The sequence below is a fragment of the Peptoniphilus stercorisuis genome (assembly GCF_017874395.1).
GTDB classification, from domain to species: Bacteria; Bacillota; Clostridia; order Tissierellales; family Peptoniphilaceae; genus Anaerosphaera; species Anaerosphaera stercorisuis.
In genome coordinates, this window is the sequence record NZ_JAGGLJ010000002.1 from 57,672 (window position 1) to 115,342 (window position 57,671).

Annotated in this window: 56 protein-coding genes, 2 tRNA genes, 1 pseudogene and 1 riboswitch (2 of these 60 cut by a window edge); of the genes and pseudogenes, 49 read left to right on the forward strand and 10 right to left on the reverse strand. The window is 27.0% G+C overall.

What is annotated here, in order from left to right; genetic code table 11:
* The 5 genes in view from J2Z71_RS01175 to J2Z71_RS01195 are tightly spaced (at most 21 nt apart) and all read left to right on the forward strand, a layout consistent with a single transcriptional unit that may run on beyond the window.
* Positions 1-360: the 3' portion of a MarR family winged helix-turn-helix transcriptional regulator gene (locus J2Z71_RS01175; protein ID WP_210060023.1), read on the forward strand. Its footprint begins 111 nt before the window's first position; 360 of the gene's 471 nt are visible here — the last part of the coding sequence; its start codon lies beyond the left edge, outside the window; it ends in the stop codon at positions 358-360.
* A complete protein-coding gene (locus J2Z71_RS01180) occupies positions 347-820 on the forward strand; it encodes a glutathione peroxidase (protein ID WP_210060024.1) in 474 nt (157 codons plus the stop codon). Before J2Z71_RS01175 ends, J2Z71_RS01180 begins: the two co-directional genes overlap by 14 nt.
* Positions 821-835: 15 nt before the next feature.
* Positions 836-1,231 carry a flavodoxin family protein gene (locus J2Z71_RS01185; protein ID WP_210060025.1) on the forward strand — a complete coding sequence of 132 codons (396 nt, stop codon included), beginning with the start codon at positions 836-838 and terminating at the stop codon, positions 1,229-1,231.
* A gap of 10 nt (positions 1,232-1,241) precedes the next feature.
* Entirely contained in the window at positions 1,242-2,393 is a 1,152-nt protein-coding gene (locus J2Z71_RS01190; RefSeq protein WP_210060026.1) for a cation diffusion facilitator family transporter, read from the forward strand.
* A gap of 21 nt (positions 2,394-2,414) precedes the next feature.
* On the forward strand, positions 2,415-2,585 hold the full coding sequence (locus J2Z71_RS01195; RefSeq protein ID WP_210060027.1) for a hypothetical protein: 171 nt from the start codon (positions 2,415-2,417) through the stop codon (positions 2,583-2,585).
* Positions 2,586-2,799: 214 nt separating this feature from the next.
* Here J2Z71_RS01195 and J2Z71_RS01200 read toward each other — a convergent pair whose 3' ends face one another.
* A complete protein-coding gene (locus J2Z71_RS01200; protein WP_210060028.1) occupies positions 2,800-3,720 on the reverse strand; it encodes a carbon-nitrogen hydrolase family protein in 921 nt (306 codons plus the stop codon).
* Between the two features lie 115 nt (positions 3,721-3,835).
* Here J2Z71_RS01200 and J2Z71_RS01205 point away from each other — a divergent pair, with 115 nt between their 5' ends.
* The 4 genes from J2Z71_RS01205 to J2Z71_RS01220 all read left to right on the forward strand — a co-directional run bounded on the left by J2Z71_RS01205 (position 3,836) and on the right by J2Z71_RS01220 (position 6,788).
* Positions 3,836-5,068, forward strand: coding sequence for an RtcB family protein (locus J2Z71_RS01205; protein WP_210060029.1), 1,233 nt, complete (start codon positions 3,836-3,838; stop codon positions 5,066-5,068).
* Positions 5,069-5,130: 62 nt separating this feature from the next.
* The gene (locus tag J2Z71_RS01210; RefSeq protein WP_210060030.1) at positions 5,131-5,475 is read left to right on the forward strand and encodes a DUF3784 domain-containing protein; all 345 of its coding nucleotides are present in this window, start codon (positions 5,131-5,133) and stop codon (positions 5,473-5,475) included.
* A 175-nt stretch (positions 5,476-5,650) separates the two neighbouring features.
* Positions 5,651-6,244: a hypothetical protein gene (locus J2Z71_RS01215; protein ID WP_210060031.1), complete on the forward strand. Its 594-nt coding sequence runs from the start codon at positions 5,651-5,653 to the stop codon at positions 6,242-6,244.
* A 223-nt stretch (positions 6,245-6,467) separates the two neighbouring features.
* Positions 6,468-6,788 (forward strand): hypothetical protein, encoded by a 321-nt coding sequence (locus J2Z71_RS01220; protein WP_210060032.1) that lies wholly within the window; start codon positions 6,468-6,470, stop codon positions 6,786-6,788.
* Between the two features lie 131 nt (positions 6,789-6,919).
* Here J2Z71_RS01220 and J2Z71_RS01225 read toward each other — a convergent pair.
* Positions 6,920-7,006: transfer RNA gene (locus J2Z71_RS01225), tRNA-Leu, on the reverse strand.
* Positions 7,007-7,148: 142 nt separating this feature from the next.
* Between J2Z71_RS01225 and J2Z71_RS01230 the strand changes: the two genes are divergently transcribed.
* The 10 genes from J2Z71_RS01230 to J2Z71_RS01275 all read left to right on the forward strand — a co-directional run bounded on the left by J2Z71_RS01230 (position 7,149) and on the right by J2Z71_RS01275 (position 17,946).
* The gene (locus tag J2Z71_RS01230) at positions 7,149-7,547 is read left to right on the forward strand and encodes a hypothetical protein (RefSeq protein WP_210060033.1); all 399 of its coding nucleotides are present in this window, start codon (positions 7,149-7,151) and stop codon (positions 7,545-7,547) included.
* A gap of 125 nt (positions 7,548-7,672) precedes the next feature.
* Positions 7,673-8,359: a FadR/GntR family transcriptional regulator gene (locus J2Z71_RS01235; RefSeq protein ID WP_210060034.1), complete on the forward strand. Its 687-nt coding sequence runs from the start codon at positions 7,673-7,675 to the stop codon at positions 8,357-8,359.
* A 564-nt stretch (positions 8,360-8,923) separates the two neighbouring features.
* Positions 8,924-10,339 (forward strand): FAD-binding oxidoreductase, encoded by a 1,416-nt coding sequence (locus J2Z71_RS01240; protein ID WP_210060035.1) that lies wholly within the window; start codon positions 8,924-8,926, stop codon positions 10,337-10,339.
* A 62-nt stretch (positions 10,340-10,401) separates the two neighbouring features.
* Complete coding sequence (locus J2Z71_RS01245; RefSeq protein WP_210060036.1) at positions 10,402-11,535, forward strand: acyl-CoA dehydrogenase family protein; 1,134 nt, start codon at positions 10,402-10,404, stop codon at positions 11,533-11,535.
* A 25-nt stretch (positions 11,536-11,560) separates the two neighbouring features.
* Entirely contained in the window at positions 11,561-12,337 is a 777-nt protein-coding gene (locus J2Z71_RS01250; protein WP_210060037.1) for an electron transfer flavoprotein subunit beta/FixA family protein, read from the forward strand.
* Between the two features lie 12 nt (positions 12,338-12,349).
* Entirely contained in the window at positions 12,350-13,342 is a 993-nt protein-coding gene (locus J2Z71_RS01255; protein WP_210060038.1) for an electron transfer flavoprotein subunit alpha/FixB family protein, read from the forward strand.
* 237 nt (positions 13,343-13,579) lie between these two features.
* Positions 13,580-16,237, forward strand: a complete 2,658-nt coding sequence (polA, locus tag J2Z71_RS01260) for a DNA polymerase I (protein WP_210060039.1) — start codon at positions 13,580-13,582, stop codon at positions 16,235-16,237.
* Complete coding sequence (gene coaE / locus J2Z71_RS01265; RefSeq protein ID WP_210060040.1) at positions 16,224-16,829, forward strand: dephospho-CoA kinase; 606 nt, start codon at positions 16,224-16,226, stop codon at positions 16,827-16,829. Before polA ends, coaE begins: the two co-directional genes overlap by 14 nt.
* Before the next feature lie 7 nt (positions 16,830-16,836).
* Complete coding sequence (locus J2Z71_RS01270) at positions 16,837-17,340, forward strand: DUF4825 domain-containing protein (RefSeq protein WP_210060041.1); 504 nt, start codon at positions 16,837-16,839, stop codon at positions 17,338-17,340.
* 96 nt (positions 17,341-17,436) lie between these two features.
* Positions 17,437-17,946: a DUF4825 domain-containing protein gene (locus J2Z71_RS01275; protein WP_210060042.1), complete on the forward strand. Its 510-nt coding sequence runs from the start codon at positions 17,437-17,439 to the stop codon at positions 17,944-17,946.
* Positions 17,947-18,086: 140 nt separating this feature from the next.
* On the opposite strand, the gene J2Z71_RS01280 is transcribed toward J2Z71_RS01275, so the two are convergent.
* Positions 18,087-18,172, reverse strand: a tRNA-Leu gene (locus J2Z71_RS01280).
* 292 nt (positions 18,173-18,464) lie between these two features.
* Between J2Z71_RS01280 and rsxC the strand changes: the two genes are divergently transcribed.
* From rsxC to J2Z71_RS01350, 14 genes are all read left to right on the forward strand, one after another.
* Positions 18,465-19,796, forward strand: a complete 1,332-nt coding sequence (rsxC, locus tag J2Z71_RS01285) for an electron transport complex subunit RsxC (protein WP_210060043.1) — start codon at positions 18,465-18,467, stop codon at positions 19,794-19,796.
* Positions 19,797-19,807: 11 nt separating this feature from the next.
* On the forward strand, positions 19,808-20,809 hold the full coding sequence (locus J2Z71_RS01290) for an RnfABCDGE type electron transport complex subunit D (protein WP_210060044.1): 1,002 nt from the start codon (positions 19,808-19,810) through the stop codon (positions 20,807-20,809).
* Positions 20,810-21,397 carry an RnfABCDGE type electron transport complex subunit G gene (locus J2Z71_RS01295; RefSeq protein ID WP_210060045.1) on the forward strand — a complete coding sequence of 196 codons (588 nt, stop codon included), beginning with the start codon at positions 20,810-20,812 and terminating at the stop codon, positions 21,395-21,397.
* Between the two features lie 11 nt (positions 21,398-21,408).
* Positions 21,409-22,005, forward strand: coding sequence for an electron transport complex subunit RsxE (gene rsxE / locus J2Z71_RS01300; protein ID WP_210060046.1), 597 nt, complete (start codon positions 21,409-21,411; stop codon positions 22,003-22,005).
* Between the two features lies 1 nt (position 22,006).
* On the forward strand, positions 22,007-22,585 hold the full coding sequence (gene rsxA / locus J2Z71_RS01305) for an electron transport complex subunit RsxA (RefSeq protein WP_210060047.1): 579 nt from the start codon (positions 22,007-22,009) through the stop codon (positions 22,583-22,585).
* 10 nt (positions 22,586-22,595) lie between these two features.
* Positions 22,596-23,504, forward strand: coding sequence for an RnfABCDGE type electron transport complex subunit B (locus J2Z71_RS01310; protein ID WP_210060048.1), 909 nt, complete (start codon positions 22,596-22,598; stop codon positions 23,502-23,504).
* A gap of 82 nt (positions 23,505-23,586) precedes the next feature.
* Positions 23,587-23,967, forward strand: a complete 381-nt coding sequence (locus tag J2Z71_RS01315) for a NusG domain II-containing protein (RefSeq protein WP_210060049.1) — start codon at positions 23,587-23,589, stop codon at positions 23,965-23,967.
* Positions 23,964-24,479, forward strand: coding sequence for a Gx transporter family protein (locus J2Z71_RS01320; protein WP_210060050.1), 516 nt, complete (start codon positions 23,964-23,966; stop codon positions 24,477-24,479). The genes J2Z71_RS01315 and J2Z71_RS01320 overlap by 4 nt, the downstream gene beginning before the upstream one ends.
* The gene (locus tag J2Z71_RS01325; protein ID WP_210060051.1) at positions 24,476-25,069 is read left to right on the forward strand and encodes a nucleoside triphosphate pyrophosphatase; all 594 of its coding nucleotides are present in this window, start codon (positions 24,476-24,478) and stop codon (positions 25,067-25,069) included. Before J2Z71_RS01320 ends, J2Z71_RS01325 begins: the two co-directional genes overlap by 4 nt.
* On the forward strand, positions 25,056-25,787 hold the full coding sequence (gene radC, locus J2Z71_RS01330) for a RadC family protein (protein ID WP_210060052.1): 732 nt from the start codon (positions 25,056-25,058) through the stop codon (positions 25,785-25,787). The genes J2Z71_RS01325 and radC overlap by 14 nt, the downstream gene beginning before the upstream one ends.
* Positions 25,788-25,810: 23 nt before the next feature.
* Positions 25,811-26,545, forward strand: coding sequence for a nucleotide-binding protein (locus tag J2Z71_RS01335; RefSeq protein WP_210060053.1), 735 nt, complete (start codon positions 25,811-25,813; stop codon positions 26,543-26,545).
* 1 nt (position 26,546) lies between these two features.
* The gene (locus J2Z71_RS01340) at positions 26,547-27,608 is read left to right on the forward strand and encodes a ribonuclease E/G (RefSeq protein ID WP_210060054.1); all 1,062 of its coding nucleotides are present in this window, start codon (positions 26,547-26,549) and stop codon (positions 27,606-27,608) included.
* Positions 27,609-27,800: 192 nt separating this feature from the next.
* Positions 27,801-29,120 carry a sodium-dependent transporter gene (locus J2Z71_RS01345; RefSeq protein WP_210060055.1) on the forward strand — a complete coding sequence of 440 codons (1,320 nt, stop codon included), beginning with the start codon at positions 27,801-27,803 and terminating at the stop codon, positions 29,118-29,120.
* Positions 29,121-29,230: 110 nt separating this feature from the next.
* The gene (locus J2Z71_RS01350) at positions 29,231-30,610 is read left to right on the forward strand and encodes an aminopeptidase (RefSeq protein ID WP_210060056.1); all 1,380 of its coding nucleotides are present in this window, start codon (positions 29,231-29,233) and stop codon (positions 30,608-30,610) included.
* A gap of 25 nt (positions 30,611-30,635) precedes the next feature.
* On the opposite strand, the gene nrdG is transcribed toward J2Z71_RS01350, so the two are convergent.
* From nrdG to J2Z71_RS01370, 4 genes are all read right to left on the reverse strand, one after another.
* Positions 30,636-31,148 (reverse strand): anaerobic ribonucleoside-triphosphate reductase activating protein, encoded by a 513-nt coding sequence (nrdG, locus tag J2Z71_RS01355; protein WP_210060057.1) that lies wholly within the window; start codon positions 31,146-31,148, stop codon positions 30,636-30,638.
* On the reverse strand, positions 31,148-33,271 hold the full coding sequence (gene nrdD / locus J2Z71_RS01360) for an anaerobic ribonucleoside-triphosphate reductase (protein ID WP_210060058.1): 2,124 nt from the start codon (positions 33,269-33,271) through the stop codon (positions 31,148-31,150). The genes nrdG and nrdD overlap by 1 nt, the downstream gene beginning before the upstream one ends.
* 291 nt (positions 33,272-33,562) lie before the next feature.
* On the reverse strand, positions 33,563-34,255 hold the full coding sequence (locus tag J2Z71_RS01365; protein WP_210060059.1) for an aspartate/glutamate racemase family protein: 693 nt from the start codon (positions 34,253-34,255) through the stop codon (positions 33,563-33,565).
* 10 nt (positions 34,256-34,265) lie between these two features.
* The gene (locus J2Z71_RS01370) at positions 34,266-35,540 is read right to left on the reverse strand and encodes a dicarboxylate/amino acid:cation symporter (RefSeq protein WP_210060060.1); all 1,275 of its coding nucleotides are present in this window, start codon (positions 35,538-35,540) and stop codon (positions 34,266-34,268) included.
* A 228-nt stretch (positions 35,541-35,768) separates the two neighbouring features.
* Here J2Z71_RS01370 and J2Z71_RS01375 point away from each other — a divergent pair, with 228 nt between their 5' ends.
* Together J2Z71_RS01375 and J2Z71_RS01380 are read left to right on the forward strand one after the other, a co-directional pair.
* Positions 35,769-36,611 carry a DsbA family protein gene (locus tag J2Z71_RS01375; protein ID WP_210060061.1) on the forward strand — a complete coding sequence of 281 codons (843 nt, stop codon included), beginning with the start codon at positions 35,769-35,771 and terminating at the stop codon, positions 36,609-36,611.
* 89 nt (positions 36,612-36,700) lie between these two features.
* Positions 36,701-37,567, forward strand: a complete 867-nt coding sequence (locus J2Z71_RS01380) for a hypothetical protein (RefSeq protein WP_210060062.1) — start codon at positions 36,701-36,703, stop codon at positions 37,565-37,567.
* A gap of 63 nt (positions 37,568-37,630) precedes the next feature.
* On the opposite strand, the gene J2Z71_RS01385 is transcribed toward J2Z71_RS01380, so the two are convergent.
* Complete coding sequence (locus tag J2Z71_RS01385; RefSeq protein WP_210060063.1) at positions 37,631-39,934, reverse strand: bifunctional dihydroorotate dehydrogenase B NAD binding subunit/NADPH-dependent glutamate synthase; 2,304 nt, start codon at positions 39,932-39,934, stop codon at positions 37,631-37,633.
* A 218-nt stretch (positions 39,935-40,152) separates the two neighbouring features.
* Between J2Z71_RS01385 and J2Z71_RS01390 the strand changes: the two genes are divergently transcribed.
* Positions 40,153-40,542: a hypothetical protein gene (locus J2Z71_RS01390; RefSeq protein WP_210060064.1), complete on the forward strand. Its 390-nt coding sequence runs from the start codon at positions 40,153-40,155 to the stop codon at positions 40,540-40,542.
* A gap of 29 nt (positions 40,543-40,571) precedes the next feature.
* Here the strand turns inward: J2Z71_RS01390 and J2Z71_RS01395 are convergent, their stop codons facing one another.
* Entirely contained in the window at positions 40,572-41,003 is a 432-nt protein-coding gene (locus J2Z71_RS01395) for a GNAT family N-acetyltransferase (protein WP_210060065.1), read from the reverse strand.
* Positions 41,004-41,283: 280 nt separating this feature from the next.
* On the opposite strand from J2Z71_RS01395, the gene proB reads away from it, so the two are divergent.
* From proB to J2Z71_RS01435, 8 genes are all read left to right on the forward strand, one after another.
* On the forward strand, positions 41,284-42,078 hold the full coding sequence (proB, locus tag J2Z71_RS01400) for a glutamate 5-kinase (RefSeq protein ID WP_210060066.1): 795 nt from the start codon (positions 41,284-41,286) through the stop codon (positions 42,076-42,078).
* Positions 42,047-43,309: a glutamate-5-semialdehyde dehydrogenase gene (locus J2Z71_RS01405; protein ID WP_210060067.1), complete on the forward strand. Its 1,263-nt coding sequence runs from the start codon at positions 42,047-42,049 to the stop codon at positions 43,307-43,309. Before proB ends, J2Z71_RS01405 begins: the two co-directional genes overlap by 32 nt.
* A 1-nt stretch (position 43,310) precedes the next feature.
* On the forward strand, positions 43,311-44,768 hold the full coding sequence (gene thrC / locus J2Z71_RS01410) for a threonine synthase (protein ID WP_210060068.1): 1,458 nt from the start codon (positions 43,311-43,313) through the stop codon (positions 44,766-44,768).
* Between the two features lies 1 nt (position 44,769).
* Positions 44,770-45,612 carry a homoserine kinase gene (gene thrB, locus J2Z71_RS01415; protein ID WP_210060069.1) on the forward strand — a complete coding sequence of 281 codons (843 nt, stop codon included), beginning with the start codon at positions 44,770-44,772 and terminating at the stop codon, positions 45,610-45,612.
* 63 nt (positions 45,613-45,675) lie between these two features.
* Complete coding sequence (locus J2Z71_RS01420; RefSeq protein WP_210060070.1) at positions 45,676-47,133, forward strand: DEAD/DEAH box helicase; 1,458 nt, start codon at positions 45,676-45,678, stop codon at positions 47,131-47,133.
* 67 nt (positions 47,134-47,200) lie between these two features.
* Positions 47,201-47,307: riboswitch (TPP riboswitch) on the forward strand.
* 43 nt (positions 47,308-47,350) lie between these two features.
* Positions 47,351-48,175, forward strand: a complete 825-nt coding sequence (gene thiM, locus J2Z71_RS01425) for a hydroxyethylthiazole kinase (RefSeq protein WP_210060071.1) — start codon at positions 47,351-47,353, stop codon at positions 48,173-48,175.
* Positions 48,162-48,803: a thiamine phosphate synthase gene (thiE, locus tag J2Z71_RS01430; RefSeq protein ID WP_210060072.1), complete on the forward strand. Its 642-nt coding sequence runs from the start codon at positions 48,162-48,164 to the stop codon at positions 48,801-48,803. Before thiM ends, thiE begins: the two co-directional genes overlap by 14 nt.
* Positions 48,784-49,437 (forward strand): HAD family hydrolase, encoded by a 654-nt coding sequence (locus tag J2Z71_RS01435; protein WP_210060073.1) that lies wholly within the window; start codon positions 48,784-48,786, stop codon positions 49,435-49,437. The genes thiE and J2Z71_RS01435 overlap by 20 nt, the downstream gene beginning before the upstream one ends.
* Before the next feature lie 26 nt (positions 49,438-49,463).
* Here the strand turns inward: J2Z71_RS01435 and J2Z71_RS01440 are convergent, their stop codons facing one another.
* Positions 49,464-50,591, reverse strand: a complete 1,128-nt coding sequence (locus J2Z71_RS01440; protein ID WP_210060074.1) for a hypothetical protein — start codon at positions 50,589-50,591, stop codon at positions 49,464-49,466.
* Between the two features lie 114 nt (positions 50,592-50,705).
* On the opposite strand from J2Z71_RS01440, the gene J2Z71_RS01445 reads away from it, so the two are divergent.
* The 5 genes and pseudogenes from J2Z71_RS01445 to J2Z71_RS09075 all read left to right on the forward strand — a co-directional run.
* On the forward strand, positions 50,706-53,054 hold the full coding sequence (locus tag J2Z71_RS01445) for an AraC family transcriptional regulator (protein WP_210060075.1): 2,349 nt from the start codon (positions 50,706-50,708) through the stop codon (positions 53,052-53,054).
* Positions 53,055-53,584: 530 nt separating this feature from the next.
* Positions 53,585-55,828, forward strand: a complete 2,244-nt coding sequence (locus J2Z71_RS01450; protein ID WP_210060076.1) for an AraC family transcriptional regulator — start codon at positions 53,585-53,587, stop codon at positions 55,826-55,828.
* Positions 55,829-56,236: 408 nt separating this feature from the next.
* Positions 56,237-56,500: a hypothetical protein gene (locus J2Z71_RS01455; RefSeq protein ID WP_210060077.1), complete on the forward strand. Its 264-nt coding sequence runs from the start codon at positions 56,237-56,239 to the stop codon at positions 56,498-56,500.
* Positions 56,501-56,622: 122 nt separating this feature from the next.
* Positions 56,623-57,540 carry a hypothetical protein gene (locus tag J2Z71_RS01460; protein ID WP_210060078.1) on the forward strand — a complete coding sequence of 306 codons (918 nt, stop codon included), beginning with the start codon at positions 56,623-56,625 and terminating at the stop codon, positions 57,538-57,540.
* 14 nt (positions 57,541-57,554) lie between these two features.
* A pseudogene (locus J2Z71_RS09075) lies at positions 57,555-57,671 on the forward strand (prealbumin-like fold domain-containing protein); its annotated part runs 57 nt beyond the window's last position; the annotation flags it as partial.

Sequence of the window (57,671 nt, forward strand, 5' to 3'; positions counted from 1 at the left end):
ACATATACACAATATCTTACTTTGCTTGTATTATGGGAACATGTTGAAATTAGTGTAAAAAAATTAGGAGAATATTTATATCTAGATTCTGGCACTCTTACTCCTTTATTAAAAAGAATGGAAAATCAAAGACTTTTAGAAAGAACAAGAAGTAAAAAAGATGAAAGAATTGTCCTGGTAAAACTTACTAAAAAAGGGATAGATTTAAAAGAAAAAGCTATACATATACCTAATATAGCCGTTGATAATTTAAACTTATCAAAAGAACAATTAAGTGTTTTGTATAATTTGTTGTATAAAATACTAGATGGTTTTTCTGATGGAAATCTTAAAAATAGGAGGAAAAATGTCAATATATAAATTTAATGTAAAAAATAGTACTGGTGAAAAAGTGTCTTTAAGTCAATATAAGGGTAAAGTATTATTAATAGTAAATACTGCAAGTAAATGTGGATTTGCTCCTCAACTTAAAGATTTAGAAGATCTTTATGATAATTATAAGGATAGGGGATTTGTAGTTTTAGCTTTTCCAAGTAATCAATTTGGAGCTCAAGAACCAGGTAATATGAAAGATATATTAAAAGATTATAGAGATGATTTTGGAGTGGAATTTCCTATAATGCAAAAAATCGATGTAAAAGGGCCACATGAAGATTCATTATTTGTATATTTAAAAGAAGAACAACAGGGACTTTTTGGAGAAGAAATAAAATGGAATTTTACAAAATTTTTAGTAGATAGAGAAGGAAATCCAATAAAAAGATATTCATCAAATACAAATCCTAAAAAAATAAAAAAAGATATAGAGGCTATTTTATAGTAAAAGGAGAATAATATGAACATAGCATTAAGATACTATTCAAGGTCTGGTAATACTAAAAAAGTTGCTGATATAATTTCAGAAGAAATAGCAATAAGACCATATACTATTGAAACACCTATTGATGAAAATATAGATAAATTATTTATAGGTGGTGCAATTTATGCAGGTAATTTTTCAAAAAAATTAAGAAATTATATTGATACAATTCCTAGTGATTTAGTGAAGAAAGTTTATATATTCTCAACAAGTGGATTTAATAAAAATTCAAATTATAAAATGAAAGAAGAATTTATGAAAAAAGGAATTGAAGTATCGGAGATAGATTTTTTTTGCAAGGGAAGAAAAGTAAATGAGAAAGAAGAAATTAATCAAATGAAAGAATTTGCAAAAAAGGCAATGGAAGAATAAGAGAAAAACTATGAATATAGATGAAAGACTGAAAATTAAAATTGAAAAAAAGTTAAAAAAGGGAAGTAGAATTTCTTGGATTATTGTTGCAGCAATTGTAGGAATTTTAGTAAATACTCTTCTTGCAATAGTTAAAGTTTTAATAGGATTATTTTCAAATTCTATAGCTATAACATCTGATGCTATAAATAATTTATCAGATGCTCTTTCATCAATAGTTACAATAGTAGGAATAATTTTTGCAAGCAAATCGGCTAATAAAAAACATCCCTATGGATATGGAAGAATAGAATATATTTCAAGTTTAATAATTTCTGTACTTCTTGTAATTGTTGGATGGGAGTTTTTTAAGACTTCAATTGATTTTATAAAGAATCCTAAAGAAATAAAATTTAATATATTCTCACTAATTGTTTTGTTATTTGCAATTGTTGGGAAAATATTTCTTGGAAGTTATAATAAAAAAATTGGAAAGAAAACAAACTCACCAGCACTAATGGCATCTTCTAAAGATTCTTATTCAGATGTTTTGATTTCTACAATGACAGTAATATCTACTTTAATATATATGATTTTTGATGTTTTAATAGATGGTTATGTTGGTATTTTTATATCATTATTTATTATTTTTTCAGGAATTAGTCTTATTGATGATACATTAAATTCAATAATTGGAAAAGAACCAGAGGAAAAAGTTGTAAATGAAATATATAAATTTGTAAAAAAATCTGAAAAAGTAGAAGGAGCTTATGATTTAATATTAAACAATTATGGTCCAGAAAGGTATATAGGCTCTATAAATGTTGCTTTCTTAGATACTATGAGTTTAAGTGAAGCTTCTTTAGAAATATTGAAACTTCAAAATAGTGTATTTAAAAAATTTGGAATTTATTTAGTATTTGGAATTTATTCAAAAAATACGCAAAATGAAAATGTATCAAGAGATGAGAAAAAAATAAGAGAAATTATCTCTAAGTATAATGGAATTGAAAGTATGCATGCTTTTTATATATTATATGAAGAAAAATTAATAAGAATTGATATTGTAGTTGATTTTAATGTTAAAAATGTTAATGAATTGGTTAAAAATATAAGAAGAGATATCTCAAAAATTTACATTGATTATGAGATTATTTTAAATATTGATCATAATTATGTATAGTTTTAGTTGGAGGTAGTAAATATGTATGATTTAGGAGAAAAATCAAGATATATCACTAGCATAAATCAAATTACAAAAAGAAAAAATGGGGAAGTTGTGAAAAAAGTTAAAACTGAAATAGTGCAAAAGACAAAGGGAAGTATTATGGCTATTTCAAAAAAAGAGTCTGCAATAATTAAATTTGAAAAATAAAAATAGTCCTCATATGAGGACTATTTTTTTAGATGCTTTATGTGCGTGTTAATTCTTTATTATTATTAGCATCTATTTCAAAATTCGAACAAGGATAAGAATATACGACACATAATTATGAATAATCCCCGTGACTTTATTAACGAAAACATTATACTATAATTATTTTCTAAAGTCTATTGTATTGTACAAAATAAAATTCTTTATTTAATTATTATTCATTAATTTTAAGTTCTAAAACATCAGGTCTTGCATAATGCCCACAAACATCAAACTCCATACGGCTCATAGGAACTTTGTCCATATTAAGATCTGCATATAAAATAGCCTCTTTATCCCATACAGGTTCTACTTCATAATGTCCATAAGGATCAACTATGGAACTTCCACCTCTGCAAACAATATCATCTAATTTATTGATATCTTCTATATCATAAAGATTATCAGGATACATATCTTTAGTGAAGAATAAATTACTATTTATAAAATAACAATGTCCTTCAATTGCAATATGTTTTATAGTAGATTGCCATTCTTCGTTATCATTTGTATTTGGAGCAAGATAGATTGTAATTCCTTTTTCATAAAGTGCAACTCTTGCAAGTGGCATATAACTTTCCCAACATATTAAACTTCCAGTATTGCCCCAAGGAGTATTTACAACTGGGAAGTAGTGTTTATTTGCATCTCCCCAAACAACTCTTTCAGAACCAGTAGGTTTTAATTTTCTATGTACAGATATAAGTTCACCATCAGGTGAGAAGATTAAATTTGAATTATATAATGTAGCAGTATCTATATCTCTTTCTGAAACACCAATACTAATATAACAATTAGCTTCTTTTGCAGCTTTTGCTAATTCTTCAGTTTCTTTGCCAGGAACGATTATAGAATTGTCATAGTACATTTTCCAGTTTTTTCTTCCATTTTCTCCACGACTTCCAACAGTAAAACCAAAAGTCATACCATAGGGATATCCTGGTATAAATAATTCTGGAAAAACAATAAAATCTACTTTTTTTTCAGATGCTTCTTTAACAAGTTTAATTGCTTTTTGAACACAAGCGTCTTTATTAAACATAATTGGCGCAGCTTGAACAACTGCCATTTTACATGTATTTTTTAAATCTTTCATAATGCCTCCTAAATTATTTAATTTAACTAAATTATACTATAAATAATATATTAATGAAATGAAGAGAGATTATATAGATAAAAATTTGGTATTAATAAAAAAAGGATGTGATAAATTGTTAATATTAGAAGGAAAATATAATAGTGCTAAGGTATTTACAAAAAATATAGACGAAAATGCCAAAAATCAAATAATAGAACTTTTAGATCAAAGATTTGTAGAAGATGCAAAAATTAGAATAATGCCAGATGTTCATGCAGGAAAAGGTTCAGTAATTGGATTTACTGCAAATTTAGGAGATAAAATTATTCCAAATATTGTAGGTGTAGATATTGGATGTGGGATTTTATGTGTAAAACTTGACAATTTAAAAATAACAAGAGATTTGTTAAAGGAACTTGATGATTTAATAAAATATGAAAAACTAATTCCATCAGGATTTAATATTAGAAAATCTCCTTTATATACTGAAGAAGAATTAAATCTTGATAAATTATATTGTAAAGATAAATTAAAAAATTTAAATAGAATATTAAACTCAGTATCTACATTAGGTGGTGGAAATCACTTTATAGAAATAGCAAAAGATTCAAATAATGATAAATATCTATTAATACACAGTGGAAGTAGAAATTTAGGAAAGCAAATTGCAGATTATTATCAAAAAGTTGCAATAAAAAATACTAGAGCAAAATATAATAGAAATCATTTAGAAGAACAAATTGAAAAGTTAAATCAAAAGGAACAGACTAAGGAAGTAAAATCAAAAATCAAAAGATATAAAAGAAAGATAAATGACAAAAAAATCCCAAGAGATTTATCTTATATTTCAGATATAGAAAGTAAAAAATACTTAAATGATATGAAAATAGCTCAGGAATATGCATCTTTAAATAGATATAATATGGCTAAAAAAATAGTAAAAGTATTATATAAAAAGGATATAATAGATGAATTAGAATATTTTGAAACAATTCATAATTATATAAATTTTGAAGATAATATAATTAGAAAAGGTGCAATATCTGCAAAAAAAGATGAGAAAGTAATAATCCCAATAAATATGCAGTATGGAAGTATTCTTGCAAAGGGTAAGGGGAATTCAGACTGGAATAATTCTGCACCTCATGGAGCAGGAAGAATAATGAGTAGAAATCAAGCTAGAAGAGAACTAAGCCTTGAGGAAATGAAAGATGCAATGGAGGGAATATTTTCTACATCAGTATCATCAAGAACATTAGATGAAAGTCCAGAAGCATATAGATCTGCAGAAGAAATAAAAAAACACTCAAAGGAAACAATAGAAATAATAGATATATTAAAACCAATTTATAATTTTAAATCCTAAGACAGTTGATTTTAGTTAAGATTAATTATAAAATTAACTTATTACAATTTTGGAGGATTAAAATGAATAATGGAGTATTTATAACTTTAGCAATTGCTGCAATTTTAATGTTTTTTGTAATAATATTTACAATACTAAAGGGAAAAGCAGCAAAATTAATAGGTAAATTTAATAATTTGCCAAGAGAAGAAAAAGAATTATATGATACAGATTTATTGTGTAAAGATACAAGAAATAGACTTCTTATATATATTGTGATAATGCTTGTTGGAGCAGTATTATCCTATTTTATATCTGGGAAAATGGCATATATTGCATTAATTGCCTTTATAGCATATTTATCAACAGATTTAAAAATAAATCCAAGAAAGTCTTTTGAAAAATATAAAATAAAAAAGAATAATTAAAAATAAATACTTTGATAAAAAATAGACGTAGATATTACATCTATTTTTGTTTAGTATGCTAACTATATGTGTATAATATTAATATAAAACAATGTATTTATCACAAATAAATAGTTAGTACGCTAAATAATTATGGCTTTTCTTAGAAATTTAAAGTATAATAGGAGATGGAAATATGAAAAAGAAATTATTGTTAGTCCTAGTTGTATTTTCTGCAGTTGCACTAAGTCCCTCTTACTTAAATTTTCAACAAGAGGAAGTATTTGCAAAAGAAGAATTTAAATTAGAAGAAGAATTTAAAGAAAATGAAGCTGTTGCCATAGGTTCCTTGGACAAAAAAATTGATAATTTAAATATTAATTTAAAAGATAATGAAAATTATGAATCTCTAAGAAACCTAAAAGATGAAAATGTTTATGTAGCATTATTAAATATTGAATCTTGGGATAAAAATAATAATATGAATGGAAATATTGTTATAAAATCAAGTGATAAATCCATTAAGAAATTAGAATATGAAATTGTAGTAGAAGATAGGTTTGGAAATGTTATTAGCACTTATAGTGATAAAATAACAAGACTAAATACAAATTCATTAAATCATAAATTTACTTTAAATACTGGAAAATTATCTGGTAAAGAGGTAGTAGTAAAAATTAAAAGTGCAAAAATAACAAATGATAAAGATAAAGTAGTAGAATTATTTCAAGTAAAGCCCGTAACTCTAGTAAGAGACGAGATAAATTTAAATAGCAAATATAACAACTAATAAGAAGGTATGGAGAAATCCATACTTTTTTATTGAAAACTTTTACAATATAGTTTATAATATTAATTGAGTAAAGCGATGCAACGCTTTAAATACTTAACTAATAGGAAAGCATATATATGCTATAAATTAATACATTATTAATTCCTATAGATCTCCTAAACGAAAAAGTACTTTTGTACTTTTTCGTTTTTTATTTATAATATATATAGGAGGGATTAAGTTGAAAAATATAGTTATAGAAAATAGTGAAAAATATTTAAAAGAATCCTTTAAAAATATAAGAATAAGTAATATAGAAAGAATTACGCTAGATGAAACTCAAGAAAAAGATGATTATTATATTATAAAATATGCAGGAGATGATAATATTTTAAAAGAATCTTTTATAAATATTGAAGAAGTATTAATAGGTGATTCTTTTATAAAATTTAAAAATAATATAGTTGAAGAGGAAATAAGAGAAATAATAGATATATTAAATGTTAAAATAGATGATTTTAATATTTATGCAAAGGACAGAAAACCAATTTCATTTTTTTAAATAAAAAAGACTAATAATCTATTATTTATTAGTCTTTTTATTTAATTGTGCAAATATATCGAACTAAATTAAATATTGATATTTTCATTAAAAAAAGACTATCTTCCTATATAGAAAGATAGTCTTTAATATGGTGCCGAAGGCGGGACTTGAACCCGCACGGTGTTGCCACCGCCAGATTTTGAGTCTGGTACGTCTGCCAGTTCCATCACTTCGGCTAATATTAATAATTTATCACTTTTAGAGCTATAAATCAAGAATTTTTTAGTTTAATTATATTAATTAATAGATTTACAAAATAAGAATATTAATATAATATATTATTAGGTATTGTAAACTAATTATATTATGGAGATAAAATTGAATAAAAAGTTAAAGAGATTTTTAAATATAATTTTAAATTTAATACTATTAATATTAGCTGCTTTTTTAATATATTTTATATATCTTCAGTTAAATAGTATTAAGTTAAATGAATATAAAAATTATGAATTTATTATAATAGATGGAGTGAGATTTTTTAGTAAATCTTTTGTATTTTTAGAATTAATTAAAAACACTATAAAATCAATTAATTATGAAAAAAATTATAATTATTTAGAAAATGTTTTAATGTCAGCTATGATTCTTTGTATATTAAATATAGTATTCAAATCAAATTTAAGTATTATAAAGTATGCTTATATTAAAAGCAGTGTGTTTTATTTTATGGTGAGTGTAGTTTTATTTATACTTTTAAGAAAAAGAAATAATGAATAGTAGTTTAAGGTATTTTTATTTTAATGATTTTAATGCTTATTAAATTCTATGTTATTTATATAGTTAATATATAAAGAGTAGTATATAATATATTCAGTGTAATATAGAAAAGAGAGGTAATAGTAATGGATAAAATCTATGAAAAATCTTATGAAAAATTAATAGATTATGTAAAGACTAAAATATTACAAAAAGAATATAGTGTAGGAGATAAACTTCCTTCAGAAAGAGAACTTGCTAAAATTTTAGAGATCAGTAGAAATTCTGTTCGTGAGGGAATAAGAATTCTTGAAAGAATGGGAGTAATATCTTGTCAACATGGATCTGGAAATTTTGTAACAGGACAATTTGATAAAACGCTAACAGAAGTATTGTCAATGATGTATGTTCTAAAGGGAATGAACATGGAGGAGATAACAGATTTTAGATTTGGTCTAGAATATGGAGCTGTAAATTTAGCTGTAAAAAATGTAAATGATGATCAAAAGGAAAGACTGATGATGCATTTGAAAAATATTGAAAATGCAGAAACTGAAGAAATCAGAGCTTTTAATGATAAGGAAATGCACTATTTATTAGCCGAAGCTAGTGAGAATATATACATTATTTCAACATTTAACGCATTAAATCAAATAATGGAAACTTATGTGCCTCAAATGAGAGAGAAAATTTTCATTGGAATGGAAACTGAGATTGAACTTGCAAAGGCGCATAGAAACTTAGTTGAGGGAGTAGTAGAAGGTAATTTAGAAAAAGCTTTAGAAGGTTTATTTAATCATTTTAAATACATAAGACTATATTTAGAAAAATAATAAAAAAATTTTTTTGGGATAAAATAGATTTTTTAAATAGAAAAACTTTTGCAAGATAGTGTTTATCATATTTTCATAGATAAACACTACTTTCTTATTTTATAGTGATATATTATGACAACGATTGACAAGTGTAAAAAGCTAGAGTATAATTGATTTTAGTAATAGGGTGTTAGAAAAAAACCTGATTTTATTCTAACTAAAGGTAGGACCAAATTTAAAAAATTTAAAATAATAGTTCGACTTCGAATTATTTTATGTTATACTTTAAAAACAGGTACTACCACTAAGATTAATTTTATCAATATAGAATTTTAAATGATAATTAAAATAGAATTAATAAAAAATTTTATTTTATAGTAATAAATGAAAAGTTAAATTCTTCAAGGTTTTATTTCATTATTACTAAAATGTATTTTCTAATTTCATTAAATTATATTTTATTGAAAAGAATATATACTTAATTATCTATAATGATTTCTATTAATTAAATTTAATTAATAATTTTTAACAAAATTAATAAATGTGAATGTAGGATTATATTTATATTTTAGGAGGAAAGAAATGAAAGAATACAATAAGGTAAGTCCTGAACTTATTGAAAAATTTAAAAGTATTGTTCCAGGTAAAGTTTATGCTGGAGAAGAAATAAATACTGACTATACTCATGACGAAATGCCTATTTATGGTAAGGGAATGCCAGATGTAGTTATAGAAGCTACTAATACAGAAGATATTTCTGAAATAGTTAAACTTTGCTATGATGAAAATATTCCTGTAATCCCTAGAGGAGCTGGTACTGGTCTTGCTGGAGCAGCAGTAGCTATTGAAGGTGGAGTTATGATCGATATGACTAAGATGAATAAAATCTTAGGATATGATGAGAAAAACTTCGTTGTTCATGTAGAACCAGGTGTTTTACTAAACGATTTAGCTGAAGACGCTCTTTCAAGAGGATTAATGTATCCACCAGATCCAGGTGAAAGATATGCTACAATTGGTGGTAATATTGCTACTAATGCAGGTGGTATGAGAGCTGTTAAATACGGTACTACAAGAGATTATGTTCGTTCTCTAAAAATGGTACTACCAACAGGAGAAATCACTGAATTTGGAGCAACAGTATCAAAAACATCAAGTGGATATTCACTACTTAATTTAATCGTTGGTTCAGAAGGAACTTTAGGAATTATTACAGAAGCTACTTTAAAAGTAATTACAGCTCCTAAAGAAACTATTTCACTAATTATTCCTTATGAAAACCTTGATGAATGTATTGCAACTGTTCCACAATTCTTTATGAATCACTTACAACCGCAAGCTCTTGAATTTATGGAAAGAGAAATTGTTCTTGCATCTGAAAGATATATTGGAAAAAGTGTATTCCCACAAGAATTAGAAGGAATTACTATTGGAGCTTATCTTCTTGTTACTTTTGATGGAGATTCTATGGAAGAACTTGAAGAAATAATTGAAAGAGCAGCTGAAGTTGTTCTTGAAGCTGGAGCTATTGATGTTCTTATAGCAGATACTCCAAACAAGAAGAAAGAAGCTTGGGCAGCTAGAGGAGCATTCCTTGAAGCTATTGAAGCTGAAACTGAACTTCTTGATGAGTGTGATGTTGTAGTTCCAATTAGTGAAATTGCATCATATCTTGTATATGTAAATGAAGTTGCTGAAAGATTTGACTTTGCAGTTAAGAGTTTCGGACATGCTGGAGATGGAAATCTTCATATTTACACTTGCAGTAATGATATGGAAATGGATGAATTCAAAAAACAAGTTGCTGAATTCTTTGAAGACATATATGAAAAAGCTATTCAACTTGGTGGACAAATTTCTGGAGAACATGGAATTGGACATGGTAAGATGGGATTCCTAAAGAAATACTCTGGAGAAACTAATATGAGACTTATGAAGGGTATCAAAGAAGTATTTGATCCTAAGATGATTCTTAACCCTCATAAAATTGTAGATTAATAATATTTGTAAATATATAAATAAAATAAAATAAAATTGGTATAAAATTTAAGGAGGATATTATGGCTTATATAATTTCTGAAGAAGCAAAAGATTTAGTACAAGACGTTAAAAACTTCTGTGACAACGAAGTTAAGGAACAATGTAAAGAATACGATAGAAGTGGTGAATGGCCAAAAGAAATTTACGACAAGGCTATTGAACAAGGATATCAAGCATTAGAAGTTCCAGAAGAATACGGTGGACCAGGACTATCAAGAGTTGATGTTGCTGCATTAATCGAACAAATGGCTATTGCTGATGCTGGATTTGCTACAACTATTTCTGCTAGTGGACTTGGTATGAAACCAGTTCTTATTGCAGGAACTGAAGAACAAAAACAAAGAGTTTGTGACATTGTACTTGAAGGTGGATTTGGAGCATTTGGTTTAACTGAACCAGGAGCAGGATCTGATGCAGGTGCTGGTGTTACTAAAGCTGTTAGAGAAGGGGACGAATATGTTCTTAATGGTAGAAAATGTTTCATTACTAATGGAGCAATTGCTGATTTCTACTGTATTACAGCAATGACTGATAAATCTAAGGGAGTTAAGGGAATTTCAATGTTCTTAGTTGAAAAAGGAACTCCAGGACTTTCTGCAGGAAACGAAGAAGACAAATTAGGAATTAGAACTTCTAATACTACTGATGTTGTTCTTGAAGATGTTAGAATTCCAGCTGAAAACCTACTAGGTAATGAAGGTGACGGATTTAAAATTGCTATGCAAACTCTTGACCAAGCAAGAACTTGGATGGGATGTATCTCTGCAGGTATAGCTCAAAGAGGTATTGATGAAGCTCTTCAATATGGTAAAGAAAGAATCCAATTTGGAAAACCAATTATTAAAAACCAAGCTCTTCAATTTAAAATTGCTGATATGGTTATTAAAACAGAAACTGCAAGACAAATGGTTGCTCATGCATTAACTCTAATGGATATGGAAGTTCCATACTCAAAAGAATCTGCAATTGCAAAATGTTATGCATCTGATATAGCAATGGAAGTTGCATCAGAATCAATCCAAATGTTTGGTGGATATGGTTATAGTAGAGAATACCCAGTTGAAAAACTATTAAGAGATGCTAAAATCTTCCAAATCTTTGAAGGAACAAACGAAATTCAAAGAATTGTAATAGCTAACAACACTATTAGATAAGTAGTAATAATTAAGGAGTATTAAGATGGAAATATTAGTATGTATTAAAGAAGTGCCTGATGATTCAGTTCAAATAAAACTAAATGTAGAGACACAACAACCAGACTTAAAAGATATAACACCGGTTGTAAATGCCTTTGATACTTATGCTTTAGAAATGGCTACACGCCTTAAAGAAGAAGTAGAAGGAAATGTTACAGTAGTATCAATTGGTTCTGAGGAAGTTAAAAATTCTCTTAAAAACTGTCTTGCAGTTGGAGCTGATGAAGCATATTTAGTTAAAGAAGATAATGTAGAACAATATGATTCATTAAAAATTGCTAAAAAACTTGCTGAAGCTGTTAAAAATATAGAAGAAGCTCGTGGAAAGAAATTTGATGCTATATTCTGTGGTAAAGAAACTACAGATCATGCAACAAGTCAAGTTCCTGTAATGCTTGCAGATGAATTAGGTCTTGGAGTTATGAGCAATATCATAGATATTAAAAAACTTGAAGATTCTATTGAAGCAAAACAAGAATTAGACGAAGGATATCGTGTATATGAAGGAAAACTTCCAGTAGTTATTTCTGTAAATAAACCAAACTACGATCCACGTTACCCAACTATTAAAAGTAAAATGCAAGCTAGAAAAAAACCTATTGAAGAACTTGCTGTTGAATTTAATAGTGATGATTTAATTAAAGTAGTTAAAATTTACGAACCAGCTAAAAGAGCTGCAGGAGTAAAAATTAACGAAGAAGCTGTTGAAGATACTGTTGCTAAAGCAATGGAAATAATGGCAGAAGCAAAAATATTTTAGGAGGTTTTCAAGATGAGTTTTACTAATGGAAAAGATATAATGGTCTTTGTGGAAACCAACGAAAATGAACCAGTAAAAGCAGCTTTAGAAGTTATTGCTAAGGCAAGTGAACTAGCAAAAGCAGAAAGTGTAAATTTAGTTGGATTACTATTAGGATCAAATACTGATGAAGCAGCAAAAATTTGTGCAGCATCTGGTGTAAATAAAATCGTAATTGTAGAAGAAGATAGTGAAAATGTAGAAGTAATTGGTAATATTGTAGCTGAAATGGCTAAAAAATATGATCCATCACTTTTATTAATGGGATCAACTCTTGCTGGTAAAGATATAGCAGCAGAAGTTGCTAAAAAATGTGAAACTGCATGTGTTACAGATGTTATAAACATTGCTGAAGGTGAAGAAGGACTAACATTTACAGCACCTGTTTATGGTGGAACACTTTTAAATGATGTAGTTATTACAAATGATTCACTAAAAATGGCATCAGTTAGACCTGGATCATTTAAGAAAAATGAACTAGATGAGTCTTTAAGTGCTGAAATAGTTAAAGAAGAAGTAGAAGAAATAAAAGATCTAAAAACTATAATTAAAGAAACTATTGCAGAAGTAGGAGAATCAGTAAACCTTGAAGAAGCTGAAATAGTTGTAGTTGGAGGACGTGGAATGGGATCAAAGGAAAACTTTGAACTTATTCATGAACTTGCAAAAGTATGTGGCGGTGTAGTTGGTGGAACAAGACCAGTAACAGAAGAAGACTGGATTTCTCGTTCACAACAAGTTGGTCAATCAGGTAAAATAATTACACCAAAACTTTATATAGGAGCAGGAGTAAGTGGAGCTATACAACATTTATCTGGTATATCAGGTTCAGATTATATTGTAGCAATCAATAAAGATGAAGATGCTCCAATCTTTGAAATCGCTGATGTAGGAATTGTAGGAGATGCAATGAAAGTGCTTCCTCTTATGATTGAAGCGATTAAAAAAATCAAAGAAGAAAACTAATTAAATAACAAAAGTACGCAAATCCATTTAAAATCTAATTAAAATAATAAAAATTAATTTATTTAGACATTTAGATAATTAACAAACATACTAAAACAAAACAAACAAACTTTAAAAGAAGGTTTAGCAAGAGGCTAGACCTTTTTTTAATGGGAAATTCTAGAGATAATTTAAGTTTAGACTTTTTTATTTAATATTAGAAATATAAGGTATAATAGTAAAATAGGAGTTGATAATTTGAAAAAAAGATTACTTATTATAGATGGATCATCTTTATTTTTTAGAGCTTTTTATGCTCTACCATTATTAAAAACGAAAAAAGGTTTATATACAAATGCAATATATGGCTTTGTAATGATGCTTGAAAATGCAATTGAAAAAATAGATCCTTCAAATGTAGTAGTGTGTTTTGATATGAAGGGAAAAACTTTTAGAAATGATATATATGGTGATTATAAGGGAACTAGACAAAAGACACCATCAGAACTTGAGCAACAGTTTCCATTAGTAAGAGATATTCTAAAAATGATGAATATAAAAGTTTTAGAATCTCCAGTATATGAAGCAGATGATATTGCAGGTACACTTTCTAAAAAGGCTTCTGAAGAAGGATATGAAACTTATTTATTAACAGGAGATAAGGACTATTATCAACTTGTAGATGAAAATACTAAGGTGCTTTTAACTAGAAAGGGAATTAAAGAAATGGATGTAATTTCTGTTGAAAGTATTAAAGAGGACTTTGGTATTACTCCAGAGCAATTTATTGATTTAAAAGGGCTTATGGGCGATAATTCAGATAATATTCCAGGTGTTCCAGGTGTTGGTGAAAAAACTGGACTTAAACTTATTCATCAATTTGAAACTATGGAAAATCTATATGATCATGTAGATGAGGTATCTGGAAAAAAATTAAAAGAAAAATTAAATGACAATAAAGCTCAGGCTTTTATGAGTAAAAAACTAGGTACTATTGTAAGAAATGTGCCTATTGATGAAGAAATAGAAGATTTTAAAAAGCAAGAATATGATTTTGAAAATTTATCAAATATGTATAGAGAGTTTGAATTTAATTCTCTTTTAGATAGACTTCCAAGTGAGTATCATAAAGAAGAAATAGCAATGTCTTCTGAGGAGAATTTTGTTTGGGATGATTTAGAAATAGATGAAATTATTAAAAATATTAAATCTAAAAAGTCATTTTCTTTTAAAATAATTACTGATGGAAAAATTTATGAAAATGTAGAACCTCTATATCTAGTGCTTAAAGCAAAAGATGAAAATCCAAATTTTATTAAACTTAATAATAGTGAAGATTTATTGAAATTCAGAGAGATTTTTGAAGCTGAAGAAATAGAAATCTTAGGACATTCTTTAAAGGAAGATTTAATTACTTTATTACATTTAGGTATAGATTTTAAAAATATTGCTCATGATTCTATAATTGCTGAGTATTTATTAAATTCAACTCAATCTGATTATGATATAAATAATCTGACAAATGCTTATTTTTCAAGAGGATATAAAGATGAAGAAGAGCTTCTTGGAAAGGGCAAAAAGAAAAAAGGATTTAAAGATTTAAGTGAAGAAGAGTTAAAGACTTATTTTGCTTTTTATTTAAATGCTATTTATAAATTAAGAGAAGTGCAAATTAATAAAATAATAGAACAGGAAATGACAGAATTATACTATGAGGTGGAACTTCCTTTAGTTGAGGTATTAAGTTCTATGGAACTTATTGGTATAAATACTAAAGAGTCAGTTTTAGATGAAATAGGATTAAGTCTTAATGATAAAATAAAAGATTTAGAAGAAAAGATATATGCTGAGTCAGGGGAAGAGTTTAATATAAATTCTCCGAAAAAACTTGGAGAAATACTTTTTGAAAAGATGGGTTTTCCAGTTATTAAAAAGACTAAGACAGGATATTCAACAGCAGCAGATGTACTTGAAAAGTTAAAAGGTCATGGAGAAATTGTCGATTATGTATTAGAGTATAGAAAACTTACTAAGTTAAAATCAACTTATGTAGATGGTTTAAAAGAGCTTATTAATAAGGATACAGGAAGAATTCATTCTCATTTTAATCAAACTGTTACATCAACTGGAAGAATATCTTCAACTGAACCAAATCTTCAAAATATACCTATTAGAACAGAAGAGGGAAGACTTATTAGAAAATCTCTTTTAGCTTCTGAAGATCATTTATTAGTAGATGCAGATTATTCTCAAATTGAACTTAGAGTACTTGCAGATTTATCTAAGGACAAAAATATGATTGATGCATTTTTAGATGATGATGATATTCACGCAAGGACTGCATCTGAAGTATTTAAAGTGCCTCTTGATGAAGTGACATCACTTTTAAGATCTCAAGCTAAGGCTGTTAATTTCGGAATAGTATATGGTATTTCTGATTATGGTCTTTCTCAAAATCTAAATATTCCAAGAAAAGAAGCAGGAACTTATATAGATAATTATTTAGAGCATTATTCAGGTATTAAAGACTATATGGATGAAGAGATTAAAAAGGGTAAAGAAATAGGATATGTAAAAACTATTCTAAATAGAAGAAGATATATTCCTGAATTAAATGCCAAAAACTTTAATATTAGATCCTTTGGTGAAAGAGTAGCACTTAATACTCCAATACAAGGATCTGCTGCAGATATAATAAAAATAGCAATGGTTAAAGTTTATAAATCCCTTAAAGAAAATAATTTAAAATCTAAATTAATACTTCAAATTCACGATGAGCTTATAGTTGATGCTGATAAGAATGAAGTTAAGGAAGTAGAAAAATTAATGAAAGACTTAATGGAAAATGCTGTAAAGATGGATATTCCATTAAAAATAGATATGCAAGTGGGAAGTAGTTTATATGAAACAAAGTAAGGTAGTTGGATTAACTGGAAGTATTGCAACGGGAAAGTCTGCTGCAAGTAATATTATAAAGTCTTTAGGATATGATTTAATTGATGCAGATAAAATAGCAAGAGAGATAATCAATGATGAAGATATTATAAAAAATATTAAAGAAAACTTTGGTGAAGATATATATATTAATAACAATCTTAATCGTGAGAAACTTGGCAAAATCATATTTGAAGATAGTGAGAAAAGAAAAATTTTAAATGAAATAACTCATCCTAAAATATATAGCAAGATTAAGGCATATATAATAGAAGGAAAAAGTGAAATTATATTTTTAGATATACCACTTTTAATAGAAACTTTAAGTGATATTGAAAAATATGATTTACATTTAGATGAAATATGGTTAATATATGTAAATAGAGAAACTCAGATAAAAAGGCTAATGGAAAGAGATAATATAGACTATGATTATGCCTTAGAGAAAGTATCATCACAAATGTCTGTAGAAGATAAATTGTCTTATGCAGATGTAGTTATAGATAATTCTTTAACTAAAGAAGATTTAGAAGAAAAAATAAAAAAAGAATTATCAAATTTTAAAAGGAGATAATGAAGAAATGAAAGAAGATCCCAGTTCGGGTAGTTTAAGAATCAAAAAAACTATATTAAAAGTAATTGTACTTATAGTTTTAGCTTTTGGACTTATAGGATGTAGTAATGAAGAGCTAGAAAATAATTTATATAATTTAAAGACATCAAGTATAAAATCAGAGCAAAATGTCAATAATATATTAGCCTCTTTATCTTATCCTAAGGAGTATGAATATAGTAATGTTGAGATTTTATCAAGAAATGATTCTAGTGTTTTAAAGGTATATTTAAAAGAAAATGTACCAAATAACAATAGAGATTTTTTTGAAAATGCAGTTGTGCTATTTTCTTTAGTAGATGATGTAGATTCAATTAGTTTTGTATCAGAAAAACGAAATGAAATTTTAGACAGTCATAGAAGAGAAGATATAGATATTTTACTAGGTGAAAAATATAGTTTAGATACGAGAAAAATTGGGGAAAACAAAGAAAATTTCAATAAATATCTAAGTATTAAAGAGAGGAGCTAAGCTCTTCTTTTTTTATATAAACTTTTAACTTTTAACTTTTAATTTTAAATTGTTTATTTAATATAAAGATATATAATATTTGTAAGGGAGGTATTTATGAAAAAGAATAATAAAAAAATAGTATTATTACTATTAGTACTTACTATTAGTTTTACAATATTAGTTGGTTGTTCAAAAAAAGAAAATAATAATATTAATAATGAAGCTAATGTAGAGGAGAATATTAATAATGAAGATATATATTCTAATAAAACAGAATATGTAGGAGATAGTAGTAAGGTAGTTGGAATTGTTTCAAGTTTAGATTATTCAAAAAACTATACATATAATAGTATAGAGATCATCTCAGAAGAAAAGCCTTATGGATTAGTAGTGTATTTAGATGAAAATTCACCAAGTGAAGAAAAAGACTTTTTTAATCAAGCAGTAGCTACATTTGCACTAATTGAAAATTTAGACAATTTAAAATATTCTTTAATGGATAATAAAGATATTATTGAAGAGTTTAATAGAGAAGATGTAGATCTTATATTAAGAGAAAATGGAGAAAAATCTTTAGAGGAGATTTCTCAAGATAAATCTGAGATAGATAAATATATAAATTAAAAGAAGATGTTTAAGACATCTTTTTTTTATGAAACAATCTTGATATAATACAAATTATTATGATATGATTTAAAGGAAAATGTTTGCGAATGCTTGATAAAAAAGAGTCCGAAGACATCTTTTTTATAATATAAGGTGTGTGGTGCGGAAAAAGGGACTTGAACCCTCACACAAATTAATGCACATGCCCCTCAAACATGCCTGTCTACCATTCCAGCATTTCCGCAATATAAAAAATATTATACTATAAAGGTTTTTCAAATACCATAAAATTTTAATAATTATTATTAAAATTGAGAGAAAATTTTAAATTAAACAATAAAATAACAATGTTTAATTGGTAGCTAAATGGCTATTTTTAGGGAAATAAATATGTTTTATATTAGAAATATAATTTTACATTATGGGATTTTAAGTATATCCAATATACAATAAGAAAAATAAGTGCTATAATTATATTCAGGCAATATTTTAAAAAAATAAATATATTAGCAAATTTAATTAATGAGGTGAAGTTTATGAGTTCAAGAAATCTCACTTTTTCCGTTGGTGGAGTGCACATGGACGAACATAAAACTTTAACTGAGCATGTTCCAATTGAGGTTATGCCGGCTCCTAGTGTTGTATACATACCAATGAGTCAACACATAGGTGCGCCATGTAATCCAACTGTAGCAGTTGGGGATCAAGTTAAGGTTGGACAAGTAGTTGGAAATTCTGATGCATATATTTCTGCAGCAATACATTCTAGTGTATCTGGAACTGTAAAAGCAGTAGAAAAAATGTACACTGCAGATGGAAGATATTGTGATTGTGTCATTATTGAAAGTGATGGCAAAGATGAAGCAGTAGAACCAGTTGCACTTAAGAATTACAAAGACGCGTCTATGGATGAAATCAAAGCTTTTGTTAAGGAAAAGGGTATTGTAGGTATGGGTGGAGCAGGATTCCCACTTCATGCAAAGTTATGGAATGAAGAACCTGTCTTAGATGAATGTATTCTAAATGGGGCAGAATGTGAACCATTCTTAACTTGTGACCATAGGATTATGTTAGAAAAAACAGAGGAAATTCTAGAAGGTCTAGAAATTTTCGCAAACTTTTATAACAAAGAAGTATCTTATATGGCAATTGAAGAAAATAAACCTGATGCGATTTCAAAGATGGAAGAAGCAATTAGTAAAAATCCAAAATGGAGTAATTTAAAAGTAGTAGGATGTCAAACTAAATATCCACAAGGAGATTCAAAGAGACTATCTGAGGCTGTAGTTAACAGAATTGTTCCACAAAATGGAGTAACAAATGATGTTGGAGTATTTTTAACAAATGTTGGTACTACACTTGCATTTTATGAAGCTCTTATTGAAGGAAAGCCTTCTTATGAAAGAGTTATAACAGTAAGTGGTGCTGGTATTACAACACCTAAAAATATTCTAGTAAGAATAGGTACTTCTGTAAAAGATATAATTGACTTTTGCGGTGGTATAAAGGACAACGCTATAGATATAGTATGTGGTGGACCAATGACAGGAAAATCTGTATTTGAACTAGTAAGTCCAATTACAAAGACAACTTCTGGAATTTTAGTATTAACAAATGAAGAAATCAATCCAGGAGAAGAGTCTCCATGTATTAGATGTTCAAGATGTATAGATCATTGTCCAGCAAATATTAATCCAACAGATATAAATGCTGCTATATTAAAGGGTGAAGTTGATCTTTGTGGAGAACTTCATGCAGATCAATGTATGGCATGTGGAATCTGTTCTTTTGTATGTCCAGCTAATAGACATCTTACTTCATCAATAGCACTAGCTAAGCGTGAATTAAGATCAAAGGCTATGAAATAGGAGGGTGAAATATGGAAAAAAATATTAAAAACACAAATTCATTAAAAGCTAATGGGTTATATGTTTCACTAGCTCCTCACATTAATTCAAAAGACAGTGTTCAAAGAATAATGCTAGATGTAATAATAGCTCTTTTACCAGCTTTAATAGGAAGTATATATTTCTTTGGAATGCGTGCATTATTATTAAATGTTGTTTGTATAGCAACATGTATAATAAGTGAGTATGTATTTCAAAAATTAATGAAAAAAGATATTCAAATAATGGATTTATCTGCAGTAGTAACAGGAATGCTTATTGCATTTAACTTACCTGCAAATTTCCCAATATGGATGGCAATTTTTGGATCTGCATTTGCAATTATTGTAATTAAAGAGTGTTTTGGAGGAATAGGTTGTAACTTTATGAATCCAGCATTAGGAGCTCGTGTAGTTTTAATGGCATCATGGGCTAAAAAAATGACAGACTATATTGGACCAGATGGAATGAGTGCTGCTACAAGTGCTGCAACAGCAGGAGTAGATGCAGTAAGTTCTGGTACACCATTACAAATTATAAAATCAGGTGCATATGAAGCACTACCAACTTTAAAGGATATGTTTGTAGGTAATATTTCTGGAGTAATTGGTGAAACTTCAGCATTATTATTATTAATTGGTGGAATTTATTTAATAGTTAGAAAAGTAATCAACTGGAGAATACCAGCATTTTACTTTATATCAACAATTATTATGTTATTTGTATTAAAAGTTCCAGCAAATATTATTCCTTATGAAATTTTTGGAGGAGGATTATTCTTAGGAGCATTCTTTATGGCTACTGACTATTCAACATCTCCAATGAACAATAAAGGAAAAATTATCTTTGCAATTGGTTGTGGAGTTTTAACAGCAATTATTAGAGTTAAAGGATCTCTTCCAGAGGGAGTATCTTATTCAATTTGTCTAATGAATGTTGCAACACCACTAATTGACAAACTTACAAAGACTCAAGCATATGGGGAGGCGAAATAAATGAAAGAACCAGTAAAATTTGGATTAATTCTTCTTATATTTTGTGCGATATCAGCTGGACTTTTAGCAGCTGTTAATGGAGTTACTGCTCCTGTTATTGCTCAAGCTGAACTTGAAGAAACACTTGAATCTTATAAAGTTATTTTTGGTGATGAAGCAGATAACTTTGAGAAATATGATGAAAGTAAAATAGCAACAATTCAAGAAACGTACCCTAACATCGAAGATGTATTTGTGGCTACAAAAGATGGAGAAACTGTTGGATATGGTATAAATGTATCATCAAATGGTTTTGGTGGAGCTATGACAAATGCTCTAGGAATTCTTTTAGAAAACGACACAATAGCAGGTTTTAGAAATATTTCAAACTCTGAAACTAAAGGATTTGGTACACAAATCGAAGAAGAAGATTATTATAGCACTTATGTAGGCAAATCTGCAGCAGGAGAATTAAAAATAGAAACAGATCCTCAAGCAGAAGACGAAGTTCTTTTAATGAGTGGAGCTACAGTATCATCTAAAGCAGTACTTGCTGGTGATAATATAGCACTAAAAGCTTATCAAGAATTTCTTAAAAATGATAAATAAGGGGGATAATTATGAGCTTAAGTAAAGTTTTTAAAGACAGTATGTTTAAGAACAACCCCATATTTATACAACTTATTGGGCTATGTTCTACACTTGCAATTACAAATAACTTAAAAAACTCAGTTGCAATGGGTATTGCAGTTATATTTGTACTTGTAATGAGTAATGGAGTAGTATCAATACTTAGAAATGTTATTCCTAGTAAAATAAGAATTCCTTGTTTTATCGTAGTAATAGCAACTTTCGTATCAGTAGTAGAAATGATACTTCATGCTTATGCTCCAGGAATCTATGGTGCTCTAGGAATATTCCTACCACTAATAGTTGTAAACTGTTGTATTCTTGGTGAAGCAGAAGGTTTTGCATATAAAAATAAACTTATACCATCATTAGTAGATGGACTTGGAACAGGTCTAGGCTATACAATTGCAGTAGTTGCAATGGGTGTTATAAGAGAACTTTTAGGATATGGAACATTATTCGACAAACAAATATTACCAGCATCATTCCCAGGAATAGGACTTATGGGAGCTCCAGCAGGTGCTTTTATCCTACTTGGATTTTTAATAGCTGGATTTAAAAGAATAATGGAATCAAGGGGTGAGTAATATGATGTCAAGAATACTTACAATATTAATATCAACAATACTTGTAAATAACTATGTATTTGCTCAATTCTTAGGTATTTGTCCATTCCTTGGAGTTTCATCAAAAACAGAAACAGCAGTAGGTATGGGTGTTGCAGTTACTTTCGTAGTAGTAATCGCATCAGCTATTACATGGTGTTTACAAACTTTTATACTAGATAAATTTGGACTTGGATACTTACAAACAATAGTATTTATCTTAGTAATAGCATCTTTAGTACAATTCGTAGAAATGGTTATTAAGAAAACATCTCCATCACTATATACAGCAATGGGTGTTTATCTTCCACTAATCACTACAAACTGTGTTGTACTTGGAGTTACAGTACTAAATGTTCAAAATGGATATAACTTAATAGAAACTGTATTTAGTGGATTTGGAGCATCTGTAGGTTTTGCACTTGCACTTGTTTTAATCAGTACACTAAGAGAAAGACTTGCTCTTGGAAATGTTCCTAAAGCTCTTCAAGGAGTACCTATTGCACTAGTAAGTGCAGGACTTATGGCTTTAGCATTTTCAGGATTTGCAGGACTAGTATAGGAGGTATAAAATGGGAAATTCAATAATACTTCCAATTATAATCCTTGCAGTAATGGGAGCACTTTTCGGAATAGTACTTTCAATAGCATCTAAAGTATTTGCTGTTGAAGTAGATGAAAAAGTTCTTGCTGTTAGAGACGTATTACCAGGAGCAAACTGTGGTGCTTGTGGATTCCCTGGTTGCGACGGTTTAGCTGAAGCAATTGCAAAGGGAGAAGCTCCAGTTAATGCTTGTGCCATTGGAGGTAAAGCAGTTGCAGATAATGTAGCTGATGTAATGGGTGTAAATGCAGCAGATGTAGAAAGAGAAGTTGCACATGTTATGTGTAATGGAACTTGTGAAAAAGCAAAAGATAAATATGACTATAATGACCTTGTTGATTGTAGACTTATGTCTGATTTTCAAAAGGGTTCAAAAGCTTGTGAATATGGATGTCTTGGTGGAGGAACTTGCGTTAGCGTATGTGAATTCGATGCAATCCATATTGTAGATGGAGTAGCAGTAGTAGATAAGGAAAAATGTGTAGCTTGTAAAAAGTGTATTACAATTTGTCCTAAAAATCTTATTGATCTAGTTCCATACAAAGCAAAAACAGTTGTAGATTGTAGTTCAAAAGATACAGGTAAAGTTGTAAGAGCTAACTGTGAAGTTGGATGTATTGGATGTGGAATTTGTGAAAAGAACTGTCCAAAAGATGCAATCCATGTTGAAAACAATGTTGCAACAATTGATTATAGTAAATGTATTAACTGCGGAATTTGTGTTTCAAAATGTCCTACAGGAGCGATATTCTGTGAATATCCTGAAAGAGTAGAAAAAATGAAAGAAAAACAAAAAGAACAAGCTGAAAAGAAAAAGCAAGAAGCAATAGCTAAAGCTAAAGCAGCTAAAGAAGCAGCAGCTAATAAAGAAAACTAAAAAATAATTAAGACGTCTTTTAAGGCGTCTTTTTTTTATGAGATAAATTAATCTCTATGGTATAATAATCTAGAGGTAATTTATGAAAAAGGGAGATAAAATTGTAATTTTATTTATTATAATTTTTGCAATAACTCTATTTGTAGGAACTAATAAAAGAAATATAGACAATAAAAAAAATCAGGAAAAATATGTAGTTATTACAGTAGATGGCAAGGAATATAAAAAATTAAAATTAGACAATGTAAAAAACGAAAAAATAGAAGTTAAAACTAAATATGGAAAAAATATTATAAAAATAGATAATGAAAAAGTAAGTATGATATATTCAGATTGTCCTGATAATTTATGTGTAGAGATGAAAAGCATTGAAAAATCAGGAGATTCTATAATATGTTTACCAAATAGACTTACTGTTTCAATAGAATCTAAAGTAAATGAAGTGGATGTGGTTTTATATTGAAAAAGAATAGAAAACTAATATTTTTATCAATACTAGTAGCACTTGGTCTTGTAATGGGACTTTTTGAGAGCATAATACCACTTCCTTTTACATTTCCTGGTGCAAGACTTGGACTTTCAAATATAGTAGTACTTGTAAGCATAGTAGTATTTGGATATAGAGAAGGTCTTATAGTTGCATTATTTAAAACTTTAATATTAATGCTTGTAACTGGATCAGTATCAGCATTTTTCTTTTCCTTTGCAGGAGCACTATTAAGTTCAATATCTATGATTTTAGCACATAAGTATTTATCAAAATATCTATCATTAATTGGAATAAGTGAAATAGGATCATTTTTTCATAATCTAGGACAGGTTATAGTTGCAAGTTTTATACTTGGAAATAAAATGATATTTGCCTACTTGCCATTTTTATTAATACTTGGTTTATTTACAGGATACTTTGTAGGTCTTGCAAGTATTTATATTACAAAAAATTTAAATACACATTTTAAGGAGTTGATTAAATGATTATACTAGCTTCAAATTCTAAAAGACGACAAGATATTTTAGGAAGATTTGTAGAATATAAGGTAATTACAAAGGATATTAAAGAAAATAATAGTGAATATAATTCACCAAATCAACTTGTAATGGCTCTTTCCTTTGAAAAGGGAATAGAAGTTGCAAGAGAAAATCCAGAGTCTATAGTTTTATCAGCAGATACTGTAGTTGCACTAAAGGGAAAAGTACTTGGAAAGCCAAAAGATAGAAAAGATGCAAAGAAAATGTTAGAAAACTTATCAAATACAGAACATATTGTTTTGACAGGATATAGTATATTTAAATTAGATGAAAATATTAAATATACAAATTATGAAATATCAAAAGTTAAATTTAGAAAATTAGATGATGAAATAATTAATTCTTATCTTAATACTAAGGAGTATGTAGATAAGGCAGGTTCTTATGGTATTCAAGGCTATGGAGCTTTATTAGTTGAGTCAATAGTAGGAGACTATGAAAATATTGTAGGTCTTCCAATATCAAAAATAGCCCAGGATTTTAAAAGATTATTTAATATAAATCTTTTAAGTGAGGGTTTAGATGGAAAAATATAAAGAAGAAGAATTAAAATACACAATAAAAGATATGCCAGCAGAAGATAGACCTCAGGAAAAACTTTTAAAGTATGGTCCTGAGCATCTTTCTAATGCTGAATTATTAGCACTTATAATTAGAACAGGAAGTAAAAAACACACATCAATAGAACTATCTCAAAATATTTTAAATGAGGCAAAAAAGGGATTAAGTAGTGAAGAAAATTCCTTTATAGCATTAAAGGATTTATCAGCAAAAGATTTAATGAAGATTCCAGGAGTTGGAGAAAGTAAGGCATCAATGATTATTTCAGCTCTTGAAATTTCAAGAAGAACAAATAAAAGTTCAATATATAAGAAAAAAAGAATTAGAACTCCATCGGATATGGCAGATTTTGTATTAAGTGATATGAGATTTTTAGAAAGAGAAAATTTTAATATTGCAATATTAAATACGAAAAAGGAAGTTGAATCAATAAGACATATTTCAACTGGAACTCTTAATGCAACAATAGTTCACCCAAGAGATGTCTTTCAAATTGCAATTAGAGAAAATGCCCATACAATAATACTTATACATAATCATCCAACAGGAGATCCAACTCCGTCAATTGAAGATATTAATATTACAAATAGACTTGTTGAAGTTGGAAATATTGTAAAAATAGATGTAATAGACCATATTATTATTGGAGATAATACATATTATAGCTTTTTAGAAAATAATTTAATTAGCTAAATTAGTAGTGAAAAGGTGAATAAATGAAAAAAATTGGAATAATTAGTGGAAAAGGTGGATCTGGAAAATCAATAATAGCTTCTTCTTTAGCAAAGGAATTATCTAAAGAAAGTAATACTCTTTTAATAGATTCAGATTTAGGATTTAGAACACTTGATTTAATGTTAAATTGTGAAAATACAATATATGATATATATGATTTTTCAATGGGAATAGAAGATGAAATGTGTATAAATAAAGTTGAGGACAATGAGAAACTTAATTTTTTATGTGCATCTCAATCAAAAACTGTTGATGATATTGATTTTTCAAAGATAAAAGATAATTTAGATACATTATCAAAATATGAATATGTAATAGTAGATATACCAAGAGATGAAAAGACAATAGTTGCTTGGGCAGATATTGTAGATGAATTTATACTTATTACAGAAGATAATGATATAAGTTTAAGACTTACAGATAAGATAATGTATATTTTTATAAAAAATAAAATTAGAAGACCAATAAAAGTTGTATTTAATAAAGTGGATTCTAATAAGGAATTTGACCTTGAGAAAAAATATGAATTATTTATGGGACCAAATGTTAAAATAATTTCTAAAATACCTAAATTTTACAATATTGAAGAGGAAGATTTAGAAGAATTTTTATTATTTATAAGAGATATTGTAGAAGTAATAAAGGGAAATGATATAGTATTTAGAGAAAAGAAAGTAGAAGAAAAGACTTTTATTCAAAAGTTGTTAGGAAAATAAAATGTTTTATATAGATGATAATTTAAAATTAATAATAGAATATAAAGACAATATAAAGTCTATTTTTGATTATGAAAATTTAGAAATTGGAAATATTTATAGAGGTAGAGTTGATAAAGTGATTCCTTCTATGAATTCAGCTTTTGTAAATATAGGAAAAGAAGAAAATGGATATTTATCTTTAAATGATGTAAAGGGAAAAATAAAAGAAACTGAAGAATTGCTTTTTCAAGTAAAGAAAGTACCTCCTGAAAATAAGGCACTAAGACTTACTAGAGAGCTTTCTATAACAGGAAGATATATTATTATGTTTCTTGAGAAAGATATCCTTAAATTTTCAAATAAGCTCTCTAAAGATGATATAAATAGATTAAAGAGCTTAGGTTTAAAGGGAGTTTTATTTAGAACCTCATCAAAGGATGTAGATGATGAGAAGATAATTGAAGAGTATAATTATTTAAATCAAATTAAAAAAAATATTCTTCTTGAAAAAGATTTAAGACCTACACCAAAGTTGATTTATAAAAGAGATAATTTTTTAGATTATTTATTAGAAAATGCAATGAATGAAGAGATTATTGTAAATAATAAAACTATCTATAAGAATTTAAGAGATAAGTTTAATATAAATTATAATGAGGATTTTTCACTAATTTATAATTTTGAATTATTAGAAGATTATAAATCTCTTTTTAATAGAGTAGTAAAACTTAATAATGGTGGAGAAATAGTAATAGATAATGTAGAGAGCTTAACTGCAATAGATGTTAATACATCTTCATTTGTAGGTGATTTGAATTTTGAAGATACTATTTATGAAAATAATATAATTGCTGCAAAGGAAATTATAAGGCAGATTATTTTAAGAAATATTTCTGGTATTATAATTATTGATTTTGTAGATATGAAAGATAAAAAGCATAGAATTGATTTAATGAATATTCTAAAAGAGGGCTTTAAAGATGATTTTACAAAAACAATAGTTCATGGTTATACAAAGCTTGGACTTATGGAGATTAGCAGGAAGAATATTGGAGAAGAGTTAAAAAATAAAATATTATAAAAATTAAAGATAGTTTTAATTAACTATCTTTTTTGTTATAATGGTACTATATTGCTTTAAATGGATAAATTCGAATGCAAAATTACATACTGCATTATGCTAGTTGTGATTTATCAGTTTAAAGTGCTTTACATTGGAATTTAATTATGTTATTATTGGGAAGTTGAAAAAAACAGAAGGAAGGAATTTTAAATGGAAGATAAAAAATATTTCTCCTCTCGTTGGGGCTTCATTTTAGCAACTGTTGGCTCTGCTGTTGGCATGGCTAATGTTTGGGGATTTCCCTATAGAATGGGCTCAATGGGAGGAAGTGCTTTTTTAATTGCTTATTTAATCTTTGTAGTACTATTTGGAATAGTAGGTCTTAGTGCAGAATATGCAATTGGAAGAAGAACAAGAACAGGAACTTTAGGATCATATGAATATGCTTGGAATAAAAGAGGACTTAAAAAAGTCGGAAGAGTAGTGGGATGGATACCTCTTGCAGGATCTTTTTGTATTGCTCTTGGATATTCAGTAGTAGTTGCTTATTGTCTAAAGGCATTAGTGCAAACACTAACTGGAACATTAATGACTGTAAATACACAGACTTGGTTTGCATCATTTTCAGAAGTTCCCTATTCAGTTATGCCTTACCATTTAATTATTATATTATTAGTAGTAATATCACTTAGAGTAGGACCTGAAGGAATAGAAAAATCAAATAAAATACTTATGCCATTATTCTTTATATTATTTTGTATTCTTGCAATAAGAGTATTTTTCTTAGATGGTTCTTTTGAGGGATACGAATTTATGTTTAGACCAGAGTGGAATGACTTGAAAAATCCTAAAGTTTGGGTATTTGCAATGGGACAGGCTTTCTTTTCACTATCTGTAACAGGAAGTGGAATGATAGTATATGGAGCATATCTTCCAAAGGGTGAAGATGTTGTAAAAAGCTCTATTACAACAGGAATTTTTGATACTCTAGCAGCAATAGTATCTTCTCTTGTAATAATACCTGCATGTTTTGCCTATTCAGTAGATGTAGGATCAGGACCAGGACTTTTATTTGTAACACTTCCAGAAATACTTCAAGATATATTTATGGGAAGAGTTTTTGCTATATTTCTATTTACAGCAGTTGTATTTGCAGGAATATCATCACTTCAAAATATGTTTGAGGTTGTAATAGAATCTTTATTACATAGATTTCCAAAGGCTAAAAGAAGTAATCTTCTTGTAGGCATTGTAGTTTTATTATTTGGAATAAGTGTAAATATGGAAGCTATAAATATTTGGGGACCTTGGATGGATTTGATTTCAATTTATATTATTCCAATAGGAGCATTAATTGGAGCTATAACTTGGTTTTATGTGCTTCCTAAAGATGAACTATTAGATGAGATAAATGATAATAATGGAGAAAAAAAATACACAAGTACTTGGCATAATGTTGGAAAATATTTATATGTTCCTCTAGCAGCCATACTTTGTTTTATAGCTATATTTAAAGGTATATCCTTTTAAAAAATGGCGTCTATTAGACGCTTTTTTTATTGTAAAAACTTATTAATAGACTAATACTTTAATTAAAAATTTGTCTATGGTAAAATATTCTCTAAAGGAATGGTGATATTTTGGAACTAGAATTAAACAAAAAATCTATTTGGAAATTAATAGATGAAAAAGAAAATGAAGAAATTTATAGTTATGGTGAAAGATATAAAAACTTTTTAGATCTTGCTAAAACTGAAAGAGAATCTTGTGCATTTATTATAGAAGAAGCTAAGAAAAAAGGATTTATTTCATTAGATGAAGCTATAAAAAAAGAGATAAAAGCTGGAGATAAAATTTATTTAAACAATAAAAATAAATCAGCAGTTTTAATGGTAGTAGGAAAAAATATGGAAGAGGGAATGCATATAGTAGGATCTCATATAGATTGTCCTAGACTTGATCTTAAACAAAATCCACTATATGAAGACTCAGAAATGGCAATGTTTAAAACTCACTACTATGGTGGAGTTAGAAAATACCAATGGCCAACAATTCAACTAGCACTTCATGGATTTGTAGTAAATTCAAAGGGTGAAAAGTTAAATATAAGTATTGGTGAAGATGAAAGTGATCCAATATTTTTTATAAATGATTTACTTCCACATTTAGGAGCAGATCAAAATAAAAAAACACTTGCTGAAGGTGTTACAGGAGAATCACTAAATATTATAGTAGGACATTCATCTTTTGGAATAGATGATAAAGAAAATCCTATTAAGAAATTAGTACTACAATTTTTAAATGAAAAATACAATTTAATTGAAGAGGACTTCCAAGTTGCAGAATTTGAAGTTGTTCCAGCTGCTAAGGCAAGAGATGTTGGATTTGATAGAGCTATGATAGCAGGACATGGTCATGATGATAGAATTTGTTCTTATGCAAACCTTGAAGCTATTTTAGAAGTTGAAAATCCTGAAATTACAGCAGTAGGTCTTTTTGTAGATAAAGAAGAAATAGGATCAGTTGGTAATGCATCAATGTCAGCTAAATTCTTTGAAAACTTTGTAGCTGAAGTTTTAGCTACTAGAGAAAACTATTCAGATATTAAATTAAGACGTGCTATGTCAAATTCTAAAGTGCTTTCAGCAGATGTTACAGCAGCACTTGATCCAAACCATAAAGATGTAATGGATGATAAGAATGCGGCTATAGTAGGCTTTGGTGTTACAATGTCTAAATACACAGGAGCAAGAGGAAAATCTGGCTCAAATGATGCAAATGCTGAATATATTGCACAACTTCGTGATTTATTTAAAGAAGAAAATGTAATTTGGCAAACAGGTGAACTTGGAAAAGTTGACCAAGGTGGTGGAGGAACTATAGCTTATATACTTGCAGAGTATGGTATGGAAGTTGTAGATATGGGAACTCCAATGTTATCTATGCATGCTCCAGTTGAACTTGCTTCAAAGGCTGATGCTTATATGACAAAAAAAGCTTATAAGGCATTTTTAAAATAAATATAATAGAAAAAGAGGACTTAAATTATAAGTCCTCTTTTTCTATTCCATTCCAAAATACTATTTCATTGTTTTTTAATGTGTTTTTTATATCTATTATTCTTTGATTTGATGATCCACGGAATTTAAGTTTTAGATTTTTAAGTTCAATTTTAAAAAGGCCATCTACTAAAACATCTACAAGTTCTAAAAGTTCTTTTTGAACTGGATTTTTAATAAGTTCCTCATAAGTATAACCTGAATAAATCCAAATACTTTTATTAGATTCTTTTTTTATATCTGAAATAATTTTTATTAAATCTTCTGTGTTTTGAAAGGGCTCACCACCAAGGATAGTAAGTCCCTCAACAACATCTTGATTTAAATATTTTATAACTTCTTTAGTTTGCTCATTAGTCCATAGCTCTCCTGAGTGAAAATCTTGATATTCTTCATTAAAACATTCAGGGCAGTGGTGAGTGCAACCTGTTACAAAAAATGTAGTTCTTATTCCAGGTCCATTTGCAACATCAAACTTTCTTATTTGTCCATATCTCATTATATGTGTAAAACCCTACTATTAATTTCTTTAGTTCTTCCTTCATTCCAGAAGTTTTCGCCAAGATATCCACAAGTACGTCTTACAACAGTAAGTGTAGATCTATCAGAGTTTCCACATTGAGGACATTCCCAGTCGCCTGATTCATTTAATTTAATTTCGCCATCAAATCCACATTCTGCACAGTAGTCTGATTTTGTGTTAAATTCAGCATAAGGAATATTGTCATAGATATATTTTACAATAGTTTCTAGAGCTTCTAGATTTTGGTTCATATTTGGAATTTCAACATAAGATATACATCCACCAGTTGATTTATCTTGGAATTTAGATTCAAAAGTAAATTTCTCAAAAGCTGAAATTTCTTCACGAACATCAACATGGAAGGAGTTTGTATAATATCCCTTGTCAGTTACATCTTCAATAATTCCAAATCTATTTTTGTCAATAGAGCAAAATCTATTAGTTAAACTTTCAGCAGGTGTAGCATAAAGAGTGAATTTAATTCCATATTCATCAGTCCATTTTTTAACAGCTTCATTTAAATAATCCATTATCTTCATTGCAAATTCATATCCCTTAGGATCAGTATGAGTTACACCCTTAATAAGTTTAGTAGCTTCATATATTCCAATATATCCAAGAGATACAGTTGAGTAGCCATCTTTAAGAAGTGGGGCAATAGATTCGTGCTTTCCAAGTCTTGCAATAGCTCCATGTTGCCAATGAATTGGTGATGAATCACTTGTAACATGAGTTAAGTGTTCATACCTTATAAGGCCAACTCTTTTAACAAGATCTAGTCTTTTTTCTAGAATCTCAAAAAATTTATCTTCATTGCCATGAGCAAGAATTCCTATTTGTGGAAGGTTAATAGAACATGCGCCCATATTAAATCTACCATCAAATTGATATTTTCCTTTTTCGTTTTTCCAAGGTGGTAGAAAAGCTCTACATCCCATTGGACTAAATACATTTCCTTCATAGTTTTTAGCCATTCTCTTAGCTGAAATATAATCAGGATACATTCTCTTAGCTGTACATCTTATAGAAAGACTAGTTAAATAATAATATTTAGAATCTTTGTGAACATTATTTTCATCAAGGACATAAATAAGTTTAGGGAAGGCTGGAGTAACATAAACTCCTGCGTCATTTTTTATTCCTTGAATTCTTTGTTTTAAGATTTCTTCAACAATTTGTGCAACTTCTTCTTCATAAGGATCATTGTCTTTTATATGCATAAATAGTGTAACAAAAGGTGCTTGACCATTTGAAGTCATTAAAGTATTTATTTGGTACTGTATAGTTTGAATACCACTTTCAAGGTCTTTTTTAGTTAGTCTATGTGCCATTTTTTCAGCAAGCTCAACATCACCTAATGTGTCAATTGAAAGATTTAAATTCTTTTCGTAGGATTTTCTTAAGTATTTTCCAAGACAAGATATGTCAATAGATTGTCCACCATATTGATTTGATGCAATTTGTGCAATAATTTGAGTCATAACATTACATGCAACTTGAAAAGATTTAGGAGTTTCAATCATTTTTCCATTAACAACAGTTCCTCTGTCTAACATATCTTTCATATTTACAAGACAACAATTAAATATAGGTTGAATAATATAATCTAAGTCGTGAATGTGAATTGCTCCAGAGTCATGAGCTTCAACAAGATCTGCAGGAAGCATTTTTCTTTTTGCAATATCCTTAGAAACTTCTCCAGCGATTAAATCCCTTTGAGTGGATGCAATAATAGGATTTTTGTTGGAGTTTTCATCCATAACATCTGTATTAGTTTGATTTAACAAACCAAGTATTTCTTCATCTGTTGTATTTTGTTCTCTCTTATAGGCCTGAACAGATCTATAAGACTCATAAGCACGAGCAGTAGCTGGGTTTTTGTATTTTATAAGTTTATAATAAACTTGCTCTTCAATCTCTTTAATAGAAATATCAATATCTCTACTTTTAGCAAATTCTTCAATCTCATTAGATATTGTAAGAGCTTGATTTTCAACAAAAATTCCATTACTAGAATCCATTGCTTTTTCAATTGCTATTTTGATTTTATTAGAATCAAAAGCAACTTTTTTGCCATTACGTTTAATTACCTCTACCAATGTAAGTTCTCCTTTCATACATAAATCTAATATTTAATTAATTAAATACTAGTAATAGTTTATGAATTTCTATTTATTATTATACCCCAAAGAAATAATAATACAAGGGAAAAGGCACAATATATTGTGGTAAAATAGGTTTATTTAATGAACACGCCCTATATGTTGAGGTGGTGAAAAAGGTTGTAGAAATGGCATAATTTGAATATATACAGAGATTTTTTAATAAAATAATGAAAAAAAATAACTAAAGTATCTACAATATATAGTGTCTACTTTAGTTATTTTCAATTATTTAATCTTATAGCCCATTTGTAAAACTGATTGTTCAGCAAGTACATCTAGAGCATCTAAGGTATAAAATTTAACATCTTCATCTAAAATAATAGTACTAAGTTCTGTACAAGCAAGTATTATATAATCAACTCCAGAATCTTTTAAATCTCTAATAATATTATTTAATTTATCTGATTTTCTTGATCCTGTTGCCTTTACATTATAAATAATATCCATAAGATCATTTTTAATATTTAAATCAACATCATAGATATTAATATTATATTTATCTGAATACTTACTATATACATTTCCTTCATAAGTTCCTTTAGTTCCAAGAACAGCAATACTTTTTTTATTATCTTTAGAAACTTTTTTTATAGTTTCTTCTATCATATTTATAATTTTAATATTAGTAAGATTTTGCACTTCATCAAAAAAATAATGAAAAGTATTACAGGGAACTGCAATTTTAGAAACATTATTATTTTCAAAAATTTTTATATCATCTTTAATAGCATCTACAATTAAATTTTTATCTTTATTATTAATAATAATATCAGTTCTGTCTGGGATATTAGTATCAGATAAAATAATAGTATTTATATGATCTTGATCATTTTTTGCATCTGTTAAATTAATAATTTTTTCATAAAATATACAAGTTGCAAGAGGTCCCATACCTCCAAGTATCCCTAATTTTTTCATTGTATCACCACTATTTAGACATATGTTTTGCTTTTTCTTGTGCTTTTATAGTTTCAAGAGTAATAGATCTGTCAAGTTCTCCTTCACTATGAGCAACAATAACTGAACAAGCAAGATCTCCAACAACGTTTATTGATGTTCTTATCATATCAAATATTCTATCAACTCCAGCTACAAGTGCAATTCCCTCAACAGGAAGTCCAACACCTTGTAGAACCATTGCAAGCATAATCATTCCAGAACCTGGAACACCAGCTGTACCAACAGAAGCAAGAGTTGCAGTAAGTATTATAGTAAGTTGCTGAGAAATAGATAAATCAATACCATATACTTGAGCAATAAATAATGCACAAACTCCTTGATATATTGCAGTACCGTCCATATTAATTGTAGCACCTAAAGGTAGTACGAAACTTGCTATTGGCTTTGAAACACCAAGTTTATTTTCAGCAGCTTCCATAGATACTGGAAGTGTACCTGAAGATGATGATGTTGTAAATGCAAATAGCCAAGGTCCAAAAGCACCTTTAAAGAATTGTTTTACATTCATTTTGCCTAGTAGTTTAACAGTTGGTGCATATACTAATACAACATGAAGTGCACAAGCTAAATATACAGCAAGTATTGCCTTAGACAATGGAAGTAATACTTGTGGTCCATTATTTGCAATAACAGGTGTCATAAGTCCAAATACTCCAATAGGAGCAAGTTTCATAATAGCATTAGTTATTTTGTACATTGCTTCAGCAATTCCATTAAAGAAATTTAAAACTGGTTTTCCTAAATCTCCAACAGCTAAAAGTCCAGCGCCTAGAATAAGTGCAAATACAATAATTTGAAGCATTTCTCCTTCAACAATTGATTTTAATGGATTAGATGGAACTATACCAACTAATGTATCAATAAATTTAGGAGCTTCTTTAGCTTCATAGGCAATATCCTCAATTGGAATAGTAAATCCTGCACCAACATTAAGAACATTTGCTACAACAAGTCCTATTATAAGGGCAATAGAAGTTGTAAATAAAAAATATACAAAGGTTTTTAATCCGATTTTACCTATTTTAGCAGCATCATCAAGATCTGCAACTCCAACTAATAATGAGGAGAAAACTAATGGAACAATAATAAGTTTAATTAAATTTAAAAATATAGTTCCAAAGGGTTTAATAAAATTATCAGCAATCTCAGGATTATTTTGTAGTAGAAGTCCAACAATAACTCCAAGGGCTAGTCCAATTAATATTTGAATTGGGAGCGACATTCTTTTTTTCTCAGTATTCATAAAAAACCTTCCTTTCTTTTTTAAAATAATTTGAATATTCAATTGTAGAATTCATACTAATCAAACTTTATAATAGAGTTTGTCTATATAGAGTATAGATAATATGAATAATTTAATTACATTATAGCATATATAAACTATAAAATATACTTTGATAAAGCATTATAAAATAAAAACAATAATATTATTTTGCTATGTTATAATTTTATTAATAATAGGAGGGGTTTTATGATTATAAAAATTTATTCTGATGCAGTTTGTCCTTGGTCTTATGGTGAAGAAAAGGTTTTAAGGGCAATAGATTATATATATTATGGAAAAATTAAATTTAGAAATATTATGGGGGGACTTTTTTCTGATTATAGAGATTTACTTCCTATAAATATGAAAGATCAAGATTCAGAGGAAATGGCAAATAAAATATTATATGAAATGTGGCTTACAGGATATAATTTTCATAATATGCCAATAAATAAAGAATATCCTAAATTATTATCTCCAATAAAAGATTCCATATATCCAATAGATATAGCTTTTGTAGCAGCAAGACTTACTAATGAAGAGCTAGCTAATAAATATTTAAGAGCCTTAAGAGAAGCTACAATTTTAGAAGGAAGAAATACTATGAAATCTGATGTTCAAATAGAAATAGCTAAAGAAGTTGGATTAGATGAAAAAGAGTATATTAATAATTTAGAGAATTTTGCAAGAGATGAGTTTTTAGAAGATAGAATGGATAGTTTTGATCATAGATTTACACTTTTTCCAAATTTTGTATATATAAATAAAGAAGGTAAAGAAAAAATCCTTAAAGGATATCAAAAACTAGAGGATTTAATTGAATTTATAGATGAGAATTCTAATAATTCTTTTAAGAAGAGAGAAATTAAATTAAGTGAATTAGAAATTTTAGAATTTATTAAAGAATATAAAAAAGTTTTTGATGCAGAAATATATCAAATATTTAAAGATAAGAAAAAAGTAAATGAAATTTTAGAAGATTTAGTTAAAAGTAAAAAAATAGAAAAAAATTTAATTGGAACTGGAATTGAATTTAAAATTATAAAATAGAAATATCAGCTAAAAATAGCATTTTTATATTAAAACTCCACTATGAATTTTATTAATTTGGGTAGAAATAGAACATAGGGAGGGTTAATATGAAAAACAAAATTAAAAATTTACTTCTTATAGTAGTAATAATAGCAATACTTCCAAGTTTTAAGTTTATTTCTAGTCCAAATATTTATCTAAATAGTAGTGAAATAAAAGATAAAAATGAAATTATAGTAGATAATAATCAAGTAATGATTTCTAAGGAGCTTTTGTCGAATATCTGGAAACTGAATAATAAGTTTTATAATAATCAAATATCTTTTAGTGAAGATAATGAAGAATATTATAGTGGAATAGATTTTACATTAGATGATAATTTTATATGGTTTGTAGAAATTGCATCATATACTAAAAATCCTCCAAGAAGAATAAATAATAAAATTTATTTTCCAATTGAAATAGTAGAAGAACAAAATAAGGAATTTAATTTATTAAAAGATTATAAAAATAATTCAATTAATATATATTATAAACAAGAAGAGAATATGCCAAAATCTTTTGCAAAATATGAAGATGCTAAGATAAGTAGTGATTTAGAAAATTATTTTTATATTAAAAGATTAAATAATTATTTGTCTAATTCAATTGATGCTATGAATTATATTTTTTATAATATGAAAAATAGTGAGGATATATATACTATAGTTTTAAGTCTTTCAGATGCTGCTAAGACAATTGAACATAATAAGTATGAAATAGACAGTTTAAATGCAGATTTTAAGTATGGTGAAGATATTAATAAATGGAAATATATATCAAAGGATATTGTAGAAATTATAGATAGTGAATTTTATCCTTTCTTTGATAGTAATAATTTAGATTTGGAAAAATTAGAAAATTTAATTTTTAGATTAAATGAAAAAAATAAAGAACTTAATAAAGAGTTTAAGTTAATTGAAAGTAAAATTTAATATATTTAGAAATTAATAAAAGGACAAAGTTTTAAATAACTTTGTCCTTTTTAATTACTTTAATTACATTTTTCTAATATATTTATCAATACTTTCAGCTGCTGTTTTTCCAGCACCCATAGCAAGTATTACTGTTGCAGCACCTGTTACAGCATCTCCACCAGCAAATACGCCTTCTCTAGTAGTAGCACCATTTTCATCAGCTACTAAGCATCCCCATTTATTTATATCAAGTCCCTTTGTAGTATGAGAGATAAGTGGGTTAGGACTAGTTCCAAGAGCCATTATAACTGTTTCAAATTCCTCAACAAATTCAGAACCTTCAATCTTAACTGGTCTTCTTCTTCCTGATGCATCAGGTTCTCCAAGTTCATTTCTAACACAAGTTAGAGATTTTACCCAGCCATCTTCTGTTCCTGTAATTTCAATTGGAGCAGTTAGCATTTCAAATTTAATTCCTTCTTCTTTTGCATGATGAACTTCTTCAAGTCTTGCAGGAAGTTCTGTTTCTGTTCTTCTATATACAATAGAAACATCAGAGCCTAGTCTTTTAGCAACTCTTGCAGCATCCATTGCAACATTTCCTCCACCAATTACAGCAACTTTTTTGCCTACATTAATTGGAGTGTCATAGTCTTCTTCAAAGGATCTCATAAGATTATTTCTAGTTAAAAATTCATTTGCAGAGTAAACTCCATTTAGATTTTCTCCAGGAATATTCATAAATGTAGGAAGACCTGCACCTGAACCTATAAATACAGCTTCAAAACCTTGATCCATTATTTCTTCAACTGTAATAGTTCTTCCTATAATAACATCATTTTCAATTTCTACTCCAAGATTAAGTAGATTTTGAACTTCTGATTCAACTACATCATCGGGAAGTCTAAATTCTGGAATACCATATACTAAAACACCACCAGCTTGGTGAAGTGCTTCAAATATTTTAACTGAATATCCCATTTTAGCAAGTTCTCCAGCACAAGTAAGTCCTGCTGGACCTGCTCCTATAATTGCAACTTTATGTCCATTAAGTCTTGGCTTTTCAGATAATACTATATTATGCTCTCTTGAGTAATCTGCTGAAAATCTTTCAAGTTTACCAATAGAAACAGCATCTCCTTTATTTAGTAAAACACATTTTGCTTCACATTGGCTTTCTTGAGGACAAACTCTACCACAAACAGCAGGAAGAGCAGTATATAGAGATAATACTTTTGCAGATTGTTCAAAGTTTCCATTTGCAATTTCTTTAATAAATCCAGGAATATCTATAGAAACAGGACACCCCTTAACACATTGAGGATTTTTACAGTTTAAACATCTTGAAGCTTCAATAACTGCTTCTTGAGCTGTGTATCCATAGGAAACTTCCTTAAAGTTTTTATTTCTAACATCTGGATCTTGTTCAGCAACTGGGATTTTTTTAAATCTATCTTTTGCTTTTATGATTTTAACATCATCTACATGTCTTTCTTCTTCAATATCTCTATGTTGTTTTTCAATAGCTTTATCAAAAGTACATACATGATCTTTTACAGATTTTTCTTCTTTTTTGTCTTTATATTGTCTTTGTCTTTTCATAGCTGAATCAAAATCTACAAGATGTCCATCAAATTCAGGTCCATCAACGCAGGCAAATTTTGTAACTCCACCAATATTTACACGACAAGCTCCGCACATTCCAGTACCATCAACCATTATAGGGTTAAGAGAAACTGTAGTAGGAAGATCGTATTTTTTTGTAGTAAGACATACAAATTTCATCATAATCATAGGTCCAATAGATACACATTGATCATAATGTTTATTTTCATTTTCAATTAAATCTACTATTTTATCAGTAACCATTCCCTTAAATCCGTAGCTGCCATCATCAGTAGCTATGTAAAGATTTTTAGAAACAGACTTTAATTTATCTTCAAGTATTACAAAGTCCTTAGATTTAGCACCTAGTATTACATCAACATCTATTCCATGTTCAAAAAACCATTTAGCTTGAGGATATACAGGAGCTGTTCCTACACCACCAGCAACAAAAAGAATTTTCTTCTTTTTAAGCTCTTCAATATCTTCATCTAAAAATTCAGAAGGTCTTCCTAGAGGACCAACGAAATCTCTAAAATATTCTCCCTCTTCAAAACTACAAAGTTTTTCAGTAGAACCACCAGCTGCTTGGACTACAATTTGAACAGTTCCTTTTTTTTCATCAAAATCACAAATTGTAAGTGGAATTCTTTCTGAGTATTTATCAGCAATTACAATTATAAATTGACCAGGTTTTGCAGAAGCTGCAATTCTTGGAGCATAAACATCCATTAAATAAATGTTTTTTGCCAATTCTTCTTTTTTTACAATCTTATACATTTAATCATCTCCATTTATAAATATTTCTATAAATTATTTACTATAATCAATAAAATAATTATATCACAATATGATTGTTTTTTTAATTTGGGTAGAAATAGTAAAAGAATTTTAAAATGTAAGACTGTATTTAATTAACTTGTAGAGGATTTTTAAAATTTAGGTGAAAATAATCATATATAAGTTGAATTTGGTACAATTAAAGAAAAGAGGTCATTATGGATAATGTAAACTTTAGCGAAATAGAAAAATCAAAATGTAATAAGATAATTCATGGAGCAACTTTAGCAGTTACTGCTATATCAGGAGGTCTTGCTCAAATTCCTGGAAGTGATGCAGCAGTTATTGCTCCTATTCAAATTGGTATGATTGTATCTCTTGCAAGTGTATTTAATATAAATTTAACTAAATCATCAGCAGGAGCTGTTCTTGCAAATAAAATTGCAGAATATATTGGTAGAGCAGCAATAAAGACAACTCTTAGATTTATACCAGGAGCAGGAAATATTGCAAATGCAGTAATATCTGCATCTATTACAGAAAAAATGGGCTGGTCAATTGCAAAAGATTTTAAAAATCAAAGTATATTAGAAGAAAAAAGAGACTAAATAGTCTCTTTTTAAATTTGTGATTAAATTTAGTTTTTATTCCAAATTAATTTATATTCATACTCATTATTTTCATCATCAAAGTTTTTTTCAGATATTATAAATTGATTTTTTATATAAAAATTCATTGCCTTATTATTTTTTTCATAGACATTAAGATATAGTTTATCTTTTTTATCTTTAGCATAGTCTAGGAGATTTTTGCCAATGCCTTTATTTCTAAATTCTTTATCAATAAATATACCTGCAATATAGTTTTCGCTTAGTCCAATAAAACCAAGAATTTTATTATTTTCTTCATATATATAAATCTCAGATTCTTTAATCATAGACTTAACTAAATCAAAATTATTAATCCAGTAATTTTTATCAACAAAATTATGGGCTTCAATATTTGATTTAAGCCATATATCCATAATATTATCTAAGTTTTTTTCTTTATTAAAATATTTTATATTCATTATTTAATTTCCTTTTAATTATTATATTAAATTTATCTTACTAATTTTCCAGTATAGAAATGTTTAGAAATTATTTTATTATCAAAAAGTTCACTCCTTTTAATTTGATTTCTTAAATAAGGCTAACATATTAAATATTTGAAATCAATAATATTATTTTTTAGTACATTAATTTGTTAAAAGTATGGTATAATATGAGAAATTTTCAAGCTTTATTGAAAAAAATTTCTACATATAGTATATTTTTATCTATAGTCTTTTAGACTTAAAGGAGATTTAAATGAGAGAATTTACAAGAGAACTAAAAAAAGTAGTAATAAAAGTGGGATCGTCTTCAATAACCCATGATCATGGGGTTATAAATTTACAAAAAATAGATGAACTTGCTTGGGAATTATCAAATCTAAAAAATCATGGAATAGATGTAATATTAGTTTCATCAGGAGCTATTGCAGCTGGTGCAAAAAGACTTAATCTAGAAGAAAGACCAAGAGATACAGTTGGAAAGCAAGCTGCATCTGCAGTGGGACAAGTTGCACTTATGAACACATATAATAGAGCATTTAATGAGTATAATTATCAAGCTGCACAAATACTTGTAACAAAACACATTGAAACAGATATGACAATGAGAGAAAATTCAAAAAATACTTTATGTCAACTTTTATCAATGGATGTAATACCAATAGTAAATGAAAATGATACTATTTCTACATTTGAAATTGAATTTGGTGATAATGATACTTTGTCTGCTGTTGTTTCTAGAATTATAGATGCAGATCTTTTAATATTATTATCTGATATAGATGGATTATATAATGATGATCCAAATAAAAATAAAGATGCACATCTTATAAAAGAAGTAAATGAAATAAATGATGAACTTCGTGCAATGGCAAAGGGATCTAATTCTGCTGTTGGAACTGGTGGAATGGCTACAAAAATAAATGCTGCAACTCTTTGTATGGAAAAAGATATAGATGTTGTAATAGCTAATTCAGAAGATATGAAAATAATTAGAAAAATTGTAGGTGGTGAAGAAGTTGGAACAATCTTTAAGAAAAAATCTAATTGAAATGGGAGAAAAGTCTAAAGAGGCAAGTAGAGAACTTTCAAAACTTAATACTTTAGAAAAAAATAATATTTTAAAATCAATTAAAAAATCCCTATTAGAAAATAAAGAAAATATAATTGAAGAAAATAAAATTGATATTAAATCTGGTAAAGAATTAGGATTATCAGAAGGCTTATTAGATAGATTATTACTTGATGATAGTAGGGTTTTATCTATGGCAAATTCTGTAGATGATCTTATTGATCTTGAGGATCCAATTGGAGAAATAGCAAGTATGAAAACTCTTGAAAATGGGCTAATACTTGGCAAAAAATCAGTTCCTATTGGAGTTATTGCAATAATATATGAAGCAAGACCAAATGTAACACTTGATGCTGCTATTCTTGCTATTAAATCTTCAAATGCTTTGATTTTAAGAGGTGGAAAAGAGGCAATAAGATCAAATATTGCAATAGCAAAGGCAATTAGAAGTGGAATAAAAAATGCAGGATATAATGAAAATATAGTTAGTTTAATAGAAGATACAAGTCGAGAATCTTCAAATGAACTTATGAAACTTCGTGGATATGTAGATCTTTTAATTCCAAGAGGATCAAAAAGTCTAATAGATGCAGTAGTTGAAAATGCAAAAGTGCCAACTTTAGAAACAGGAGTTGGAAATTGTCATGTATATGTAGATGAGTCTGCAAAAATTAATATGGCAATAGATATTATTGAAAATGCAAAAACTCAAAGAATTGGAGTATGTAATGCAATGGAGTCTTTAGTAGTTCATGAAAATATTAAAGATGAATTTTATCAAAGTCTTCAAAAGTTAATAGATAAATATAATATAAATGTATATGGATGTGAAAAGTCTAATAAAAAACTTAAAAATATTAAACTTGCGACTAAAGAAGATTATGGAACTGAGTTTTTAGATTATGCTTTTTCTATGAAAATAGTAAGCTCCTTAGATGAGGCAATAGACCATATATATAAATATTCAACACATCATTCTGATGTAATAATTACTGAAAATTATGACAATGCAATGAGATTTTTAAATGAAGTTGACTCTGCTTGTGTATATGTAAATGCATCTTCAAGATTTACAGATGGATCAGAGTTTGGATTTGGAGCTGAGATGGGAATTTCTACTCAAAAACTTCATGCAAGAGGACCAGTTGGACTAAAAGAGTTGACAAGTTCTAAATATATAATATTTGGAAATGGACAAGTAAGGAAGTAATATGAGATATATAAGTACTAGAACTAGAGAAATTATTGATTCTTCACAAGATGCAATTTTAAAGGGACTAGCAAGTGATGGAGGACTTTTTTTACCAGAAAGTCTTCCTTTTATAAAATTTAGTGAAGATGAAATAGAAAATTTAAACTATAAATATGTAGCAAAAAAAATAATTAGTAGTATTTTTGATGATTTTACAAAAGAAGAGATAGATTATGCAGTAGATACTGCCTATGATAGTTTTTCAGATGAAATACTTCCTATTATAAAACTTGATAATAATTATGTATTAGAACTATTTCATGGAAAAACTTTAGCTTTTAAAGATTTTGCACTGTCAATACTTCCAATACTTATGTCTTTATCTATAAAAAAGAAAAATTTAAAAGAAAAAGTTGTAATTCTAACTGCAACATCAGGAGATACAGGATCTGCAGCTCTTAAGGGCTTTGAAAATGTAGATGGAACTGAAGTTATTGTATTTTATCCAACAGATGGAATATCAGAAATCCAAAGAAGACAAATGACATGTCTTGATTATGATAATACTCATGCAGTAGGAATAAGAGGAAATTTTGATGATGCTCAATCATCACTTAAAAAAATATTTTTAGATAGTGAATTTAAAGATGAACTATTAGAGAAAAATATTAGAATATCCTCTGCAAATTCAATAAATATTGGAAGACTTGTGCCACAAATTAGTTATTACTTTTATGCTTATTATGAACTTTTAAGAAGAGGAGAAATAAGTGAAAGTGAAGATTTAAATATCTCTGTTCCAACAGGAAACTTTGGAAATATTCTTGCAGGATATATGGCAAAAAAAATGGGACTGCCAATTGATATTTTAGTTTGTGCATCAAATAAAAATAATGTACTTACAGATTTTTTTAATACTTATGAATATGATGCAAATAGAGAGTTTTTTAAGACAAACTCTCCATCTATGGATATTTTAATTTCTTCAAATTTAGAAAGACTTTTATATTTAGTAAGTAATAGTGGTGAAAATGTAAAAGATTTAATGGAAAAATTAAATAAAGATAAATTTTATAAATTAGATAATAATATGATTGAAAATTTAAAGGATTTTAAAGGCTATTCTTATAATGAAGAAGAAACACTTCTTGGAATAAAAGAAGTCTATGAAAAATATAGTTATTTAATGGATACTCATACATCGATTGCCTATAGAGGAGCAATTGAATTAAATTCTAAAAATAAAACTTTAGTATTATCTACAGCTTCACCTTTTAAATTTCCAAAATCTGTTTTAGAAGCAGTTAATTTAAAAGTAAATGATAATGAGTTTGAAAATCTTAGAAATTTATCTGAAAAGACAAATACAAAACTTCCAAGTATTTTAAAAGATTTAGAAAATAAAAAAATATCTGAGAAAAAAGTAATAGATAAAGATGAGATAAAAGAAAGTATAATAGAGATTTTAGGAGAATAAAATGGTAATTGTAAAAGTTCCAGCAACAACTGCAAATATAGGGCCAGGATATGATTCTATGGGAATGGCTCTTAATTTATATAATACATTTACTTTTAAAAGAGAAAGAAAAAATGTAGAAGATGACAATTTAATATTAAAATCTTTTAATTATTTTTATGATTATTTTAATTTGGACTTAGAAGAAATAAGTATAGATGTAGATGAAAATGTACCAAGATCACGAGGACTTGGCTCATCGGCTACTTGTATAGTTGCAGGGCTTATGGCTGCTAATAAATTTAGTGGAAAAAATATTTCTAAGGAAGAAATTTTAAAACTTGCTACTAATATAGAGGGACATCCTGATAATGTTGCACCAGCAATATATGGTGGACTTATAACATCTGTTGTAAATGATAGAGTTTATTTTTCAAAGGATAGTGTTTCAGATAATTTATCTTTTATTCTTCTTATTCCAAACTTTGAACTATCTACAGAGCTTGCAAGACAAGTAGTGCCAAAGGAAGTATCTATTGAGGACTGTGTATTTAATATTGCAAGGGCTAGTTTAGTTTCAAAGGCCTTATCTAAGGGAGATTTTAATCTTTTAAAGGGAGTTAATGAAGATAGAATTCACGAACCTTATAGAAGAAAGTTAATTGAAGATTTTGATGAATTTGAAAAATTGGCAAAAAACAACAATGCTATTATAAATATTTCAGGAGCAGGACCAAGTATATTAATAACTAAGGAAAAAAATAATAAAAAAATAAATATTGAAATAGATAAAAAACTCCAAGAACTAGTTAATTGGAAGGCTTTAGAGCTTTTAGTTGATGATTTTGGAGCTGTAGAAAATTAAGACTGTAAAAAAACAGTCTTTTTTTGTGAAAAAGTTTAGGAGATATTGACAAGTTGTGGTAAAATGTATAAATCACAGCTAAGAAGAAAGAAACGAGGTATTATTATTAAATTTACAGAATTAGGAATTAGCAAGGGCTTAGATGAAGTTCTTTCTAGTAATGGTATTCTTGAACCAACACCTATTCAAGAAAAATCAATTCCACAAATATTAAAAGGTGAAGATATAGTAGGAAAAGCACAAACAGGTACGGGAAAAACACTTGCTTTTTTACTTCCAATATTTGAAAATATAGATGTTTCAAATAAAAACATTCAAGCTTTAATTATTTCTCCAACAAGAGAGCTTGCAAAACAAATAGCAGAAGAAGCGGAAAAACTTACAAAATATAAACATGTAAGAGTAACAACTGTTTATGGCGGAGCTAGTATGCCAAATCAAATTAAGAGACTTAAAAAGGGAACTCAAATAGTTATAGGAACTCCTGGAAGACTTGTAGATCATATTAAGAGAAGAACTATTAATATGAAAAATCTTAATTATTTAGTACTTGATGAGGCAGATGAAATTTTAAACATGGGATTTATTGATGATGTTCAATTTATTATTGATAAAACACCTAAACAAAGACAAACTCTTCTATTTTCAGCAACTATGCCAAAGAGCATAAAAAGTATTTCAAATTCTTCTACAAAAAATCCAGTACGTGTAGAAGTAGAAGAAAAAGACATAACAATAGATCAAATAGACGAGGTAACAATTAAAACTACAGATAGAAGAAAATATGATGATTTAGTTCAATATATAAATGACGAAAATCCATTTATGGCAATAATATTCTGTAGAACAAAAATGAGAGTAAAAAATTTAGCTGAAAAATTAAGAGCAGAGGGCTTTGAAGCAGATGAGATTCATGGTGATTTATCACAAGCTAAAAGAGAAAAAGCCTTAAAGAGATTTAAAAATCTAAAAGTTAGATTCTTAGTTGCAACAGATGTAGCGGCAAGAGGTCTTGATATAAGTGGTTTAACACATGTTATTAACTACGATGAGCCAGAAAGAAGAGCTGAATACATCCATAGAATAGGTAGAACAGGTAGAGCTAAAGAAAAGGGAACAGCTGTAACTTTTGTAGTTCAAAAAGACTTTGATAATAAGAGAAGAAGAGATAATAAAAAGAATTATTCAAAAAATAAAAAGAACTTCTCAAAAGATAATAACAGAAGAAATTCTAAGAAAAATGATGGTTTTAACAAATTTAAAAAAGACAATAAAAAGTCAAAGGGCGATTACAGAAAATTTGATAAAGACCAAGATAATAAAAATTCTGAGAATAGACATTCTGACAATAGAAATTCTGAAAACAAAAACTTTGATAGAAAAAAATCTGATCATAAGAAATCTGATCATAAGAAATCTGATCACAGAAGAAATGACAACAAAGGAAAAAATTTCTCAAAGGATAATAATCAAAGAGGAAGAAACAAGAAATCAAATAAAGTTAAAGACTTATTAAAATAAACACCAATTGGTGTTTATTTTTTTGTTATTTGACAAAAAGATAATTTATTATACAATTAATATTATAAATTAAATATATGGGAGTTAGAACACTATCTGAGAGGAACTTGTATGAGTTCGACCATTTTAACCTGATATGGGTAATGCCAACGTAGGAATCTTAATAAGTATTTTAGATGCGCTATTTGGTGCATCTTTTTTTATTTAGGGGGAAGAAATGTTTAAAGAATTAATGAAAAATGTAGAAGAGAAAAATCCATTAACTCATTGTATAACAAATTATGTAACAGTTAATGATTGTGCAAATATACTTCTTGCTGCAAAAGCATCTCCAATTATGGCAGATGATATAGAAGAAGTTGAAGAGATAGTTTCTATATATCAAGCTTTAGTAATCAATATAGGAACTCTTAATAGTAGAACTGTAAAATCAATGATAGTTGCTGGTAAAAGGGCAAATAAGTTAAATATTCCAGTAATATTAGATCCTGTTGGAATAGGAGCATCAAAACTTAGAAGAAAAAGTATAGATGAAATCTTAAAAGAAGTGGAATTTTCTGTAATAAGGGGAAATATTTCAGAAATAAAAGCTTTACATAATGGTTTTACAAATACAAAGGGAGTAGATGCAAGTAATAATGATGAAATAAAAGAAGAAAATATAGAAAAAATAATAGAACTTGCAAAAAATTTGTCTAAAAAAACAAAGTCAATTATTTCAATTAGTGGAAAAATAGATGTAATTGCAAGTGAAAATAAAGCCTATCTTTGCAGAAATGGAAATAGTATTATGCCACTTATTACAGGAACAGGATGTATGCTAAGTTCATTAATTGGAGCATATATAGGAGCAAATCCAAATAATATTTTAGAATCTACTTTAAATGCAAATGTATTAATGGGAATAAGTGGAGAACTTGCCTATGAAAAAATGATAAAAAATAATGCAGGAACAATGAGTTTTAGGAACTATTTAATAGATGAGGTTTATAAAATGAACTATGAAAAAATAAAGGAGTTTAGTAAAATTGAAAGTAAATAGAGAAGATATGAGATGTTATGTAGTTACAACAAGGGATTTTTTAGATGGAAGAGCTTTAAAAGATGATTGTGAAGAAATATTAAAAAATGGTGCTACATTTTTACAATTAAGAGAAAAAAACATAGACTTTGATGAATATGTAAATCTTGGATTTGAACTTAAAGAAGTTGCTAAAAAATATAATATTCCCTTTGTAATAGATGATAATATTGAAGTTGCAATAAAAGTAGATGCAGATGGAGTTCATATTGGGCAAAGTGATATAGATGCAAAAACTGCAAGAAAATTAATTGGTGAAGATAAAATACTTGGAGTATCAGCTCAAAATGTATATCAAGCAATAGAAGCTGAAAAAATGGGAGCTGACTATTTGGGAATCGGTCCTGTTTTTCCAACTAAGACAAAACCAAATGAAAAGTTAATAGATTTAGATGAAGTTAGAAGAATTAGTGAAAGTGTAAATATTCCAATTCTTGTAATAGGTGGAATAGATGATGAGAGTATCTATAAGGTGAAGAATTCAAATACAGATGGAGTTGCAGTTATTTCATATATATTTAATTCTGATACAAAGGGTAAAAATACAAGAAAGTTAAGAGAGATATCAGATGAACTTTTTAGAAAATAATATTAAATATATAATTTTTGATATGGATGGTACATTAATAGATTCAATGTCTGCCTGGGATGATGTTGGAGAAAAAGTCCTATTAGAAAATAATAAAATACCTGAAAAAAATTTAATAGATACATTAAATAAAATGACCTTTGATGAATCTGCAAAATATTTAATAGAAAATTATAATCTAGAGATAAGTTTAGAAGAAATAAAAAAGAGATTTTATGAAATAGTTAAATATAAATATGAAAATACTATTTATTTAAAAGAGGGAGTAGAAGAATTTTTAGAAAAATGTAAAAAAAATAATATAAAAATGGCTATACTAACTGCATCAAATAGAGAAATATCAGAAATTGTCTTAAAGAGATTAGATATATTAAAGTATTTTGAGTTTATTATGACAACAGAAGAAGAAAATTTAACTAAAAAAGATGAGGGTATTTATATAAAAGCGTTAAAAAAATTAAATTCTAGTATTAAAGAGACTGCCATATTTGAAGATATGTTATATTCTTTAGAAATATCTAATTCTATTGGAATTATGACAATTGGAGTTTTTGATAAATCATCTATTAAGGATATAGAAAAAATAAAGAAAACTTCTAATTTATTTATATATAGTTTTAAAGATTTAATATAAAAAACCACCGTCTAAACGGTGGAATATTATTTGATAAGTGGATTTGATTTTTTAATTTCAATTAGGAAGCTTTCCATAACTCCTGCAAGTTGTTCAGATTTAACATTTGCTTGAATAGTAAACATATTGCCTGTTCCATTAACTGAAAACTTAGTAGACAATTTATCGAATATTGCTTTTAAATCAATGTTTAAATTCTTAGATCTTGCAACAAGTACTTGAGACATAGGTCCATTTGGAATTCCGTATATTTGAACGAAGTTATAATCATCCATAATATAATTTGAAATAAATTTAATATCTTTAAAGTTTACATTTCTAACAACTTTATAAATATAATTTATTCCATCAACAGTAGTGGCAAGTTTTTTATATTCTTTAACAGTTTCAAGGCCTAATTCTTTTTCCATTCTTTTATTTTCTTCTTTTAAGTTGTCGCCTTTAGATTTTAAAGATTTAATTTCTTTTAAAATATCTTCATCACTATTTAAAAAGAGAATATTTTTTATATTATCAATTAATGTAAATTTTTCTCTATAATTTTTAAATCCACGGATACCACAAGAAATACTAAGAACAACTTTACCATCTATTTTTTCAATATTAGAAATTTTTAAAATTGAAATTTCTCCAGTTCTTTTAAGACAAGGACCTGAATAATCAATAGAACCCATGCCCTTAAGTTCTATATAACCTTCAAAAATATTAACTAGTAAGTTTGCATTAATCATATAATTTGCAAGATCTTCAAGTTGATTAATTGTATTAAAAGAGATATCCTTTTCTAAGAGGTATATTCTATTTGATATTTCATCAATTTTATAATCTTCAACATTAAGACTTGTAGAAGTTTTAATACATAACCTAGCAATGGCATTTCCAAGATTTTGTTGCATTATATCTAATCGTCTATCATAGTCTATTGCCATTTTCATAGATTCAGAATCACAACTAAAATAAGTGCTATTATTACCTTCAATAATTTTTGGTTTTTCGGAGTTTATTGTATATTTATCTCCATGTATATGTGAACTACCTAAAAAAATTATAGACTCTTCTGGTCTGCAATAAGTAATATTGTTAATATTTTTTTTATCTTCAACAGATGTTATATATTCTTTTTCATATGGATATTTAATATATCTATTTTTCATGTAATCCCTCACTTTACTCTATTATTTTAACACAATGAGAAAAATTATTAAATACGATATAATTTTTAAGCTTTAGGGTATGAAGCAAAGGGGAATTTTAAGGATGGTGATGCTATGGATTTTTTTGCACAAAAGACAATAGAAAAATATGGTAATAAAAATATATTTGATATTTATTTAATGAGAGTTCGTGGAATATACTATGATAATTTATCATCATTACAAATTATTTATGTGCTAGAAGGTGAGATTAGCATAGAACTTGATGGAGAAAAACGAATTTTTAAAAAGAATGATTTAATTATATTAAACCAATTTGAAAATAAATTTATATACAGTAATTCTAAAAACTTATTATTAATAACTACAATATACAATAGTTATTTAAAAAATTTAGGAACTATATATTATGAATCAAGGTTTGTTAATCAAATAAATAGAAAAGAGTTAAAAGAAAATATATTAAATAACTTAATATTATTATATAAATCTAGTATAATCAAAGAAGAAAAAGAGATAAAGTTAAATATAATACAGCAAATTATTCAAATATTATTAAAGAACTTTATTTGCCAGAAATGTTTAATAACAGGAATATCTGAAAAAAGTAATTATTTAGAAGAAATTCAAAAATTACATGAAAAAGGTCAAAAGGAATACTATAGCTTAAATGCAATAGCAAGTAATATCCATATAAGCATTTCCTATTTATCAAAGGTATTTAATCAATTAACTGGAATAAATTATTCGGAATATATACAACAGCTAAAACTTTTTTATGCAACAACTTATGTTTTAAATACAAAAGATACCTTTGAATATATTGCAGAGATTGTAGGATTTGAATCTACTAAATCATTAAATAGAATATTTAATAAATATTTAGATACAACTCCTTCTAAATATAGGAAAAACTTTAAAAATATTACAGAGGATTCAAGTAAAGAAAATTTAAGAAATGAAAAAAGCTTTATAGAGATATTTGAGAAAAAAGATGAAATAAATTATGAAGAATATGTTCAAAAAAATTCCAAAAGTGACTATTCACAATATTCATATACAGAAGAAACTAAAAAAGTTGAAAAATTAAACAGAAATTGGCGAGTCATTAGAAATATAAAGACTTTAGGTGACTATTATTTAAAAAATCTAGATTTAATTTTAGAGAAGATACCAATTGAAGAAATTATATTAAGATTTACAATGCTAGAAGACGATAAAGTATTGTTAACAGATTTAAATAGAAAAATAGAAGAATATGAATTAAATAGTTTGTTGACTAAATGCATTGAAAATAATATTAATTTAGTAATAGCACTTAGACTTGAAGATTTAAAACCCTATAAAAATACACCTAGTATTGTAGAAACGAAAATTAAAAGAAGTAAAAAGTTTTTTGATTTAATATCAAATGCTATTGGAATGACCAATATGAAAAAATTCACATATATATTTGATATAGATAAAATTGGTGAATTTATGAAGGCAAATAGAAACTTAGAGGATTATGTAGAGATATTAAATATTCAAAAATCTATATTAGAAGAAAAACTAGGTACAAAGGATTATAAATGGGGATTTGAATTAGGAAATTTAACAGAATTAGAATTAAAAGAACTCCTTTTAAATTACAATAAATTAAAAAATAAAGAAGAAGTAGGATTAAATCCAAGTATTATATCAATAAACTATGCAGACAAATATGAAAATGACATGATAACAGTAAAGGGTTTAGAAAATATAAGAGAATATATAGATGATTCAATAGCAGAATTTGTAAGTATAGGTAAAGCATTTAATTTTCCTATTGAAAAAGTATATATAAAAAATTTATTTGAAGAAATAGATATATCTGATATCAATTATTTGTATAGAGATCTATTTTTAGTAAATCTAATGGTTGAATCATTTTTTTCCTATGACAGTAATGTAATTTATGTTAGTGAGTATAAGGTAAAAGATAAAAATCAAGAAAAGAAATATTATTATCCAACATATAAAGACAGAAATGATTTTTATACACCAGTTTATTGGGCAAGTTTAATGGTCGATAAATTAAAGGGAAATATAGTGTATAATAAACCAGGTTGTCTAATTACAGAAAATTCAGATGATATATATGTTTTGATATATGGAAGTATAGTAGCTGATTATGCCTTTGCACAAAAAAATGGCTTTAGGAACTTAGAAAAACATAAAAGAAAAATAAAATTACAGATAGATAAATTGGAAGGAAGATATAAAATAGTGACAGAAACATTATCTTTCGAAGATGCGACAGCAGGATATTTTTTAAAACATTTTGACAACTATAAGTACTTAACATCAGAAGAAAAAGATTATATCAAAAGAGTGGCAATCCCAAGCCTAGATATATCATTAGAAGAAAAAGAACAAAATTCAATAGAAACAATAGAATATGCACCATTTAATCTAATTTTAAGAAAGTATATAAAGTTATAATAGTTGTTAATTTTCATGCACTACAAAGAAACACGCATAATTTAGAAAATTATTACAAGATTTAGAAAAAAAATGACAAGTTATCACCAAATTAATATAAAAAAAATATAATAAAGAATAGATATAAAATAATAAGACATAACTAAAAAATTATGCTATTAATTATTCCTATATATTGTAATATAATACAATATATATTTAGATAGAACATCGTTCTATAGGGGAAGATATTCGTTATATATTTATTAAAGGTGTAAGGGCTTACATTGAAATATATCTTGAATACAACATAAATTTTAATAACTTGAAATTCGTTGAAAAAGTAGATTTAGGGGAAATCTACTTTTTCTTTTTGTATTATTTTTTAGAATAAGAATAATATAAAAAATAATTAATTGGTAAAATTATAGAAATGAGTTGATAGTATGAATTTTTATGCTGATATAATAGTAGATAGAAAGCATATAGGGGATATCTATGAAACGTATTTAGTAAAATCAAAGGGAGTATATTATGACACATTATCTTAAATGCAATTAATATATGTAGTAGAAGGTAGTGTTGAAATATATTTAGATGAAGAAACAAAAATATATAACAAAGGTGATTTAATAATATTAAATCAATTTGAAAATAAATTTATATATTCAAGAGAAGAAAATGTATTATTTATTTCTAAAATATCAAGTGAATATTTAAAAAGTCTTGGAAAAATATACTATACATCAAGATTTGTAAATAAATCAGAAGATAAAAGAAACAATGATAATATATTAAAAAATATGATTAATATATATAAAAAATTAAATAATAAAGAAAATAAAGAAAATGGAGATATGAATTTAAGTTTAATTCAACAAATTCTTCTAATATTAATAAAAAATTATATCTGTATAGAATGTACACTTACAAATATAGATGAAAAATCAGATTGTTTGTTAAGTCTTGAAACTTTTGTTGAAAATGAAAATCCAAGAGAATTAAATTTAATTAATATAGCTGAAGAGATGCATTTAAGTAGTTCTTATTTATCTAAAACATTTAATGAATTATCAGGAATTAATTTTTCTGAATTTATACAGCAGTTAAAACTTTTTTATTCTACAACATATCTTTTAAATACAAAAGATACATTAGAACAAATATCTTACACAATAGGATTTGAATCTATAAAATCCTTAATTAGGATATATAAGAAGTTTTTTAATATGACACCTACAGAATATAGGAAAAAATATGTGAAGTCCTTTGATTATTTAGATGATAATATTAATTTTGTAGAATTATTAAATCAATATCAAAACTTAAAATATGATCAGTTTATAAATAACTTTGGAAATAGAATTAAAAGTAATTATAATATTGATGTTAATGCAAAAAAACAAGGTGAGTTTTTTAAACAATGGAGAATAATTAGAAATTTAAAAAGTTTAGGAAATAATTATCTTTCAAACTTAGATGAATTATTAAAAAATTACGCAATAGATGAAATGATTATTCTTTTTAGTGTAGATGAAAATGGCGAATTAATAATTTTAGATCTAAATAGACAAATAGATGAAATCGAGCTTATGAACTTACTAAGTAAATGTATTGAAAATAATATAATGCCTGTTATTGGTCTTGAATTTGAAGAGAAGTTTTCAAAAAACAATATAGAAGAATTAATATATGAAAGATTAACTAAGATTAAAAAATTCTATGATTTAATTTCAAATGCAATTGGAATTACAAATATGAAAAAATTCACTTTTCTATTAAATATAGGATCTATGACAGATTATTTAGATGATGAAGAGAAACTAGAAAGATACAGGGAATATATAATAAAACAACAAAGGATGCTAGAAGATAAATTAGAAACTCACAATTATAAGTGGGGATATAATCTTGGACGTATATCAGAAGATAAGATTTTTAAAATAGGAAAAATATTAGATAGATTTAAAGGTAAAAAATTCAAATTTGTTCCAACAGTAGTATATTTAACAGTAGTATATTTAAGATTTAATAAAGAGAATATTAAAAATAAAAAAGAATTAATTAATATAAAAAAAGAATTAAATCATTGTGTAAATGGATTGACACAAATATCTAAAGAGTTTAATTTCCTAGTAGATAAAGTTTATGTAAAAGATTTATTTTTAGATATAGATATATCAGATGTAAATTATTTATATAGAGATTTGTTTGCAGTTAGTTTAATATTAGATTCAATATTTGCAAATGATGATAAAGATATAAAATATATATATGAATATAAATTAACAGATAAATTGCAAAAAGATGGAATATATTTACCACGGTACACAGATGAAAATGGATTTAATACACCAGTATATTGGATAAGTCTTCTATTAGATTCTATAAAGGGAGAAGTAATATATGACGAGCAGGGATGTTTTGCAGTAATAAATGATGCTGATTTATATATATTATTATATGGTGATACAGTTACAGATTATTATTTTGCACAAAAAAATGGAATACAGGATTTAGATGAGAAATATTTAGATATTAATTTAAATATAAAGGGTTTAAAAGGAAAATATAAGATAACTACAGAAAGATTATCTTATAAAGAAGGAACAATAGGATATTATCTAAAGCATTTTGAAAATTATAAATATTTAACATCAAAAGAAAAAGAATATATTAAAAGAGTAGCAGTTCCTAGTCTAGATATAAATTTAAAAGAAATTAGTAATGAGTATGTAGATATAGTAAAATATTCACCTTTTAATGTAGTTTTAAAAAAATATACAAAAATTTAAGAAGGTCTATCCTTCTTTTTTTTATACTCAAAAATAATAAAGTGTCCGTAAATTATGGAGAAATGACACTTATTTAACAAAAAACAGCTTAAGTATGACTAATTTACTAAAAAGATGAAATAAAAGGTATCAAATTAAAAAGAATTGCTATAAAAAAAACAATGATCATCCTATAAAATATACTCATGTAGTGCATGATGTAATTTTATAGGTAAGATATAAGTTACATATTTAAGAAGTGATAGGATTGGGAACTTATCACTTCTTAAATGTCTAAAAATCTAGATTTAATATTAAATCTAGATTTTGTCGAATTTAAATATACTAAAAGAGTAAAAAATCTTACCTTATTTATCTTGCATAGTTCGTTTAAAATTAAAATTTTTGTAATTGAATAAGGGGGATATTATGAAAAAAAGAACATTAACATTAATATTGATGTTTTCTATACTAATTAACTCTATTTTGCCAATGGATATACTGGCAAAGAGTTTAGAGGAAAATAATATTATTCATAAAGAAATAACAAGAGATAAGAAAAGTTATTTGGACAATGAAGAAATAGATATTGAAGAAGATGAAGAAGATTCAAAAGAAGTAGAAGAAAATGAAGAAATAGATACTAAAGAAGATGAAAAAGACTTAGAAGAAAATGAAAAAAAGATTTATTAGAAGAAACTAAAAACGAAGAAACTAATACTGAACAAAACAAAAGTGATATTGAAGAATTAAGTGATAAATCTAAAACTTTAGAAATATTAGATGAAAAAATAGATTATGGGTTTTTAAGTTATATGAATAGTTTATCACGAATGAATAGAGATATTAGTAGTCAAGCTATTTCTAATATTATTGTAGATAAAAATTCAGTGTCTAGTGGAGAGGATATAAAAATAATTGTAAACTATAATGATAAAAATGGAAAAATTAATCCTGGAGATTATATAAAAATAGACCTTGGAAATAATGAGAGTGTTACAGTTAATGGTTATAGAGAAAAAAAAGGTTTATTTTTTAAGGGAATATTAGTTGGACATTTTGAAGTAGCAGGATCAGAAGCTAAAATAATCTTTAATAATCAAGTAGAAGCTTTTTTACAAGGAAGTGTTTCAGGATTTATTGATTTTTCAGCTAAAATAAGAAATGAATCTCATTCAAATCAAACTACATCAATAATATCAGGTGGACAATATATAAATATTAATATTGAAAAAGAAAGCTCAGGAGGAACAAGTAGTCAATTTTTTTATAAAACAGGGGATATTCAAACTGATAACCTAGAAGAAGTTAGATGGTTTTTAATTTTTAATTCAGTAGGTGATGAATATAGTGGATATATAGATATAGATGATCAAATTCAAAATCCGGAAAATCATAAAATAATAAAAGAAAGTGTAGCTATTACTAGAGTAGATCATATTGGAAATTCAAAAAGTTATTATGGAACAGAAGGTCTTACAGAATTTAATAATGAAACTGGAAGTACTTTAGTTTTTACTGAAGATAGCGTTTATGGAGAAATACCTTGGGATAGAATAGCACATTCACAGATTAGTATAAATTATAATACTAAAATTTTAAATCCTAGAGCGGAAAGTTTTTCTAATAAAGTAATATTAAATAATAGTCAACAAATTATACAAGAAGAAAACTTTAGTGTTAAAAATGTTTCAGCAAATGCTGGCATAATTGGTTCTAAAAAAATGAATTAAAAATATATAAATTTATAAAAGATAGTGGTAAATCTTTAGAGGGAGTTACATTTGAACTTAAAAGAGAAGATGGAAAAGAAATTCAAGATGGATTAACAAGAATAAAACTTACAACTAACGAATATGGGTGG

Excerpts from the sequence above, each read along its gene's own strand:
- J2Z71_RS01180 (WP_210060024.1), top strand. The coding sequence starts at position 347 with ATGTCAATATATAAATTTAATGTAAAAAATAGTACTGGTGAAAAAGTG.
- J2Z71_RS01185 (WP_210060025.1), top strand. The coding sequence starts at position 836 with ATGAACATAGCATTAAGATACTATTCAAGGTCTGGTAATACTAAAAAA.
- J2Z71_RS01190 (WP_210060026.1), top strand. The coding sequence starts at position 1,242 with ATGAATATAGATGAAAGACTGAAAATTAAAATTGAAAAAAAGTTAAAA.
- J2Z71_RS01195 (WP_210060027.1), top strand. The coding sequence starts at position 2,415 with ATGTATGATTTAGGAGAAAAATCAAGATATATCACTAGCATAAATCAA.
- J2Z71_RS01200 (WP_210060028.1), bottom strand. The coding sequence starts at position 3,720 with ATGAAAGATTTAAAAAATACATGTAAAATGGCAGTTGTTCAAGCTGCG.
- J2Z71_RS01210 (WP_210060030.1), top strand. The coding sequence starts at position 5,131 with ATGAATAATGGAGTATTTATAACTTTAGCAATTGCTGCAATTTTAATG.
- J2Z71_RS01215 (WP_210060031.1), top strand. The coding sequence starts at position 5,651 with ATGAAAAAGAAATTATTGTTAGTCCTAGTTGTATTTTCTGCAGTTGCA.
- J2Z71_RS01235 (WP_210060034.1), top strand. The coding sequence starts at position 7,673 with ATGGATAAAATCTATGAAAAATCTTATGAAAAATTAATAGATTATGTA.
- J2Z71_RS01240 (WP_210060035.1), top strand. The coding sequence starts at position 8,924 with ATGAAAGAATACAATAAGGTAAGTCCTGAACTTATTGAAAAATTTAAA.
- J2Z71_RS01245 (WP_210060036.1), top strand. The coding sequence starts at position 10,402 with ATGGCTTATATAATTTCTGAAGAAGCAAAAGATTTAGTACAAGACGTT.
- J2Z71_RS01250 (WP_210060037.1), top strand. The coding sequence starts at position 11,561 with ATGGAAATATTAGTATGTATTAAAGAAGTGCCTGATGATTCAGTTCAA.
- J2Z71_RS01255 (WP_210060038.1), top strand. The coding sequence starts at position 12,350 with ATGAGTTTTACTAATGGAAAAGATATAATGGTCTTTGTGGAAACCAAC.
- coaE (WP_210060040.1), top strand. The coding sequence starts at position 16,224 with ATGAAACAAAGTAAGGTAGTTGGATTAACTGGAAGTATTGCAACGGGA.
- J2Z71_RS01270 (WP_210060041.1), top strand. The coding sequence starts at position 16,837 with ATGAAAGAAGATCCCAGTTCGGGTAGTTTAAGAATCAAAAAAACTATA.
- J2Z71_RS01275 (WP_210060042.1), top strand. The coding sequence starts at position 17,437 with ATGAAAAAGAATAATAAAAAAATAGTATTATTACTATTAGTACTTACT.
- rsxC (WP_210060043.1), top strand. The coding sequence starts at position 18,465 with ATGAGTTCAAGAAATCTCACTTTTTCCGTTGGTGGAGTGCACATGGAC.
- J2Z71_RS01290 (WP_210060044.1), top strand. The coding sequence starts at position 19,808 with ATGGAAAAAAATATTAAAAACACAAATTCATTAAAAGCTAATGGGTTA.
- J2Z71_RS01295 (WP_210060045.1), top strand. The coding sequence starts at position 20,810 with ATGAAAGAACCAGTAAAATTTGGATTAATTCTTCTTATATTTTGTGCG.
- rsxE (WP_210060046.1), top strand. The coding sequence starts at position 21,409 with ATGAGCTTAAGTAAAGTTTTTAAAGACAGTATGTTTAAGAACAACCCC.
- rsxA (WP_210060047.1), top strand. The coding sequence starts at position 22,007 with ATGATGTCAAGAATACTTACAATATTAATATCAACAATACTTGTAAAT.
- J2Z71_RS01310 (WP_210060048.1), top strand. The coding sequence starts at position 22,596 with ATGGGAAATTCAATAATACTTCCAATTATAATCCTTGCAGTAATGGGA.
- J2Z71_RS01315 (WP_210060049.1), top strand. The coding sequence starts at position 23,587 with ATGAAAAAGGGAGATAAAATTGTAATTTTATTTATTATAATTTTTGCA.
- J2Z71_RS01325 (WP_210060051.1), top strand. The coding sequence starts at position 24,476 with ATGATTATACTAGCTTCAAATTCTAAAAGACGACAAGATATTTTAGGA.
- radC (WP_210060052.1), top strand. The coding sequence starts at position 25,056 with ATGGAAAAATATAAAGAAGAAGAATTAAAATACACAATAAAAGATATG.
- J2Z71_RS01335 (WP_210060053.1), top strand. The coding sequence starts at position 25,811 with ATGAAAAAAATTGGAATAATTAGTGGAAAAGGTGGATCTGGAAAATCA.
- J2Z71_RS01340 (WP_210060054.1), top strand. The coding sequence starts at position 26,547 with ATGTTTTATATAGATGATAATTTAAAATTAATAATAGAATATAAAGAC.
- J2Z71_RS01345 (WP_210060055.1), top strand. The coding sequence starts at position 27,801 with ATGGAAGATAAAAAATATTTCTCCTCTCGTTGGGGCTTCATTTTAGCA.
- nrdG (WP_210060057.1), bottom strand. The coding sequence starts at position 31,148 with ATGAGATATGGACAAATAAGAAAGTTTGATGTTGCAAATGGACCTGGA.
- J2Z71_RS01365 (WP_210060059.1), bottom strand. The coding sequence starts at position 34,255 with ATGAAAAAATTAGGGATACTTGGAGGTATGGGACCTCTTGCAACTTGT.
- J2Z71_RS01370 (WP_210060060.1), bottom strand. The coding sequence starts at position 35,540 with ATGAATACTGAGAAAAAAAGAATGTCGCTCCCAATTCAAATATTAATT.
- J2Z71_RS01375 (WP_210060061.1), top strand. The coding sequence starts at position 35,769 with ATGATTATAAAAATTTATTCTGATGCAGTTTGTCCTTGGTCTTATGGT.
- J2Z71_RS01380 (WP_210060062.1), top strand. The coding sequence starts at position 36,701 with ATGAAAAACAAAATTAAAAATTTACTTCTTATAGTAGTAATAATAGCA.
- J2Z71_RS01385 (WP_210060063.1), bottom strand. The coding sequence starts at position 39,934 with ATGTATAAGATTGTAAAAAAAGAAGAATTGGCAAAAAACATTTATTTA.
- J2Z71_RS01390 (WP_210060064.1), top strand. The coding sequence starts at position 40,153 with ATGGATAATGTAAACTTTAGCGAAATAGAAAAATCAAAATGTAATAAG.
- J2Z71_RS01395 (WP_210060065.1), bottom strand. The coding sequence starts at position 41,003 with ATGAATATAAAATATTTTAATAAAGAAAAAAACTTAGATAATATTATG.
- proB (WP_210060066.1), top strand. The coding sequence starts at position 41,284 with ATGAGAGAATTTACAAGAGAACTAAAAAAAGTAGTAATAAAAGTGGGA.
- thrC (WP_210060068.1), top strand. The coding sequence starts at position 43,311 with ATGAGATATATAAGTACTAGAACTAGAGAAATTATTGATTCTTCACAA.
- thrB (WP_210060069.1), top strand. The coding sequence starts at position 44,770 with ATGGTAATTGTAAAAGTTCCAGCAACAACTGCAAATATAGGGCCAGGA.
- J2Z71_RS01420 (WP_210060070.1), top strand. The coding sequence starts at position 45,676 with ATGTATAAATCACAGCTAAGAAGAAAGAAACGAGGTATTATTATTAAA.
- thiM (WP_210060071.1), top strand. The coding sequence starts at position 47,351 with ATGTTTAAAGAATTAATGAAAAATGTAGAAGAGAAAAATCCATTAACT.
- J2Z71_RS01435 (WP_210060073.1), top strand. The coding sequence starts at position 48,784 with ATGAACTTTTTAGAAAATAATATTAAATATATAATTTTTGATATGGAT.
- J2Z71_RS01440 (WP_210060074.1), bottom strand. The coding sequence starts at position 50,591 with ATGAAAAATAGATATATTAAATATCCATATGAAAAAGAATATATAACA.
- J2Z71_RS01445 (WP_210060075.1), top strand. The coding sequence starts at position 50,706 with ATGGATTTTTTTGCACAAAAGACAATAGAAAAATATGGTAATAAAAAT.
- J2Z71_RS01450 (WP_210060076.1), top strand. The coding sequence starts at position 53,585 with ATGCAATTAATATATGTAGTAGAAGGTAGTGTTGAAATATATTTAGAT.
- J2Z71_RS01455 (WP_210060077.1), top strand. The coding sequence starts at position 56,237 with ATGAAAAAAAGAACATTAACATTAATATTGATGTTTTCTATACTAATT.
- J2Z71_RS01460 (WP_210060078.1), top strand. The coding sequence starts at position 56,623 with ATGAATAGTTTATCACGAATGAATAGAGATATTAGTAGTCAAGCTATT.